Here is a 57,671-nt window from a genome sequence, read left to right on the forward strand (position 1 = left end):
CGCGCCGCATCACGGCCATCCTGCTGCTGCTGTGGCTGGCCACCGGCTTTTGCACGGTGTTTTTCGCGCGCGAACTGGCCACCTGGTCGCTGTTCGGCTGGCCGCTCTCGTTCTACCTGGCGGCCCAGGGCGCCTCGCTGGTCTACCTGGCCATCCTCGGCGTCTACGTGCTGGCCATGCGGCGCGCCGACCGCCGCTTCGTCGCTGCCCTCAAGGAGGCGGCATGAGCGCGCCCGGCTCGCAGTTCGGGCGCCTGAGCCGCTATTACCTGTGGTACACGGTGTGTTTCATCGCCTTCGTGCTCTCGCTGGCCCTGCTCGAACGCGAAGGCATGCCGCGCGTCTGGCTCGGCTACCTGTACCTGTTCGCCACCATCGTGCTGTACGCGGCCATCGGCGTCATCAGCCGCACCTCGAACGTGACGGAATATTATGTGGCCGGGCGCCGGGTGCCGGCCCTGTTCAACGGCATGGCCACCGCCGCCGACTGGATTTCGGCGGCCAGCTTCATCAGCCTGGCCGGCGGGCTGTACCTGCACGGCTTCGACGGCCTGGCCTACATCATGGGCTGGACCGGCGGCTACTGCCTGGTGGCGCTGCTGATCGCGCCCTACCTGCGCAAGTTCGCCCAGTACACCATCCCCGACTTCCTGGCGGCGCGCTACGGCGGCGGCGCGGGCGGGCGCGGCGGTCCGGTGCGGGTGATGGCGGTCGGCGCCACCATCATCGTCTCGTTCACCTACGTGGTGGCGCAGATTTACGCGGTCGGGCTGATCGCCTCGCGCTTTACCGGGGTCGATTTTTCGGTCGGCATTTTCCTCGGGCTGGCCAGCATCCTGGTCTGCTCGTTCCTGGGCGGCATGCGCGCCATTACCTGGACCCAGGTGGCGCAGTACATCATCATCCTCGTGGCGTTCCTGCTGCCCACCATGTGGCTCTCGCTCAAGCATGCCGACAACCCGGTGCCGCAGGTGGCGTACGGCACCGTGATGCCCAAGCTGGCCGCGCGCGAGGCCGAACTGGAACGCGACCCGCGCGAGCGCGAGGTGCGCGCCATCTTCGCCCGGCGCGCCGAGTATTACCACGCCCTGGTGACGGCCCTGCCGGCCTCGTGGGAAAACGGGCGCCAGGATGTGCAGCGCCGCCTCGACGCGGTGCGCCTGCGCAATGCCGCGCTGGGCGAGATCCGCGCCGCCGAGCGCGCCCTGGTCGCCTGGCCCAAGAGCGAGGAAGAGGCCGCACGCAGCTGGAGCGCGGCGCACGCGGCCAACCTGGCGCGCGCCCGGCCGCCCCAGCCGCACGCCACGCCGTTTCCGGGCGCCGACCGCGCCGCGTCCGATATCCGCCGCAACAATTTTCTGGCGCTGGTGTTTTGCCTGATGCTGGGCACGGCCGCGCTGCCGCACATCCTGATGCGTTCCTACACCACCGCCTCGGTGCACGACACGCGCGTATCGGTGTTCTGGACCCTGTTCTTCATCCTGCTCATTTACCTCTCCATCCCGGCGCTGGCGGTATTGATCAAGTACGACCTGTACAACGCGCTGGTCGGCACCAAATTCACGCAGCTACCCACCTGGATCAGCTACTGGGCCAATGTGGACAAGACGAATCCCCTCATCAGCATTGCCGACATCAATGCCGACGGCATCGTCCAGCTGGCCGAAATCGCCATCGACGGCGACATGCTGGTGCTGGCCACGCCGGAAATCGGCGGCCTGCCCTACGTGATTTCCGGGCTGGTGGCGGCCGGCGGGCTGGCCGCGGCCCTGTCCACCGCCGACGGGCTGCTGCTGGCGATCTCGAACGCGCTCTCGCACGACTTCTATTACAAGGTGATCGACCCGGGCGCCTCGACCCAGAAGCGGGTCACCATTTCCAAGCTGCTGCTGCTGGCGGTGGCCTTCATCGCCGCCTACGCCGCTTCGCAGAAGCCGGCCGACATCCTGTCGCTGGTGGGCGCCGCCTTTTCGCTGGCGGCCTCGACCCTGTTCCCGGCGCTGGCGCTGGGCGTGTTCTGGAAGCGCGCCAACCATGCCGGCGCGCTGGCCGGCATGGCGGCCGGCTTTTGCGTGTGCCTGTACTACATGCTGCACACCAACCCCATCCTCGGCGGCAGCGCGGCCGGCCAGTGGTTCCACATCGCGCCCATGTCGGCCGGCGTGTTCGGGGTGCCGGCCGGGGTGCTGGTGCTGATCGTGGTCAGCCTGCTCACACCCGCCCCGGACGCCCGCTCGGGCAGCCTGATCGACCACTTGCGCGCGCCCGAATGACGAATTGTCGCGATAACGCAGCGCCGTCGCGAAACGCGCTGGCATCGTCTCCGCCAAGGCGCTACGATTGACGGCGCGCCGGTTTGCCGGCGCCGTTGTTCCCGCATTCCGCGTTCCGCTGTCGAGACTATCGAGCCCACACATGTCCAGCTACCTCCTGCCCTTGTTGCGCGCCGCGCTCCTGTGCGCCTGCGCCCTGATCACTCCCGCCTTCAGCGCCGCTGCGGCGCCCCCGGCCCCGCCGCCGATCGCCGATTTCTTCGACAACCCGGCCTTCAGCGGCGCCATTCTTTCGCCCAACGGCAAGTTCCTTGCCGTACGCTATTCCAACGACAACAAGCGCGACCGCCTGGTCGTGATCGAACTGGCCACCAATGCCGTCAAGGTCGTGGCCCAGTTCAGCGATCGCGACGTCAACCGCTTCGAGTGGGTCAACAACGAACGCCTGGTGCTCGACTCGACCGACAAGACCATCGGCGCCGGCGACGTCGTGTACTGGCCCGGCCTGTTCGCGGTCAACCGCGACGGCAGCAATTTCAGGCAGCTGGTGCAGGTCAGCGGCAACTTCGTGCAGGAGCACGGCGTGGCCCGGAACGTCCTGCCGGCCGACCATTTCCTGGTCGAGCAGAAAGGCGCGCAAACCTCGGACCATGTGTACGTCACCAACCCCAAGCGCGACGGCATCGATGAAACGGGCGACGTCAAGTACGTCAACCTGATCCGCCTCAACACCGTCACCGGCCGCAGCGAAACGGTGCGCCGTCCGGGACTGGCGCGTGCCTGGCTGCTCGACCACAAGGGCGAGCCGCGCATCTGCGTCACCCTCGACAAGAATACCGAAGCGGTCTGGTACCTGGACCCGGCCGGCAAGCAGTGGCGCCAGATCGCCGCGTTCGACACCTACCTGGGCGGCAAGGACGCATTCTCGCCGCTCGCCTTTGCCCCGGACGGCACTTTTTACGTGCTCAGCGCCAGGGGCAAGGACAAGCAAGCCCTGCATACTTTCGACCTCGCCACCGGGCAGCTCAGCGCCGAGCCGCTGGTGGTGCTGGCCGACTACGACTTCAGCGGCAGCCTGATCACCACGCGCGACAAGCTGCTGGGCGTGCGCTACCTGAGCGATGCGCGCTCGACCGTGTGGTTCGATCCCAGGATGAAGGCGCTGCAAGCGGCCATCGACGCCGCCCTGCCCGCCACCGTCAACCTGGTCGAAGTGCCCGCGCGCGCCGAGGCGCCCTGGGTCCTGGTACGCGCGTATTCCGACCGCCAGCCGGGCCGCTACATGCTGTACAACCTCGATACCGGCAAGTTCAACCCGGTCGGCAGCACCCATGAACGCGTCGACCCGGCCCGGATGGCCGAGCAGGAACTGGTGCGCTACACGGCGCGCGACGGCTTGAAGGTGCCGGCCTGGCTGACCCTGCCGACCGCCGTGCCTGCCGCCGTGCCTACCGCCGTGCCTACCGCCGTGCCTGCCGCCGTGCCTGCCGCCGTGCCGACGGCACAGCGCAAGAACCTGCCGATGGTGGTGCTGGTGCACGGCGGCCCTTATGTACGCGGCAACGAATGGGGCTGGTCGGCCGACAGCCAGTTCCTGGCCTCGCGCGGCTACGCGGTGCTGGAACCCGAGTTTCGCGGCAGCACCGGCTTCGGCAGCAAACACTACCGGGCCGGGTGGAAGCAATGGGGCTTGAAGATGCAGGACGACATTGCCGATGCCGCCAAATGGGCGATCGCCGAAGGCATCGCCGACCCCAAGCGCATCTGCATCGCCGGCGCCAGCTACGGCGGCTATGCCACCCTGATGGGCCTGGCGAACGATCCGGCCCTGTTCAAGTGCGGCATCAACTGGGTCGGCGTGACCGATATCAACCTGCTCTACACGGGCCACTGGAGCTTTACGTCGGATGCCTCGGCCGGCTTCCTCAAGTACGGCGCGCCCACCCTGATCGGCGACCCGGTCAAGGATGCGGCCCAGCTGCGCGCCACCTCGCCCCTGCAGCAGGCCGCGCGCATCCGCCAGCCCCTGCTGCTGGCCTACGGCGCCGCCGACCGGCGCGTGCCCCTGTACCACGGCAAGAAATTCTATGAAGCGCTCAGGGAACACAACCCCAACGTCGAATGGGTGGTGTACCAGGAAGAAGGCCACGGCTGGTCCTTGCCCAGGAACCGCATCGACTTCTGGAGCCGGGTCGAAAAGTTCTTGCAGCGCCATATCGGCACGCCCTGACACCCGGCCAAGCGATAAGGCTGGCGCCAAGGTTGGCAAAACGATAGTATTGACAGACTGGACAGGAAGCAACTGTCCACCCTGTTTCCATCCTACCGAGCCGACCCATGTCCACCCGCTTTCCAGCCTTCCTGCGCGGCGCCGCCCTGCTCGCCTGCACCCTGATCACGCCTGCCTTCAGCGCCGATGCCGTGCCAGCGGCGCCGCCGCCGATTGCCGATTTCTTCGATAACCCGGCTTTCAGCGCCGCCAACCTCTCACCCAGCGGCAAGTACCTGGCCGTGCGCTTTTCCAACGACAACAAGCGCGACCGCCTGGTCGTGATCGACCTTGCCACCAACGCGATCAAGGTCGTGGCCCAGTTCGCCGATCGGGATGTCGACAGCTTTCAATGGGTCAACGATGAGCGCCTGGTGCTGGACTCGACCGACAAATCCATTGGCCCGGGCGACGCCATCTACGGCCCGGGCCTGTTCGCGGTCAATCGTGACGGCAGCGGTTTCAAGCAGCTGGTGCAGGTCAGCGGCAACTTCGTGCAGGAGCATGGCGTAGCCCGCACCACCTTGCCGGCCAACCACTACCTGGTCGAGCAATCAGGCGCGCAAGCCTCCGACGATGTCTACGTGATCAATCCCAAACGCGACGGCCTCGATGAAGCCGGCGACATCAAGTACGTCAACCTGGTGCGCGTGAACACGGTGACCGGGCGCGCCGAAACGGTCAAGCGGCCGGGGCCGTGCCAGGGCTGGCTGCTCGACCACAAGGGCGAGCCGCGCCTGTGCATCGCGCTGGAAAAGAACATCGAAACCATCTGGTATCTCGATCCGGCCAGCAAGGAATGGCGCAAGATCGCTTCCTTCGACGCTTACCTGGGCGGCAAGGAAGCCTTCACGCCGCTGGCCTTCGGTCCGGACGGCACCCTGTACGTGCTCAGTGACGCCGGCAAGGACAAGGCGGCGCTGCATACCTTCGACCTCAAGACCAGCCAGGTCAACGAAAAAGCGCTGGTGGCCCTGGCCGATTACGACTTCAGCGGCCGGCTGATCACCACGCGCGACAAGATGCTCGGCGTGCGCTACCTGAGCGACGCGCGCGCGACCGTGTGGTTCGACGAGAAGATGAAAACGCTGCAGGCGACCATCGACGCCGCCCTGCCCGCCACCGCGAACATGATCAATCCGCCCGCACGCCCCGACAGCCCGTGGGTGCTGGTGCAAGCGTATTCCGACAAACAACCCGAGCACTACAGCCTGTACAACCTCGATACCGGCAAGTTCACCAGCGTCGGCAGCACCCAGGAACGCATCGTGCCGGCCCGGATGGCTGAACAGGAACTGGTGCGCACCACGGCGCGCGACGGCCTGACGGTGCCGGCCTGGCTGACCCTGCCTACCGGAAAGCGCAAGAACCTGCCGATGGTGGTGCTGGTCCACGGCGGCCCTTACGTGCGCGGCAACGAATGGGGCTGGTCGGCCGACAGCCAGTTCCTGGCATCGCGCGGCTACGCCGTGCTCGAACCCGAATTTCGCGGCAGCACCGGTTTCGGCACCAAGCACTACCGGGCCGGCTGGAAGCAATGGGGCTTGAAGATGCAGGACGACATCGCCGACGCCACCAAATGGGCGATCGCCCAAGGCATTGCCGACCCCAAGCGCATCTGCATTGCCGGCGCCAGTTACGGCGGCTACGCCACCCTGATGGGCCTGGCGAACGATCCAACCCTGTACAAGTGCGGCGTCAACTGGGTCGGCGTGACCGACATCAACCTGCTCTACACGGGCCACTGGAGCTTCACCTCCGACCTGAGCAGCGCCTACCTCAAGTACGGTGCACCGACCCTGATCGGCGACCCCGAGAAAGATGCGGCCCAGCTGCGCGCCACCTCGCCCCTGCTGCAGGCGGCGCGCATCACCCAGCCGCTGCTGATGGCTTACGGCGCGGCCGACCGCCGCGTGCCGCTGTACCACGGCAAGAAATTTTACGAAGCGCTCAAGGTCCACAATCCGAACGTCGAGTGGGTGGTGTACCAGGAGGAAGGCCACGGCTGGTCGTTGCCAAAAAACCGCATCGACTTCTGGGGACGGGTCGAAAAATTTCTGGGCCGCCATATCGGCACGCCCTGAAACGGTTCCACTGTCATGAACACGCAACAGTTACAACAACGCTGTCGGGCATTTGCGCATGCAACTGAAACCTTGCATGCGAATCCGGGCAATATCCTGGTGTATGCGGTCGGCGGAAAAAAGTTTGCCTACTTCAAGACTAGCGAACCGGAAATGGGGCGTTTCAGCCTCCGTGTCGCGCCCGACCAGTTCCTCGGACTGACCGGCATGCCTGGCGTGAAGCCAGCCCGCTACATGGGGCGGTTTCATTGGGTGACGATCGTCGACGTGCGCGCTTTTCCGGCCGATTTCCTGGCCGATTTGCTGGCATGGTCGTACCAGAAAGCCCGCGCTGCGCTTAGCAAGGCGGAGCTCGCTTCATTGGAGAACGAGGCACAGTGAGCTCGGGTCCGGCGCCTGCCGGACGCCTGCCGGACGCCGATTTCTACCACGCCCGCAGCGGTGGCGCAAAGTTATTATTTCTGCAATTTTGATGTAATTTCGATATAAAATATCGCACTGCTGCGCCATCAATGTATCTAACACGAGACCTACATGACCATCCCATTCAAGAATCCCCACGCGCCGCGTCTGCTGGTGCTGGCTGGCGCTGTTGCCCTGGCCATGAGCGCCGGTTGCAACAACGAAGACAAAAAAGACGAATCCAAAAAGCCGGACGACCCGGCGCTGAAATACCAGGCCGAGATCAGCCGCACCTCGTTCGGCGTGCCGCACATCAAGGCCAACGATGAAGGCAGCCTCGCCTATGGCGTGGCCACCGCCTACGCGCAAGACAATGTCTGCCTGATGGCCGACGAATTCACCACCGTCAGCGGCGAGCGCTCGAAACACTTCGGCCCGACCGCGACGCGCCAGACTTCGGACCTGCCGAACCTGCAGACCGATTTCTTTTACCGCATCATCAACAATGACGACGCCGTCAAGGCCGCCTGGGAAGCCCATTCGGCGCCGATGAAGGCGATGATCGAAGGCTACGTCGCCGGCTACAACGATTACCTCGACAAGACCGGCATGAACAACCTGCCGGCCGCGTGCAGGAACGGCGCCTGGGTGCGCAAGGTGAACGAGGCCGACATGGTCAAGCTGCTGCGCCGCTACGCCGCCGAAGCCAGTTCCGGCCAGTTCATTCCCGCCATCGTGGGCGCCGCGCCGCCGGGCCAGAATCCGCTGATGCCGGCCCTCCCGCCCAAGGCCGGCATGAACCCGATGGACCCCGACTACTGGACCGCGATGCGCGAACGCACCGGCAGTAACGCCGTGGCGCTGGGCAAGGATGCCACCGACAACGGCCAGGGCATGCTGCTCGGCACCCCGCACTTCCCGTGGCGCGGCGCGCTGCGCTTTTACCAGCTGCACCTGACCATCCCCGGCAAGCTCGACGCCATGGGCGCCGCCCTCGGCGGCATGCCGATGGTCAATATCGGCTTCAACCAGAACCTGGCGTGGACCCACACGGTCAACAATTCAGCCCACTTCACCGTGCACGCGCTGCCGCTGGACCCGTCCGACCCGACCAGGTACCTGTTCGACGGCAAGCCGCAGAGCATGGAGCGCAAGAGCGTCACCATCGACGTCAAGGGTCCCGACGGGGTGGTGCGCCCGCAGTCGCGCACCTTCTACAGCAGCCAGTTCGGCCCGATGGTCGTCATTCCCGGCCAGCTCGACTGGACCGGCGGCATGGCCTACGCCATCAATGATGCCAACCTGGGCAATCACCGCCTGCTGGAACAGTGGTACGGCATGAACAGCGCGCGCAGCCTGGACGAATTCAAGGCATCGATCGACCGCACCGTCGGCCTGCCATGGGTCAACACCCTGGCCGTCGACAAGGAAGGCAGCGCCCTGTTCATGGATGTCACTGTCGTGCCGCACGTGAGCAGCGCCAAGCAGAACGCCTGCGTGCCGGCGCCGTTCAAACCGCTGGCCGCGCGCGGCCTGTTCGTGCTCAGCGGCGCAACCAGCGCCTGCGCCCCCGGCACCGACAGCACGGCGCCCCAGAGCGGCATCTTCGCCGGCGCCAGCCTGCCGCGCCTGACCCGCAACGACTACGTGCAAAACTCCAACGACAGCGCCTGGCTCTCCAACCCGAAAGCGCCGCTGGCGGGCTTTCCGGACATCGTCAGCGTCGACAATGTCGAGCAGTTCGGCCGTACGCGCCTGGGCATCTCGCAGGTGGAAAAACGCCTGGCCGGCACCGATGGCCTGGCCGGGCGCCGCATGACGGTCGCGCAACTGCAGGGCCTGGCCCTGAGCAACCGCGTCTACTACGCCGAACAGATCATGGACGACGTGCTGACCCTGTGCCGCGGCGACAGGAACGCCCAGGCCGCCGACGGCAGCAGCGTCGACCTCACCAGCGCCTGCGCACGCCTGAACCAGTGGGACCGCACGGTCAACCTCGACAGCAACATCGGCTACCTGTACTTCACCGGCCTGTGGGAGCGCATCGAGCGCTTGCCGGGCGTCTGGGCAGTGCCGTTCAACCCGGCCGATCCGGTCAATACCCCGCGCGGCCTGAACATCGATAACATGTTTACCGCCAACACGGTGCGCCAGGCGCTGGCCTCGTCGGCGCTGGACGTGGCGCGCATGGGCGTGTCGCAGGACGCGCGCTGGGGCGACCTGCAGGTGTCCACGCGCGGCACCAGGCAGATCCCGATCCACGGCGGCAAGGGCAGCGATGGCGTGTACAACGCGATCGGCAGCGTGCCGGGCGCGGATGGCAAGCTGGAAGTGATCTACGGCACCAGCTACATCCAGACCGTGTCGTTCGACAAGAACGGCCCGCAGGCGCAAGCCATGCTGGCCTACTCGCAATCGACCGATCCGGCCTCGAAGCATTACGCCGACCAGACCGAGCGCTTCTCGAAGAAGGAATGGATCACCCAGCCGTACACGGAAGCGCAGATCAAGGCCGATCCGGCGTTCTCGACCATGACGGTGTCGCGCAAGGCCGTCGCCACGCCGAACGGCAAGCCGAACGCAAAACCATAAGCCGTCCGGCGTAACGAAACCGGCAGTCTGCCGCCATGGCGGTAGACTGCCTGCAAGCTGCTTGTTCAACATATCAAGGAGATGCACATGTCGTCAGGAAAAATTCTGGTCGCACAGGGAGGCGGACCCACCGCCGTGATCAACCAGTCGCTGGTCGGCGTGGTGCTCGAAGCGCGCCGTTTTCGCAACGTCACGCGCGTCTACGGCGCCATGCACGGGGTGCGCGGCATCGTCGACGAAGACTTCGTCGACCTGACCCAGGAAACCAGCCATAACCTGGAGCTGGTCGGCCTGACGCCTTCCTCGGCGCTCGGTTCTACCCGCGACAAGCCCGACCTGGCTTACTGCCACAAGATTTTCGAGGTGCTGCGCGCCCACGAAATCGAGCACTTCTTCTACATCGGCGGCAACGATTCCTCCGACACGGTGCGCATCGTCAGCCTCGAAGCGCAAAAAGCCGGCTATCCGCTGCGCTGCATCCACATTCCCAAAACCATCGATAACGATTTGGTCGGCAACGACCACACCCCCGGCTTTCCCTCGGCGGCGCGCTTCGTGGCGCAAGCCTTCGCCGGCGCCAACCTCGACAACGCGGCCCTGCCCGGCGTGTACGTGGGCGTGGTGATGGGGCGCCACGCCGGCTTCCTGACCGCCGCCGCGGCGCTCGGCAAGAAGTTTCCGGACGATGGTCCGCACCTGATTTACCTGCCCGAACGCACCTTTGTCCTCGAACAATTCCTGGCCGACGTCAAGACCATGTACGAGCGCCACGGGCGCTGCGTGATCGCCGTCTCCGAAGGCATCCACGACGCCTCGGGCGAAGCGGTCGCCAGCCTGCTCTCGAGCGAAGTCGAGCGCGATGCGCACGGCAATGTGCAGCTGTCGGGCACCGGCGCGCTGGCCGACCTGCTGTGCGACGAAATCAAATCCAGGCTCGGCATCAAGCGCGTGCGCGGCGACACCTTCGGCTACCTGCAGCGCTCCTTCATCGGCTGCGTGTCGGACGTGGACCAGCGCGAGGCGCGCGAAGTGGGCGAAAAAGCCGTGCAGTTCGCCATGTGGGGCGAGCGCGACGGTTCGGTGGCGATCAAGCGCACCGGCTACTACTCGGTCGACTACGAACTGGTGCCGCTGGAAAGCGTGGCCGGCAAGACGCGCGTGATGGACGAGGCCTTCATCAGCGAGTGCGGTACCGACGTCACCGACGCCTTCCGCCTGTACCTGCGCCCGCTGCTCGGTTCGCGCATGCCGGACGCCTTCCGCCTGCGGCCCGCGCCGGTGGAAAAGATCCTCAACAAGAAGTAAGCCGGTCCTGGCCGGCGGCCAGGTACCGTCAGATGCGCCATCCGGGCGCATCCGCTTGTCCTTTGTGCATTTTGATTGTTTTAGCAAGGCCGAGTCGCAACACTGCGGTCCCGTCAACCATCACGACACCGGACCGCCATGACCCCACGCCTGCCTGTTTCATCCGCTCCGCTGCTGCGCGCCAGCAGCGCCGCCCTGTTGCTGGCGCTGTCCGCCTGCAGCAACGACAATCCGACGGACCCGGCCGCGCCAAGCTACGCCGCCGAGATCCGCCGCACCGCCCATGGCGTTCCACACATCAAGGCCGAAGACGACGGCGGCCTCGGTTACGGCATCGGCTACGCCTACGCGCAAGACAATATCTGCCTGATGGCCGAGCGCATCGTCACCGCCAACGGCGAACGCGCCAAGTATTTCGGTGCCGACGCGCGCGGCGCGACCGAGGACACGGCCCCCAACCTGGCGTCGGACTACTTCTATCGCCTGATCAACGAACCGGAAGCGGTGGCTACCGCCTGGCGCGAACAGCCGGCGCCCATGCGCGCACTGGTCGAAGGCTATGTGGCCGGCTACAACCAGTACCTCGACGAGCGCGGCAAGGGCGGCTTGCCGGAAGCCTGCAAGAACGGCGCCTGGGTGCGCAGCATGACCACCAGCGACATGATGAAAATCGTGCGCCGCTATGCCGCCGAAGGCGCGGGCAGCCATTTCATCGAGATGCTGGTCGCCGCCGCGCCGCCGGGCACGGCACCGGCATCGTCGCGGGCGGCGTTCCCGCGCCGCGGCGGCCCCAGCGCGGTCGATCCGCAATACTGGCAACAGCAGCACGCCCGCACCGGCAGCAACGGCGTGGCGCTTGGTAAAGATGCCACCGAGAATGGACAAGGCATGCTGCTGGCCAATCCCCATAACTGGTGGAAAGGCGACTTGCGCTTCTACCAGCTGCACCTGACCATTCCCGGCAAGCTCGATGTGATGGGCGCCTCGCTCGGCGGCATGCCGATGGTCAGCATCGGCTTCAACAAGGACGTGGCCTGGACCCATACCAACAACACCTCCAGCCACTTCACCCTGCACCAGTTGCAGCTCGACCCGCTCGATCCGACCCGCTATGTGGTCGACGGCAAGGTCCAGAACATGACGCGCAAGCGGATCGACGTCGAGGTGCGCCAGGCCGACGGCAGCCTGGCCACGCGCAGCCATGATTTTTACCAGACCCCGCTGGGCGTGGTGATGCATTTGCCGAACATGCTGGAATGGAACCGCAAGAACGCCTACACCCTGCTCGACGCCAACATGGGCAATCACCGCATGCTGGAACAATGGCGCGCGATGAACAGCGCGCGCAGCCTGGGCGAGCTGCGCGAAGGCATCGACCGCATCGTCGGCTTGCCATGGGTGAACACCGTGGCGGTGGACAAGGATGGCAAGACCCTGCTGATGGACGTGACCGTGGTGCCGAACGTCCCGCTGGCCAAGGAAAAAGCCTGCGTGCCGGCCGCGTTCAGGGAGCTGGCGGACGGCGGCGTGCTGGTGCTCGACGCCTCGACCAGCGCCTGCAATCCCGGCAATGACCCGGGCGCGCCGCAGAGCGGCATCTTCGCCGGCGCCAGCCTGCCGCGCCTGGAACGCGACGATTACGTCCAGAACTCGAACGACAGCGCCTGGCTGAGCAATCCGGCGGCGCCGCTGACCGGCTTCCCCTCGATCGTCAGTATCGACGCGCGGGAACAAAGCGGCCGCACGCGGATCGGCATTTCCCAGTTGCAGGCGCGCCTGGCGGGCACGGACGGCCTGGCCGGACGGCGCATGTCGGTGAGCCAGCTGCAAGGGCTGTTGTTCAGCAACCGCGCCTACTACGCCAGCCAGAACATGGCCGACATGTTGCGCGCCTGCGATGGCCCTCGCCTGGCAGCGGCGGCCGACGGCACCATGGTCGACCTGACGCTGCCCTGCGCCAGGCTGCGCACCTGGGACCACACGGCCAACCTGGACGCCAATATCGGCTTCGGCTACTTCGCCAGCATGTGGGACCAGCTGTACGGCACGCCCCTGTTCTGGGCGGTGCCCTTCAACCCGGCCGATCCGGTCAACACGCCGCGCGGGCTGCGTCTGGACGACGCGGCCAGCATGAGCACCCTGCGCACGGCCCTGGCCAACGCGGTGCTCGAGATGGAAGCGAACGGCTGGGGGCTCGATACCACCTGGGGCCAGTTGCAGCAGAGCGAGCGCGGCGGCAAACGCATTCCGATCCACGGCGGGCGCTACTATTACGGGATCTACAACGTGATTGCCAGCGAAGCGCTGGCCGGCGGGGGACGCGAGGTGACCGACGGCAGCAGCTACGTGCAGACCGTGATGTTCGACCGCAACGGCCCGCAGGCGCAAGCCGTGCTCGCGTATGGCCAGTCGGTCGACCCGGCCTCGCCCCACTACGCCGACCAGACCGAGCTGTATTCGCGTAAATCCTGGCCCACCCTGCCCTTTACGGAAACGCAGATCGCGGCCGATCCGGCGTACAAGCGCATCGCCATCAGCCACAAGGGCAAGAGCGCGGCCAAGGCCGGGCAGTAACGCACAAACAACACACGTGTTGCTTAACAAAAACTAAATGTTTTTAAAAAGGCATTTTTAAGAAGGCTGTGTTAAGTTATGGTTACTTTCATTAGACTGGAACGATGATGAAAAACCTGTTCATGGCGTGTGTGTGTTTCCCTCTGCTGCTGGCCGCCTGCAACGGGCCGCTCGACGTCACGCTGGCCGAGACCGGCGACCCGGTCAAGGGCAAGGCAGTGAAAGAGGCCTTGTCGCCTGAAGAAGCCGAGCTGCTCGTTTCCTACGTGGCGCAGCATACGATGGCGCAGGACATCGATTACAAGATGACCGTCAAACAAGCCATCGCGGCGCGCCGCAAGGAACTCGCCAACAACCAGAAGTAATCTCCCCGCCGTACCGGGGCCGCCCGCTGGCGGCCCCGATTGGAATCGCCGATAATGCCCGGGTGCGTCCCTGACGGGTACGTCCCTGTTCACATCCCTCACCGAGAAACCCCATGCGTTTTCTTGCTTTATTGCTCGCCATCGGCCTGGCCGGATGCGGCACCATGCACATCGAAGAGAAAAATTTCATCCATCCCGACGGCAAGGACGCACCCGCGCTGGCGCGCGTCGATGTCGCGGCGCTGCTGCCCGCCTACAACATGACCGGGGAAACGGTCGCCACGCCGGACGGCGCCACCTTGCGCGGGGTGTATCTGGCGCGTGCCGGCGCGGCCATCACCGTGCTTTACTTCGGCGGCAACGCCTTCCACCTCGACCAGCACGCGCGGGAACTGCTGCCGCTGCTGGCCGCCTGCGGCAGCAACGTGGCCGTGTTCGACTACCGCGGCTATGGCCGCAGCAGCGGCGTGCCGACGGTGGAGAACATGCGGGCCGACGCGCTGCGCGTGTTCGACCATGTCAATGCCATCAATCCGGGCAAGGTGGCCGTGCATGGCCAGTCGCTGGGCAGCTTCATGGCGGCCTACGTGGCAAGCCAGCGGCCGCTTGCCAGGGGCATGGTGCTCGAAGCGACCGCCACCACCGTGCAGGAATGGACCGACGCCAACGTGCCCTGGTATCTGAAGCTGTTTTTGAAAGTAAACGTCGCCGACACGCTGCGCGGCGTGGACAACCAGGCGCTCGTCAGGGGCTGGCATGGTCCCAGCCTGGTGCTGTCGGGCGAGAAGGACCAACTGATCCCGGTGGCGATGTCACGCAAGGTGTACGACGCGATCCCGGGCGAAAACAAGCAGTGGTTTGTGGCCAGGGGAGCGAGCCACAACGGCATCCTGGCGCATCCCGACGTGGGTCCGGTGTACTGCGGCTTTGTGCGCAAGCTGTAGGCGGACGCAGGTGGCAATAGCGCCGCCTGCGTTTTCGTCAGTCAGGTATCAGGCCAGCAACGCCTGCACTTGGCGGAATAATTCAGGCTCGATCTGCCGCGCCTGGATGGCAAAATTAAGCTGCTTGGCGATCGACGCCACCTCCAGCGTACCCGGCTCGATCGGGTAAGTCCCGCGCGGCATCATCCAGCGCAGAACATCATCGAGATGCCATAAGGTCGTACTTCCTGTATGCACCGGCACGGGAAACGTCTCGGCGTTGTTGCAGGCCAGCTTATGCATGTTTTGGCGACTTACCTCGGCGAACTCCGCAATGTCAGTGAGTCCGACCAGATCGGGACGCACTTCAATGAGCTGCGCTGTGGGAATGGCGCGCTTGACGTCGGCTAGCGCACTGGTCATGGCATCAAACGCGTTATCAGCCTCGCGGCAAAATTCCAGTGCAATGCGCCCCGGTCGCCCGATACCGACCAAGGCATCGGTACAATCCTCTTTTTCCAGACGACCGACAATGTCATCCTGATTGTCATCATCGCCCGACAAGCGATACCTAAATTCAAAGACGAAATCCATCACATCTCCTCCAGCACTTTCATCACGGCGCTGCTTTGTGGGTGGTGCAATTGTCGATTACGCGCCTCAAAAATCGGGCATGGTTGCCACTACTTTTGGGCGTGCTCCACACGGGCGACATGCAGTATTCCCCACCTCGACACGTGTTGTCGTTGTAGGGACAAAACATATGGCCCCAAGCATGGCTGGCACCGACTTGAATGCGCCAGCCGTTTGCTTCAGCGTGCTTCAGGGCCTGCTCTATCTCTTTTTTGGGGTGGGACGTGCGCGTCATCTGTCTCTCCGATTGTCGTCACCAAAAATCCGGTTGTCAAGCGACAACCAGCACTTGATTCGCTGCGAACGCCCTGCATATGGCGTACGTCAGGATCAAGCTTTCGATGGTGGCATCGGGCATCGGCGATTCGACATGAGAAAGATCAAAAAAAACGGACGGGACCCGAAGGCGCCGTCCGTTTTTTGAGTGACCGCAAACGGGTCAGCTGACGATCGTCTGGTGCTCGTCACCTTCGCGCGCACGGATGACGCCGATGCGCGAGACGCTCTCGCCGGCGGCCTGCAACTGTGCAAACGCCGCATCGGCATTTTCTTTCGACACGATGACGATCATGCCGATGCCGCAGTTGAACACGCGGTGCATTTCAGCGTCGGCCACGCCGCCGTGCTGCTGCAGCCACTGGAACAGCGGCGGCATGGTCCATGCCTTCGAATCGAGCACCGCCGTCAGCCCTGGCTGCAGCACGCGCGGCACGTTTTCGACGAGGCCGCCGCCGGTGATGTGCACCATGCCTTTGACTTCCATCGATTCCATCAGCGCCAGCAGCGGCTTGACGTAAATACGGGTCGGCTCCATCAGCACGTCGGCCAGCGGGCGGCCGTGGAAGTCGGCGTTCAGGTCCGGCTTGGCCACTTCAATGATCTTGCGCACCAGCGAGTAACCGTTCGAGTGCACGCCCGACGATGCCAGGCCCAGCACCACGTCGCCCGGGGTGATCTTGGTGCCGTCGATGATTTTCGATTTTTCCACCGCGCCGACCGCGAAACCGGCCAGATCGTACTCGCCGGCCGGGTACATGCTCGGCATTTCCGCCGTTTCGCCGCCGATCAGCGCGCAACCGGCCTGCTCGCAGCCCTGGGCGATGCCTTTGACGACGGCGGTGGCGGTCGGCACGTCGAGCTTGCCGCATGCGAAATAATCGAGGAAGAACAGCGGCTCGGCGCCCTGCACCAGGATGTCGTTCACGCTCATGGCGACCAGGTCGATGCCGACCGTGTCATGGCGGTTCAGCTCGAACGCGAGCCTGAGCTTGGTGCCCACGCCATCGGTGCCGGACACCAGTACCGGCTCCTTGAACTTCTTGCTGATCTCGAACAGCGCGCCGAAACCGCCGATGCCGCCCATCACGCCTTCGCGCATGGTTTTCTTGGCAAACGGCTTGATCGCTTCGACCAGGGCGTCTCCGGCATCGATATCGACACCGGCGTCGCGGTAGGAGAGGGAAACATTAGAAAGTTGGCTCATGGTGTATTTGGCAGCGGAGGCGGTAAAATAGAAGGCGGCGAACCGATTCGAGCCGCGGGCGGCCAAAACTGGTCAATCCGCTATTTTATCAAAATGCCCCGTCCTGAGCCGATTTAACCCACATTACAACAATAAGATGCTTTTTTTCACAGTCACGGCACCCCAGCACAGCGTCGGCACCCTGCCAGCACCATCACCGCCACCACGATGTGCGTGGCAGCTTCTATAATGCCTGATGTATACGACGGCGCAAGAATGAACTCATGAAACAGCTGGTACTCGATTTGGGCGCAGAGCAGGCGCACAGCCTCGATACCTTCGAGGTAGGGCAAAATGCCGAACTGGCGCATCTGATGCACCAGTTCGCGGAGCGTCGTTCGCGCGAACATTTCGCCTACCTGTGGGGCGAAACCGGCGCCGGCAAGACCCACCTGCTCCAAGCCCTGGCCGCCACGCCGCGCTCGCGCTACATCGCCTGCGACGCCCCCGAATCCGAATTCACGTACGCGCCCGAAACCACCCTGTACCTGCTCGACGACTGCGAGAAGCTTTCGCCGCAGGCCCAGATCGACGCGTTTGCCCTGTTCAACCAGATCCGCGAACACGGCGCCTACATGGTCAGCACCGGGCCGGTGCCGCCGGTGGTGCTGCCGGTACGCGAAGACCTGCGCACGCGCATGGGATGGGGCCTGATCTACCAGATCCACGGCCTGGCCGACGAACAGAAGATCGCCGCGCTCACGCATGCCGCCGAAGCGCGCGGTTTGACCTTGTCGGCCAGCGTGTTACCCTATCTGCTGTCCCATTTCAAGCGCGACATGCGCTCCCTGTCGACGATGCTAGACGCACTCGATCAGTACTCCCTCGAAACCCAGCGACCGGTCACCCTGCCGTTGCTGCGCGATTTACTATTACAAGCCAACCCGCAAGCGGACACCAAAGAATGAAGAACCTGGCGCTGTTTGACCTGGACCATACCCTGCTGCCGATCGACTCGGACCACGAATGGGGCGAATTTTTAGTCCGCACCGGCGCCGTCGATCCCGTCGAATTCAAGCGCCGCAACGACGAATTTTTTGCCCAGTACCAGGCCGCCACGCTCGACCCGGTCGAATACCTCGAATTCGCGCTCGGCACCCTGGCGCGCTTTCCGCGCAAGGAACTCGACGCCATGCACGCGCAGTTCATGGCCGACGTGATCGAGCCGGCCATCCTGCCGCGCGCGCGCGCGCTGCTCCGGCAGCACCTCGATGCCGGCGACCTGGTGGCCATCATCACCGCCACCAACCGCTTCGTCACCGCGCCGATCGCCAGGGCGCTGGGCGTGGAGCACCTGATCGCCGCGGTGCCCGAAGAAGATGCCGACGGCAACCTGACCGGCAAACTGCTGGGCGTGCCGACATCGGGCGCCGGCAAGGTCACCCATACCCATGCCTGGCTGGCGCAGGTGGGCACGCCATTGGATGGTTTCGGGCGCAGCCACTTCTACAGCGATTCCCACAACGATATCCCCCTACTGTCCGTCGTCACCCATCCCGTCGCGACCAACCCGAACGCCGTGCTGGCGACCCACGCCACACGCCTTGGCTGGCCTTTACTCCATCTATTCAATGATTAAAAAATTCATCCGCAAAATGCTCGGCGTCAAAGAGAAGCAGCCAGTGCGCGACCTGACCGAACCCATCATCCTGGGAGCGGCGGAGCACGGAATCGATCCCAAGCTGCTGTCGTCGAACGCGATCCGCGTGACCCAGACATTGCAGGAGGCGGGCTTCAAGGCGTTCGTGGTGGGCGGCGCCGTGCGCGACCTGCTGCTGTCGGTCAAACCGAAGGACTTCGACATCGCCACCGATGCCACGCCCGAACAGGTCAAGCGCCTGTTCCGGCGCGCCTTCATCATCGGCAAGCGCTTCCAGATCGTGCACGTGATGTTCGGTTCCGACCTGCTGGAGGTCACCACCTTCCGCGGCGCCGGCGAGTCCAGCGCACCCAAGGACGAACACGGACGGGTCCTGCGCGACAATAACTTCGGCCCCCAGCACGAAGACGCCATGCGGCGCGACTTCACCATCAACGCCATGTACTACGACCCGGCCACGCAGGTGGTGCTGGACTACCACGGCGGCATTGCCGACATCCGCGACAAGACCCTGCGCATCATCGGCCAGCCGGAAGCGCGCTACCGCGAAGACCCGGTACGCCTGTTGCGCGTGGTGCGCTTCGCCGCGCGCCTGGGCTTCACCATCGAGCCGCATACGCGCGAACCGATCCCCGTCATGGCGCCGTTGATCAACAACGTGCCGGCCGCGCGCGTGTTCGACGAAATGCTCAAGCTGCTCATGAGCGGCCACGCGCTGGCCTGCCTGCAGCAGCTGCGCAAGGAAGGCCTGCATCACGGCCTGCTGCCGCTGCTCGACGTGGTGCTGGAGCAGCCGATCGGCATGAAGTTCGTCACCCTGGCGCTCGAATCGACCGACAACCGCGTCAAGGCCGGCAAGGGCGTCTCGCCCGGCTTCCTGTTTGCCTCGCTGCTGTGGCACCAGGTGGTCGAGAAATGGACCGCCTACCGCGCGGCGGGCGAGTCGCCGATTCCGGCGCTGCACCTCGCGGCCGACGACGTGCTCGATTCGCAGACCGAAAAACTGGCCCTGCAGCGCAAGATCGGCTCGGACATGCGCGATATCTGGTCGATGCAGCCGCGCTTCGAGCGGCGCAACGGCAAGGCCCCGTACAAGCTGCTGGAACACCCGCGCTTTCGCGCCGGCTACGACTTCCTGCTGCTGCGCTGCGAGTCGGGCGAGATCGAGATGGAAATCGGCGAATGGTGGACCGCCTTCTATGAAGGCGACGCGGTCGAGCGCGAAACCCTGCTCACCACCGCCGTCGCGGCACCGGCCGGCGCCAAGCGCAAGCGCCCGCCGCGCCGCGCTCCGCGCAACCGCGCCAGTGGCGAAGGCGGCGACACCGCCACCACCAGCAGCACCACCGGCAGCACCAGCGGCGACGAATGATCGCGTACGTCGGCATCGGCGCCAACCTGGGCGATGCGCGCGCCAACGTGGCCGACGCTCTGGCGCGCCTGGCCGTGCTGGACGGCAGCCGCCTGCTGGCGCAATCGTCGGCCTGGCGCACCGCGCCGATTGACTCCTCGGGCGACGATTACATCAACGCGGTCGCCTGCATCGACACGGACCTGAGCGCGCAAGCGCTGCTGGCCGCCCTGCAGGCGATCGAACTGGCGCACGGGCGCGAACGGCCCTACCGCAACGCCCCGCGCACCCTCGACCTCGACATCCTGCTGTACAACGACGAACGGATCGACACCGCCAGCCTGCAGGTGCCGCATCCGCGCATGACCGAGCGCGCGTTCGTGCTGGTGCCGCTGCTGGAAATCGCACCCGATATCGAGGTGCCGGGAAGTGGCCCGGCACGCGATTACCTGGCCGCCGTCGCCGGCCAGGCCATCGAACGACTGAACTGATATGCAGATTCCGATTTTTGTGCAGACCGCGGGCCTGCTGGTCCTGTCGAACATCTTCATGACGATTGCCTGGTACGGCCACCTGAAGAACATGTCGAGCAAGGCGTGGTGGTATGCGGCGCTGGTCAGTTGGGCCATCGCCCTGTTCGAATACCTGCTGCAGGTGCCGGCCAACCGCATCGGCCATACGCAATACAGCCTGGCGCAGCTCAAGATCCTGCAGGAAGCCATCACCCTGACGGTGTTCGTCCCGTTCGCGATGTTCTACATGGGCGAACCGTTCAAGCTCGATTACGTATGGGCCGGGCTATGCCTGGTGGGCGCCGTCTACTTCATCTTCCGCAGCTGACCGGCACGTGCCTGCGCTTGGCTGTAACGATGCGGCGCGCAGGCGGATAAAAATCGATACGCCGGACCGATTTTGCGGGAAGCGGGAGAGACATCGGCCTTCCGTACAATCCGGTCGGCCCCTGTTCGCCTGTCATCAACAATCTTGAATCGATCGCGCGCGCCCCTGCATGCAATGCGTCGGCAAGAGGGAACGCCGCATCATTTCCACTGCGTCTTGCGCTGACGCTTCCAGCAGCGTTGTCGGTTGTGGAGGTGGCTATTGACGGTTTCGTATCCGTGTGGAAAACAACGAGAACAACCGTTGTCGTTCCTAATCATTACCCGAGAGACACTTGTGCCGGATATTTTTCGGGGAAAATCCGCCAAGCCGTATTCGTTGTACCCGTAAGCCTTTATCAAGCGTGCATGTCGTTTCACTGTACTCTCCATTAGTTAATTACCTAATGAAGAGCGCCTTTTGCAATTGCCTTGAGCACGTCGAAAATCCTTTGAAGTTTGTTGGATCCACCTTGGCGCCCATTGTATTCGGCGCGCCTGTTCCTGCTTGCCCTTTGATGATATCTATTTCATCCGACACGGTCAACGCCCATGGTTTACCGCGCCGCACCAATCCCCAAGTCCGGCCTGCGCGTGCCAGGCGCGCTCGACCTCATCTCCCCCAGCCGATCCAAGCACATTACGGCGGTTGAGATTACACTATGCGCCGTTGCGACCATTTTGATATCAAAGGACTATTATGAGCGGTTATCTGCAGGGTAAGGACATGGCGGGCGGCGACACTCCGGCGCCTGTCAAACCGGTGGTGACGAAGGCGGTGACGATTCCTTCGCTGAACGCGATGCGTGCTTCGGGCGCCAAGATCACGATGCTGACCTGCTACGACGCCAGCTTTGCGACCTTGATGGACCGCTGCGGCGTGGAAGTGCTGCTGATCGGCGATTCGCTGGGCATGGTCTGCAATGGACATCAATCGACCTTGCCGGTGACGGTGGCCGAGATCGCGTACCACACCGCCGCTGTCGCGCGCGGCAACAAGAGCGCGATGGTGCTGGCCGATATGCCTTTCGGCAGCTACGGCACGCCGGAAGCGGCGTTCAACAACGCGGTGCAGCTGATGCAGGCTGGCGCGCACATGGTCAAACTCGAGGGCGGTGCGTGGCTGGCCGAGACGATCCGCTTTTTGACCGACCGCGCGGTGCCGGTGTGCGCGCACCTGGGGCTCACGCCGCAGTCGGTGCACCAGCTGGGCGGCTACAAGGTGCAGGGCAAGAGCATCGAGAGCGCGGCCCAGCTCAAGGCCGATTCGCTGGCGCTGGAAGCGGCCGGTGCGGCCATTGTGCTGTTCGAGGCGATTCCTAGCGCCTTGGGCAAGGAATTGACCGAGGCGCTGAAGGTGCCGACGATCGGCATCGGCGCGGGGCCGGACTGCTCGGGCCAGGTGCTGGTGATGCACGACATCCTGGGCGTTTTCCCGGGGCGCAAAGCGCGCTTCGTGAAGAACTTCATGGACGGGCAGACCAGCATCGATGCCGCCGTCAGCGCGTATGTGAGCGCGGTCAAGGATGGCAGTTTTCCGGCGCTGGAGCACTGTTTCTAAGCCACCGCACCCCACTCCGTCGTTCCGGGCAATACCAGGAACGACGGGGATTAGCGCAACCCGTACCGCTTCATTTTATTCAACAACCCCACCCGCGAGATCCCCAACTGCTTGGCCGCATGCGTGTGGTTATGCGCCGTCTCGTCGAGCGCGGCGACGATCAGGCGCTTTTCCAGCGCCGCTACCTGCGCATCGAGCAAACCATCCCCCTCCACCGCCATCGGCGCGGCCGCTTCCCCGCACGCCAGCGCCAGGTCGTCGACCGTGATCACATCGGCATTGCCGGCCAGCGCCGCCGCCGTCGACACCGAATGCTGCAGCTCGCGCACATTGCCCGGCCAGTTCCTCGACACCACCCATTCCAGCGCATCGGGCGCCAGCCGCTTGGGCGGGGACAGCCTGGCCGCCACCGCCTGCACGATCAGCGCCACATCCTCGGCCCGCTCGGCCAGCGCCGTGGTCCTGACCTGGATGCCTTTGAGCCGATAAAACAAATCATCGCGAAACGATTTTTCCTCGACCATCGCCGCCAGGTCGCGGTTGGTGGCCGCCACCACGCGCACATCGACCCGCGTTTCGCTGCGCGCGCCGACCGCGAAAAAGCTCCCGGCCTGCAAAAAGCGCAGCAGCTTGACCTGCATCGCCAGCGGCATGTCGCCGATCTCGTCGAGGAACAGGGTGCCGCCGTTGGCCGCCGCGATCAAGCCGATGCGGTCGCGGTCCGCCCCCGTGAAGCTGCCCTTGCAGTGTCCGAACAACTCGCTCTCGAACAGCTCCGCCGGAATCGCGCCGCAGTGCACCGCCACAAACGGCTTGGCGCTGCGCTTGCCGTTGGCATGCAGCGCGCGCGCCACCAGCTCCTTGCCGGTGCCGCTCGGCCCCGTGATCATCACCGGTACCTCGGTCGGGCCGATGCGCCGGATCAGCGCGCGCAGGTCGCGCAGGTCGGTGCTGATGCCGATCAGGCCCATGGTGGCGTCGTCCGGCCCGGCGCGCGCGCGCCACTCGGCCAGCTCGCGTTCCAGGCGGCGCTTGGTCAGCGCGCGCTCGACCACCACCCGCAGCAGGTCCGGGTCGAGCGGCTTGGGTAAAAAGTCCCAGGCACCGGCGGCCATGGCGCGCAAGGCCAGTTCGCGGTCGGCATGGCCGGTCATCACCACCACCGGCGCCGAGGCCAGGCCGGGCAGCAGCGCCAGCCCTTCATCGGGGCGGAACGATGGCGGCAGCGCCAGGTCGAGCAGCACCAGGTCGAAGGTGTGGTCGGCCGACAAGGCCAGCACCTGTTCGCTTGACGCCGCGACCTTGACGTCGTAGCCAAGGCTGGCCAGCCAGTTGCCGCACAGGCGCTGGAAGGCGGGTTCGTCGTCGACGAGAAGAATGCGTTCGGTAGTCATGGCGAGCCTGGTAAAAGAAGTTCAAAGCAGCAGGTCCAGCCGGCCCGTTCGCCCAGCCTGACGCTGCCGCCGTGGGCCTCGACCAGGCGCCTGACGATCGCCAGGCCAAGGCCGGTGCCGCCGGGACGGCGCGTGGTGAAGGGCTGGAACAGGTCGGCGGCCAGATCGGCGGGCACGCCCGGGCCGTTGTCGCACACGCGCAGCAGTACCCAGCCGTCGGGATGCGCTTCGGCGGCGACCAGGATGCGCGGGTCCGGGCGGCCGCGCAGCATGGCCATGGCGTTGCCAATCAAATTGCCGAGGATTTGTTCGCCGCGCATCGGGTCGATGTGCAGGCACAGGGCCTCGTCCACATCGAGCGCGATGGCTTGCGCGGGATGGCCGGCGGCGACCCGCTGCACCAGTTCGGCCACGGGCACGCGCTGGCGGTTCAGGCGCACTTCGCCCGAATAACTGAGCAAGTCCTGGATCAGATGGTCGGCGCGTTCGATCTGGGCGCGGATCTCGGCGCGCACCTCCGGCGGCGCCATCACCGCCGCCATGCTGATGATGTTGAGCGGATTGCGCAGTTCGTGCGCTACCGTCGCCGCCAGGCCGCCCAGTTCCAGCAGGTGGGCCTGTTGCAGGCGCTCCTTTTCATGCTCCGCATAGCGCAGCAACTGGTCCAGCCGCGCCGCCGCAGCCGCCAGCAGGGCGCCGAACACTTCGCCCACGCGGGTCACGCTCGGGGTCGCGCCTTCCCACGCCATCAGGTCACTGCGCCAGTGCGGCGCCTTGCCGTCCTTGCCGGCGGCGAGATAGCAGTGCACGCCCGGTTTGCCCGCGCCGTCGCCGGCCGGCCTGGCGTCGCCCAGCACCACCCGCATCGGCTGGCGCAGGTGCGCACCGAGGGTGGAGGCGGCGATGCGCTCGAGCTCCTGCCAGCTGCTGGCGGCGTCGAGCCGCAGGCGCCAGTCGGCCAGCACGCCCGCTTCCAGATGCGCGCCGGGGAAGACCAGCCGCTCCATGGCGCGGCGCGACGGGCCTTCCAGCACCAGCATCACGCCCAGCATCGCGGTGCCGAGCAGCCATAGCTGCCAGAGCGGCATGGCGGCCAGCGGCGCGAAGCCGGTGCGCGCGGCCACGCTGAGCAGCAGGCTGGCCAGGGCCACCGCGATGGCCATCAGCACCAGCCAGGCCAGCAGGCGGTTGGCCCACAGGTTCACCACCATCAGGTCGTAGCGCAGGATGCCGAACACCAGCAGCAGCGCGTAGCCCGGCAGCAGGATCACGCTGTACGGGAAGATGTCGATTCCGAGCGAGGCGTTGAGGAACATGAGCGAGGCGCCCGATCCCCAGACCCCCGCAAACCAGATCGCCAGGATCTTGCCGCGCTGTTTGGGTGCAGCGGCCGGCCACGCCGCCAGCAGCAGCAGGTAGGCCCAGATGCTGATCGAGCTGACGACAATGCCGGGTATCCAGCCCCACACAGGGAAAAAGTAGTAGCGCCGGAAGCCGAGCCAGGGCGCCAGCGTGCCCATGTCGAGTAGTTGTATCAGCACGAGGGTCACGATGCCGAGCAGGTAGACGGCCAGCAGCTGGCGCGGGCGGTCGCGCTGCAGGAAGCGGAACACGAAGTGCAGGAAGAACACCGCGTTGATCGGGCCGCAGTTGACCAGCCGTTTGCCCAGCGCGGCCACCGTATCGTCACCCAGGTGCATGCCCAGCTGCCCCAGCGCCCAGCAGCCGATACCGACGCAGAACAGCGCCAGCGGCTTGATGCCGCTCTGGTGCGGCGCCTTGGCCCACAGCCAGGCCGCCAGTCCCAGGCTGATGCAGCTCTGGAACACCAGCGAGAAATAGTAAACGCGATAAATGTCCATGCGGGCCCAAGTGTAAGGCAGCTTGATAGTTGCAACGGGCTAACTATATAGCAAGTTGACAGCCAGTGCGTATCACCCGGTAATTTTCTGTTTAAAAACAGCAGCTTAGCGACGTGTCGCGGGTGGCATGCGGCTTGCGTATTGATGAGTAGGACGGCGCAGGCCGGAGCGACTCGGCAAAGGCATCGAAACATCATGAAAACACTGCATTTCCCCGGCATCGACGCACTGGTGCCACCCAAGATCGTCTGGATGCGGGTCAACCGCGTGCTGGCATGGGCCTTGATCGTCTCGCCGCTGGCGCAGTGGGCGCTCGGAACCGCGTTCCTGCGCGGGCTGGCGCTCGACCTGGTGATTCTGGTGGCGCATGCGGCGATGTCGCTGGCCTTGTTCGGCGTGCCCAAAGCGCCGGCGCGCCGCTTCAGCGCGGCGATGCATGTCTTCGGCGGGCAGCCGCCAGACCTGAGCCCGCGCAACCGGTTTCTGTTGAGCGGGTACCGGGTCGGATTGACGCTGCTGCTTTTGTTGCTGGTGCCAACGCTGATCGCGGCGCTGCGCCTCATCCCCTTTTCCAGCTACCTCGCCTACCTGGGCGTGCTCTGGATTGTTGCCGTTCCATCGTCCCTGATCGCCCTCTGGCCGTTCCTGCGCATGCCGGTGACGCTGTTCCAGCACCTCGATCCGTCCATCGTCCAGGCCTTGCGGCGCTGGGGCATGCGCAAGAACGCGGGCAGCGTGGCTGTCTCGATCGTCATCTTCTTTTTCCTGTCGTCGTACATTAACCTGATCAGGTAGTCGCCATCATGTTTGCCTTTACCGCAGCACCACATCACTTCGTTTTCCCGTCACTGACAAGGCGCAATGCCGGCATGCCGCAACTGGGCACGCTCGACGGCGACCTGCTGACGGTCGCCACGTGGCAGCGCATCGCCCTCGCCGCCCTGCCCGCGCTGACGCTGGCCGCGTTCGCGGCGCTCTACGCGCACGGTGCTTATCTGGCGCTGCCGCTGGTGATGCTGATGCACTTCGTGGTCACGGTGGCCTACCTGCACGACGTGGCGCACGGCTCGGCGGGCCTGGACGCGCGCGCCACGCACTGGGCGCTGTTCATCGTCAGTGTAGTGGTGCTGCAAAGCGGGCATTCATTCCGCTACACGCATCTGCACCACCATGCCCACTGCCTGGAAGATGACGACCTGGAAGGCGCACCGGCACGCGCAAGCCTGCTCGGCGCGCTGCTGTGCGGCCCGCTGTACCTGCCACGCCTGTGGCGCGAATCGTTCCGCAAGATCCGGCCGGCGCGCGACCGCCGCTGGATGGTCGCCGAACTGGCCACCGCACTGGCGCTGGCGCTGCTGGCCCTGTGGCTGGCACGCTGGAGCAGCGGGCCGCTGGTTTATGTGGCCATGGCCTGGATCGGCGGCTGGTTCTATCCGCTGGCGACGGCGTACCTGCCGCACTACAAACCGGGCAGCAAGCCGCTCGAACAGGCCCGCACCATGCGCGGCGCCATCGTGCCGGCGCTGTTCATGAACCTGACTTACCACCTTGAGCATCACCTGTATCCGCAAGTGCCGACGATGAACCTGCGGCGCCTCTCGCGCCGGCTCGACCCGCATTTCGAGGCGCGCGGACTGCGTCCGACGCAGGTGTATTGAGCTTGAGCATCGCGCCGGCAGCTAAACATATCGCCAACATCGCCGATACCGATTCAAACTCTTCGACCGGGCCATGTGCGCGCAATACCTCGGGCGGCGCATATCCCCACGCCACGGCGCCAAACGCCACGCCTGCCTTGGCCGATGCCTCCGCATCGGTACCCTGGTCGCCCACATACAGCGCGTCGCCCGCGCCAACCTGGCTTTGCTTGACCACCTTGCGGATGCGCGAGGCTTTGCCGAACACCGACATGCCGCACTCGAAATGGCTGAACAGCCCACTTAACTCCGGCCCCAGCACACGGCGTACGTTGTGCTCCGAATTGGACGACACCACCGCCAGCATCACGCCGGCGTCGAACAGCGCCTGCAAGGCATCGGCCACGCCATCGAACAGCACAATGCTGGCGGCATTCTCGCTCATCATCCCGATGAAGCTTTTCGACACCACCGGCATCTTCCAGGCAGGCATGCCGATGTAGCGCATGATCTCGCGCGTGCCCATGGCGCGCAAATGCCCGACCTGGTCGCCTTCGATGCGCCTGAGGCCATGCTTGTCCGCCAGGCCGTTGTACACGCTCTGGAAGAAGGAGAACGAGTCGGCCAGGGTACCGTCGAAGTCGAAAATGACCAGCCGGTACTTCAGGCGCGGCGCTGCTGTACGCTCATCCAATCTGGATCCATGTGGTTTTCAGTTCCGTGTACTTGTCGAAGGCGTGCAGCGATTTATCGCGTCCGTTGCCCGACTGCCTGACGCCGCCGAACGGCACCGTGATGTCGTCGCCATCGTACTGGTTCACGTGCACGGTGCCGGCGCGCAGGGCACGCGCGGTCTTGATCGCGCGGCTCAAATCGGCCGTCCACACCGCCGCCTGCAAGCCGTACTGGGTCGAATTGGCCTGGCGCACGGCGTCGTCGATGTCGGTAAAACTGAGCACCGACAGCACCGGCCCGAAGATCTCTTCGCGCGCGATGCTCATGCTGCCGTCCACCTGGTCGAACAGGGTCGGCGCCACGTAAAAGCCGCCGGTATCAAGGCGTGCGGCCTCGCCGCCGGCCAGCAACTTGGCGCCGGCCTGCTTGCCCTCTTCGATGTAGCCCATCACGGTCTTCATTTGCGCGGCATCGACGATGGCGCCCATGACGGTAGCCTCGTCGAGCGGGTCGCCCGGCGCAAAATCGGGCACCAGCGCCAGCGCCTTTTCCAGAAAGGCGTCCTTGATCGAGGCCTCGACGAACAGGCGCGAAGGCGCATTGCAGCTTTCGCCCTGGTTGAAATAGATCGAGCCGATGGCCGCGCTCACCGCCGCATCGAGATCGGGACAGTCGGCGCAGACGATGTTGGCCGATTTGCCGCCTAATTCGGTCCAGGCGCGCTTGAGGTTCGATTGCCCGGCCATCTGCAATATCTGCTTGCCGACCTTGGTGGAGCCGGTAAAGCCGATGCAATCGACATCCATATGCAGCGCCAGCGCCGCCCCGGCTTCATGGCCGTAGCCGGGGACGACGTTGAACACGCCGGCCGGCAGCCCGGCTTCGAGCGCGATGTCGGCCAGGCGCAGCGCCGTCAGGGGCGACTTTTCGGACGGCTTGAGGATCACGCTGTTGCCGGCGGCGAGCGCCGGGGCGATCTTCCAGGCCGCCATGATCATCGGGTAGTTCCACGGCACGATGGCCGCCACCACGCCGACCGGCTCGCGCGTGATCAGCGCCAGGCTATTGTCGCCCGTGGGGGCGATTTCGTCGTAGATCTTGTCGATCGCCTCGCCGTACCAGCGGATGCAGTTGGCCGCGGCCGGCACGTCCACGCTCTGGCTGTACTTGATCGGCTTGCCCATGTCGAGCGTCTCCAGCAAGGCCAGCTCCCCGGCGTGCGCCAGGATCAGGTCCGCGAACTTGATCAGGACGCGCTTCCTCGCCGCGGGCGCCTGGCCGGCCCAGCGCCGGTCCTCGAACGCCGCGCGCGCCGCCGCCACGGCCGCGTCGACATCGAGGCCGTCGCAGCGCGCGACAAGGCCCAGCTGGCGGCCGTCGATGGGCGAGAGATTATCGAACCGCTGTTCCGATCTGGCCCAGACGCGCTCGCCGCCGATGAATGCGCGCCCGTCGATGCCGAGGGCTGCCGCCCGTTCGTGCCATTGCTTGTTCGCTTGCGTCATTGCCATGCTGTGCTCCCTAAAAACTCACTACTGTCGATACGCCGATAACATGATTGTCGCGGCGGTACTGGTCGTCCGATGTCTTGAATACCCTGGCCGTGGCGCGGTCGTAGCGGTATTCGCCCTTCACGCTCACGCCCGGCATGAGCAGGTACTGCGTGCCCAGCGAGAGCGCCGCGCGATTGGCGCCGCGGCTGGGGTCGAGCACCACCCAGTCCTCGCCGCTCCAGACCATGCCGGCGCCGAAGCCGTTGCGCCCGTCCGGGCAGTTCGCATCCAGACCGCCCAGGTCCTTGCAGCCGCCGCCCAGGGTCGATCCGAACACGCCGCCTCCGCCCCTGCTGTTGTGGATGTAGTCGAGCCGGGCGACGGCTTCGAGGCGCGGCATGACCTTGTACGACATCAGCGACGACAGGCCGTACCAGCGCTGGCGCGGCACATTGTAGCGATTGGCGGGGGTGGCCTGCTGGCGCCCATAGCTTAACTGACCCTGGAAATTCCAGTCGCCACGCGTGTGGTAGCCGTCCACTTCCAGCAGGTCGAGGCGCCCAAACGCGCTGTCGTCGTCGAAGCCCGAATGGGTGCCCGACATGCCCAGGCCGGCGAACTCGCTTTTGGCGTAATCGACGCGATAGAACAGGCCCGGGGTTTTCTCGCGCGCGTGGTCGATGCGGGCGCTGTTCATATTGCCGGCCATGATTTTGGTATCCCATTTGCCGCGCACGAACTGCAGGCCGGCGCCGGTATAGAAGTTCGCAGCCGAGAAATCGAACAACAGGTTATGGGTAATGAGCTTGTTCTGGGTCGAGGCAATGACCTCGTAGCCGCTCCAGTCGGGAATCTGGCCGGCGAACACGCGCGTCGACAGGCCGCCCAGCGGAATCGAGACCGACGCTTCGTGCACCAGGTTGCCGAAGTTGTAGCCGGCCGCCGTGCCCTTGCTGGGCATGAGGGAGATTTTCAGTTTGGTGCCGCCTTCGAGCTCCTTGTCGACATTGAGCATGGCGCTGCCGAAGTAGGTATTGTCGTAGCCGAAGCTCTCGCCGGAACCATTGACCGAGCTGTTATTGTTCAGGAAGACGAAGCTCGACGTGCTGGCGTTGCGGTTGCGGATGTAGGTCGGATCGATGTAGCCGGAGATCTTCAGTCCCTTCAAGCCGCTGGTCTCGGCGGCATCGTCGGCGGCGTCGCTCTTGACGCGCAGGCGCGCCAGTTCGGCCGAGTCGTCCGATTTGGACCGTTCGGACCGCTCGATCATCGCTTCGAGCCTCTGCACGTGCGCCTTGAGGGCGTCGAGTTCTGCCTTGAGTTCCTGGGTGGTCTGGGCTTGCGCGATGACGGGACAAGCTGCGGCGATGGCGATGACGGCGTTGCGGTAGACGTGCATGGATCACTCCTCGGGCCAACGGTGAGGGTGGCGGGCACGCCGTGCCCACCACCGTAAACAGCGGCCGAAGAGCGTGCTATGACTTGACTGCGGCCGCCACCTGCTTCTGGCGCTGCCGCTCGGCGCGCGCCATCATGATGGCGGCGACGATCACGCCGGTCGACACCACCAGAATTGTCAATGCAGCCACCGCGTTCACGCGCGGGTCCAGGCCCAGGCGCGCGCGCGACATGATCACCAGCGGCATGGTCGTCGCGCCCGGACCGGACAGGAAGTTCGACAGCACCACATCGTCGAGCGAGAGCGTAAACGTGAGCAGCCAGGCCGAAGCCAGCGACTGCGTGATGTTCGGCAGCGTCACCAGAAAGAACACCTGGTGCGGGCGGCAGCCGAGGTCCATGGCCGCTTCTTCGAGCGAGCGGTTCATTTCGCGCAGGCGCGACTGCACCACCACGGCCGCATACGCCATGCCGAGCAGCGTGTGGCCGATCCAGATGGTGAAGGCGCCGCGCTCGGGAAAGCCGAACATCTTCTGCACGGATACGAGCATCAGCAGCAGCGACAGGCCGATGATCACCTCGGGCATGACCAGCGGCGCGCTGACCATCCCGGAAAACAGCAGGCGGCCGGGAAAGCGCTTGTAGCGGTTCAGGGCAAAGGCGGCAAAGGTCCCCAGCACCACGGCCGACGTGGCGCTCATCAGGGCGATTTTCAGCGACAGCACGAAGCCGCTGACCAGTTCCGCATCGTTGAACAGCTCCGGGTACCACTGGGTGGAAAAGCCGCTCCACACCATGTCCTGGCGCGAGCTGTTAAACGAAAACACGACCAGCACCACGAGCGGCAGGTACAGGAACAGGTAGCCCAGCGAGAGCCATCCGCGGCCGAACCAGCGGGCCAGCGCGGTCTTGTCCATTCGCTTGTTCATTTGCTTGCTCATGCGCGGCCCTCCGCTTCCTGTTCGGCTTTGTATTTATTGAAGATCGCCATCGGCACCAGGATCAGCATGATCGCCACCACCGCCAGCGCCGAGGCGCGCGGCCAGTCGGTGTTGACGAAAAATTCGTCCCACAGCAGGCGCCCGATCATCAGCGTCTCGGGGCCGCCGAGCAGCTCGGGAATGACGAATTCTCCCACCGCCGGAATGAACACCAGCATGGCGCCGGCGATGATGCCCGATTTCGAGAGCGGCACGGTGACGCGCCAGAAGGCTTGCCACGGGGTGGCGCCCAGGTCGGCCGCCGCTTCCAGGAAGCGCACGTCCATCTTCACCAGGTTGGCGTACAGCGGCAGGATCATGAACGGCAGGTAGGCATAGAACATCCCCAGCACCAGCGCGAACGGGGTGTTCATCATTTTCAGCGGTTCGGTAATCACGCCGAGCCACAGCAGCAGGTTGTTGAGCAGGCCCTGGTTGGCCAGGATGCCCTTCCAGGCGTAGATGCGCAGCAGGAAGGAGGTCCAGAACGGCAGCATCACCATCATCAGCAGCACCGGACGATACGCCGGTTTGGCGCGCGCCATGAAGTAGGCGAAGGGGTAGCCGGTCACCAGGCACAGGACCATGGTCAGGCCCGCGTAGGCGAGCGAACGCAGGAAGGTCCACAGGTAGTTGTCGTCCTCGGTGAGGGCGACGTAGTTGACGACCTTGGCCTTGATGCTGATGACCCCATCGCTGAAGGTGAGCAAAGGGCCGAACGGGCTGCCGGTGTCGTCGAGTTCCGCAAAACTCATGCGCAGCACGATCAGGAACGGGATCAGGAAGGCGATCGTCAGCCAGACCAAGGGCAGGCCGATGACGAAGCGGCGGCCGGCCGCCGGGGGGCGCAGGATTGTACTCATGGCCGCCTCAATTGGTCAGGACCACGATGTCGCTGCCGTCCCACCACGCGACCACGCGCTGGCCGCGTTCGAGGCGGGCCTCTTCATGGCGCGCGGCGTTGGTGCGCGCCACCTTGAGGATGCCGCCCTGCGCCAGGCGCACCTGGTAGTGGGTCTCGTTGCCGAAGTAGGAGACGTTGACGATCTCGCCGGCCACGCAGTTGTAGCCGTCTTCGGCGGCCGAGGCGCGCTGCTGCACGCCCGGCATGTCGCGCTGCAGGGCGATTTTTTCGGGCCGTACCGCCACGCTGACCGGCATGTTGTTGGTGCCGCTGATGCCGTGGCTGACGTAGTGGCGGCATTCCGGCGTTTCGACGATGACGTGGTCGGGCTGGTCGACCCGCACGTGGCCGTCGAACATGTTGACGCTGCCGATGAAGTCGGCCACGAAGCGGCAATTGGGCGTTTCGTAGATGTCGCCCGGCGCGCCCACCTGCAGGATGCGCCCTTCGCTCATGACGGCGATGCGGGTGGCCATGCTCATGGCCTCGTCCTGGTCGTGGGTGACCATCACGCAGGTCACGCCGACCTGCTCGATGATATTGACCAGTTCCATCTGGGTCTGCTCGCGCAGTTTTTTGTCGAGCGCGCCGAGCGGCTCGTCGAGCAGCAGCAACTGGGGGCGCTTGGCCAGGCTGCGCGCCAGCGCCACGCGCTGCTGCTGCCCGCCCGAGAGCTGGTGCGGCTTGCGCCTGGCGTAGGCGCCCAGCTGCACCAGCGCCAGCATCTGGTCGACCCGTTCGGCGATGGCGGCCTTGGCCAGGCCGTCGCGGCGCAGGCCGAAGGCGACGTTGTCCCACACCGTCAGGTGCGGGAACAGCGCGTACGACTGGAACATCATGTTGACCGGGCGCTCGTAGGGCGGCACGCCGACCAGGTCCTGGCCGGCCAGTTCGATCGCGCCCGCGGTTGGGGTCTCGAAGCCGGCAAGCATGCGCAGCAGGGTCGATTTGCCGCAGCCGGAACTGCCCAGCAGCGCGAAGATCTCGCCCTTGTCGATGGCGAGGGAAATGTCGTTCACGGCGCGCACGCCGTCGAAGTCCTTGACGAGGTTGCGGATCAGGAGAAAAGGCTGCGGGCTTGCGGGTTGTGCAATCGTCATATGAATGATGAAAGAATAGGCAAAGCCGCAATTTTATCGGACATACGCCGGTATGCAGACAAAATGATTACATCCCGGTCTTAAAACGCGTAAACACGCGCGTCATGGTGCGGCGCGCGTCGGCGCTCAGGGGCTCGGGCACCACCATGCGCTGCTTGTCGGCGTCGGGCAGGTAGACCGTGCGGTTGCCGGCGATGTCGGGCCGCACCAGGCCCGTGGCGGCCGCATTCGGATTGGCGTAAAAGACCTTGTTGGTCAGGCTCGCATGCACGTCGGGGCGCAGGATGTAGTTGATCCACAGGTGGGCGTTGCCCGGATGCGGGGCGTCGGCCGGAATGGCCATGGTGTCGAACATCAGGGCGGCGGCCTTCGGCACCAGCGCCACGATGTTCTGGCCGTTCTTGCTGTCGATGGCGCGCTGGCGCGCGATGTTGATGTCGCCCGACCAGCCGAGCGAAACGCACAGGGCGCCGTTGGCCAGGTCGTTGATGTAGCCGGCGGAACTGAACAGGGTCACCGATGGGCGGATCGCCTGCAGCATGCGGGCGGCATCCTGGTAGTCGGCGCTGTTTTTCGAGTAGGCCGGTTTGCCGATGTAGAGCAGCGCGGCGGGCAGCACCTCGGACGGGGAATCGAGAAACGAGATGCCGCACGATTTGAGCTTGCTGGCGTAGCGCGCATCGAACACCAGGTCCCACACATTGTCGGGCATGGGCAAGCTGCCCAGGGCCGCCTTGACCTTGTCGACGTTGATGCCGAGCGTGGTGTAGCCCCACAGCCAGACCACCAGGTGCTTGTTGTCGGGGTCGAGCCGTTTGAGCAGCGTTTGCAGCGCCGGATCGAGATTGGCCAGGTTGGGCAGGCTGGCCTTGTCGAGGGGGCGCAGCAGGCCGCCGTCGATCTGCAGGCGCGCCCAGTGGGCCGTGGGGACCACGATGTCGTAGCCGGTTTTGCCGGCGGTGAGCTTGGCGTGCAGGACCTCGTTGCTGTCGAACAGATCGTAGCGGACCTTGATCCCGGTTTCTTTTTCAAAGTTGCGGACCGTGTCCTCGGCGATGTAGTCGGACCAGTTGTAGATGTTGAGGATTTTTTCTTCCGGCGGGGCGGCCCACGCCGGACCAGTGATACTGGCGGCGGCTGCGAGGCCGAGGATGAAGCACTGTGCGATGCGGCGTATCGTCTTCATCCTGCCTCCGGTTCAACGTCGGTTCAAACTACCCAGCCCCGCTGCTGCAAGTCGATCAGGGTGGCCTCGAGGCAGTACCTGATCTTGAAAATCATTTCGTCGATCTGCGCGCGCGTCATCACCAGCGGCGGCGCGATGATCATGCGGTCGCCCACGGCGCGCATGATGATCCCGTTGGCGAACATGTAGCCGCGGCACAGCATGCCCACGCCCTGGTCCGGATCGAAGAACTCGCAGTCGTGCACCGATTCGGCCTTCTTGCGCACCAGGTTCAGCCCCGCCACGAAACCGCAGGTGTCGGCGTAGCCCACCAGCGGATGGTCCATCAGCGCTTCGAACTTCTCTTTCAGGTACGGGCCGGTATCTTGCGCCACCTGCTGCACCAGCCGCTCGTCGATCAGGATGCGGATGTTTTCCAGCGCCGCCGCACAGGCCACCGGGTGGCCCGAATACGTGAAGCCGTGATTGAAGTCGCCGCCCTCCTCGATCAGCACGTCCGCCACGCGGTCGCCGACCAGCACGCCACCCAGAGGAACATATCCCGAGGTCACACCCTTCGCGAATGTAATCAAGTCTGGTTTGATCTGCATCAACTCGGAGCCAAACCATGTACCCAGGCGGCCAAAGCCGCAAATGACTTCATCGGCGATCAGGAGCACGCCGTACTTGTCGCAGATGCGGCCGATTTCGGGCCAGTAGGTGGCCGGCGGAATGATCACGCCGCCGGCGCCCTGCACCGGTTCGCCGATGAAGGCAGCCACCTTGTCGGGGCCGACCTCGAGGATCTTGGTCTCCAGCCAGCCGGCGGCGACGATGCCGAATTCGTCGGCGCTCATGCCGCCGCCGTTTTCCAGGTAGTTCGGCTGGCCGATATGCTCGATCCCGGGGATCATGCCGCCCTGCTCGTGCATGCCCGCCATGCCGCCCAGCGCCGCGCCGGCCACGGTGCTGCCGTGGTAGGCGTTGTAGCGGCTGATGATGGTGTGGCGGTTCGGGAAGCCCTTCAGGTCCCAGTAGCGGCGCACCATGCGCAGGTTGGTGTCGTTCGCTTCCGAGCCGGAACCGGTGAAGAACACGTGGTTGAACTGGGGCGGCGAAATCTCCACCAGCAGCGCGGCCAGGCGCGTGGCCGGCACGTTGGTGGTGTTGAAGAAGCTGTTATAGAAGGGCAGCGTCTGCATCTGGCGGTACACCGCATCCGAGATGCTGGTGCGCCCGTAGCCGACATTGACGCACCACAGGCCGGACATCCCGTCGAGGATCTTGTTGCCCTCCGAATCCCACAGATAGATGCCGTCGCCGCGCACCATCACGCGCACGCCACGCTCGCCCAGCGCCTTGTGGTCGGTGAAGGGATGCATGTAGTGCGCCGCGTCCTGGCGCTGGATTTCGGCGGTGTCGTAGACGTCGTGGGTGGCGGCCTTGACCGACGCGACCAGCGCGGCGCTCGGGACCATTGGATTGGCTGTCATGATGAACCTCGTTCTAGTTATTGTCGGTGGTCGTACTGATTAAACGTGCAGCAGCAAATTAAACGTGGAGCAGCAGATGCTCGCGTTCCCACGGGCTGATGACGGTCATGAATTCCTGGTGTTCGAGGTCCTTGATGGCCGCATACACGTCGATGAAGCGCTCGCCCAGCACCGTGCGCAGCTTGTCCTCGGCGCGCAGCAGGTGCAGCGCTTCGGGCAGGCCCTGGGGCAGCTCGAACGGCATTTCGTAGGCGCTGCCGTTCATCATCGGGGTCGGTTCGAGCTGCTCGGTCATGCCGAGGTAGCCGCAGGCGAGCGTGACGGCCAATGCCAGGTAGGGATTGGCGTCGGCGCCGATGATGCGGTTTTCCACGCGCCGGTCCTGCACGCCCGATTCGGGCACGCGGAAGCCCACCGTGCGGTTATCCAGGCCCCACTGGATATTGATCGGCGCGGCCGTGTGGCGCACGATGCGGCGGTACGAATTGACGTACGGCGCCACGATCGCCATGGCCGACGGCATGTAGCGCTGCAGGCCGCCGATGTACTGCTTGAACAGGGGCGAAGCCGAACCGTCCTCGCTGCTGAAGATATTCAGGCCGGTCCTGGCATCGACCACGCTCTGGTGCACGTGCATGGCCGATCCGGGTTCGCCCGCCATCGGCTTGGCCATGAAGGTGGCGTACATGTCGTGCTTGAGTGCCGCCTCGCGCAAGGTGCGCTTGAAGAAGAACACCTTGTCGGCCAGGCCGAGCGGATCGCCATGCAGGAAGTTGATTTCCATCTGGCCGGCGCCGATCTCGTGGATCAGGGTGTCGACGTCGAGGTTCATCAGTTCGCAGTAGTCGTAGATATCCTCGAACAGCGGATCGAATTCGTTGACGGCGTCGATGCTGTAGACCTGGCGGCTGGTTTCGGCGCGGCCGCTGCGGCCGATCGGCGGTTTGAGCGGCAGGTCGGGATCGATGTTCTTGGCGGTCAGGTAGAACTCGAGTTCGGGCGCGACGACCGGCTTCCAGCCCTTGTCGGCGTACAGTTTCAGCACGCGGCGCAGCACCGTGCGCGGGGCGAAGTCGACCAGTTTGCCGTCGGCGAAATAGCAGTCGTGGATCACCTGCGCGGTCGGGTCGACCGCCCATGGCACCATGGTGATGGTGGTCGGATCGGCCTTGAGGATCATGTCGCGGTCGGTGGCCGAGATGGCGCGGTCGTAGGCCTCGTCGTCGATGGGGTAGTTGCCGGTCACGGTCATGCCCAGCACCGCCTCGGGAATGCGCATGCCGCGCTCCTGCGTGAATTTGCCGCGCGGGAGGATCTTGCCGCGGGCGACGCCGGTCAAGTCGGGGATCAGGCATTCGATTTCGGTGACCCGTTTCTCGTTGAGCCACAGGTCCATGTCGGTATAGGTAAAGTTTTCGCGAATTGCCATGATGTTCTCTCTGTAGTTTGCGCTCTGTAATTTGCTCATACGCGCGCGGGCAGATGCCGCCGGCGTGCTGTGGAACCGAGGATGGCAAGCGGCGCTACGGCACGCAGCGCAGGGCCCACTTTTCGTAATGACTGGTGGCCTGCGTATTCATGCGCGCCCCTCGCGCCTGGCCTGATAAGCGCGGCAAGCCTGGCCGAAGGCGCCGAACATGTTCATCGAAGCGGGGTTCTCGAGGATCTGCCACTCGGGATGCCACTGCACGGCCAGGGTAAAGCCGGGCGCGGACGGCACCGAAAACGCTTCCACCAGGCCATCGTGCGACACCGCTTCGATGGCGATGCCGGGTGCGAGCCGGTCCACGCCCTGCCCGTGCAGCGAATTGACGGCGATGCGGTCAAGCCCGCCGAGCATGCGCTGGAAGGCGCCGCCGGGAGTGAGGATGACGTCGTGGGCCGGGCCGTACTGGTCGTCGATGGACGCATCGGGGTCTTCGCGGTGGTCCATCTTGCCTTCGACTTCCTGCACCGCCTGATGCAGGCTGCCGCCGAGGGCCACGTTCATCTCCTGGAAACCGCGGCATACCGCGATCAGGGGGATGCCGCGTTCGAGGGCGGCGCGGATCAGCGGCAGGGTGGTGGCATCGCGCGCCGGGTCCTGCGGCAGGGTCGGGTCGAGGACGTCCTGGTCGTAGTAGCTCGGATGCACGTTCGAAGCCGAGCCGGTGAGCATGATGCCGTCGCACACGGACAGGGATGCTTCCAGGTCGAGCGCGGCGCCGAGCGCGGGCAGGATCATGGGGGCACAGTCGGCGCCGAGGACGACGGCGTCGACATATTTAAGCTGCGCGGCGTGATACGGATGAGGTCCGATCTGGCGCGTGCAGGCAGGAACGAGGACGATAGGGCGGCGCATGATTGTCGGTATAAGAACGAATGACGCACTCGTTTCATCATAATGGCTAATCGGCCTGATGGCGAGTGCTGCTTGATCCATCTCAAATGGACGACATAGGTTTGACGCAGATCAATGCATCGAACCACTGTTAGAGCTTACCGGCAAGTTGTCAAACATGCCAACACGAACCGCCGGGACGCTCCATCTTCCACTGCGGCAACTAGTTTCCTAACCGGGGTCAGACCTCCGAATCGAAACACTTTTATTTCTAATCGGAGGTCTGACCCCGGTTAGGAAAGCTTTATCGGCGGCAACGCCGGACGCGGTGCCGTCACCGTCGAGCATGGCCCCGGCAGCGCGGCCATGCTTGTGCGGCCACAAAGGCTTCCGCGCGGAGAGCGTGCGGCTTGCGCCGGGTCAAGACGCCGGTGGCTCGATGCTGCTCGTTGGCATCATCACGCCGGCGCGCGCGCTGCCGGGCAATCGATGACGAAAAACGCTAAGATGGTTGCCCGGCCTGCGCGCCAAGCCTCTGACGAAAGCCTCACTATGTTGAATCTGAAAGACCCTGCGCTGCTGCGGCAGCAATGTTATATCGACGGCGAATGGTGCGATGCGGACAATGCGGCCATCATCACGGTCACCAATCCGGCCACCGGCGAAACGCTGGGCACGGTGCCGCGCATGGGCGCCGCGGAAACGGCGCGCGCCATCGCGGCGGCCAACGCGGCCTGGCCGGCCTGGCGCAAGAAGAGCGCGCGCGAACGCAGCGTCATCCTGCGCGAATGGAACGACCTGATCATCGAGAACGCCGACGACCTGGCCGTGATCATGACCGCCGAACAGGGCAAACCCTTGCTCGAATCGAAGGGCGAAATCGCTTACGCCGCCTCCTTTATCGAATGGTTCGCCGAGGAAGGCAAGCGCATCGAGGGCGATACCCTGCAGTCGCCCTGGGCCGACCGCCGCCTGGTGGTGACCAAGGAGCCGATCGGGGTCTGCGCGGCAATTACCCCGTGGAATTTTCCGGCGGCGATGATCACGCGCAAGGCCGGGCCCGCACTGGCGGCCGGCTGCCCGATGGTGGTCAAGCCGGCCGAGCTGACCCCGTTCTCGGCCCTGGCCCTGGCCGAACTGGCCGAGCGCGCCGGCATGCCCAAGGGTGTGTTCAGCGTCGTGACGGGCGATTCGAAGGCGATTGGCGGCGAAATGACCGGCAATGCGCTGGTGCGCAAACTGAGCTTCACCGGGTCGACCCAGGTCGGCCGGGTGCTGATGGAACAGTGCGCCCCGACCATCAAGAAGCTGTCGCTGGAACTGGGCGGCAATGCGCCCTTCATCGTGTTCGACGATGCCGACCTCGATGCGGCGGTCGAAGGCGCCATCGCGTCGAAGTACCGCAACGCCGGCCAGACCTGCGTGTGCGCCAACCGCCTGTACGTGCAGGATGGGGTGTACGAGCGCTTCGCCGAGAAACTGGTGGCGGCGGTGCAGAAACTGAAGGTCGGCAACGGACAGGATATGGGCGTGACGCAAGGCCCGCTGATCGAGGAAAAGGCCGTGCTCAAGGTCGAGCAGCATATCGCCGACGCGCTCTCGAAAGGCGCACGCCTGCTGACCGGCGGCAAGCGCCACGCGCTGGGACACAGCTTTTTCGAGCCGACCGTGATCGCCGACGTGACGTCCGCGATGCAGGTGGCGACCGAGGAAACCTTCGGCCCGCTGGCGCCGCTGTTCCGCTTCGATACCGAGGACGATGTCATCGCCATGGCGAACGACACCGAATTCGGGCTGGCGGCCTACTTCTACTCGCGCGACATCGGGCGCGTGTGGCGCGTGGCCGATGCGCTCGAGTCGGGCATGGTCGGGGTCAACACGGGCCTGATTTCGACCGAGGTGGCGCCGTTCGGCGGCGTCAAGCAGTCGGGACTGGGGCGCGAAGGCTCGCGCTACGGCATCGATGACTATCTGGTGATCAAGTACATCTGCATGGCCGGACTGTAAGCCCTCCCTGAAATCCCCCCGCCGGCTCAGTCCGGCGGGTATTCGTGGTATTTGCGCGCATCGCCGCGCACCTTGTCGGCCGGGTACTTGGCCCGGTTGAGCGCCATCTTTTCTTCCACCGCCGCGCCCAGGTCGACATCGAGCCGGTCCGCCAGCAGCACCAGGTAGACCAGCACATCGGCCATTTCATGCCGCACTTGCACCAGCTTGTCCGCGCCGAGCTCTTCCTGCGTGCCCGTCTTGAGCCACTGGAAATGTTCGAGCAGTTCGGCCGCCTCCACCGATAGTGCCGACGACAGGTTCTTCGGTGTGTGGAACTGTCCCCAGTCGCGCTCGGCGACAAAGGTGCGCGCCAGGGCGCGGATCTCGTGCAGGTGGTTGTTTCCGTGATTCAAATTTCAACTCCATTAAGTATTTTCCACACTTGGCCAGGATGGAAGAAGACAGCATCTTGTTGCTTTCTTGCAGCAAGTGTAGTTCTTTTGCATTTACTTGTTGCGAGGAAAGATATTATGACCAGACAGAGCGCGCAACGAGGCTACTCCGTTACGGTACCCCATTCGACTACAAGGAAAGAATATGATTTCACGCATGACCGTCGTTTCGCTGGCGCTGGCCGCCCTTCTTCCGCTGTCCGCCCAGGCGCAACACGCCCAGCATGCCAAGCACGAATGGACTTACGCGGGCGCCACCGGACCGGCGAAATGGGGCGCCATCAAGTCCGATTATGTGACCTGCAAGACGGGCCACCAGCAGTCGCCGATCGATATCCACACCAGGACGACCACGAAGGCCGACCTCGATCCGATCGTGTTCGAGTACCAGCCATCGCCCCTGAAAATCATCGACAACGGCCACACGGTGCAAGTCAATTATGCGCCGGGCAGCGGGATGGCGATTGGTGGCGTGCGGCACGAATTGCTGCAGTTCCACTTCCATACGCCGAGCGAAGAGCGCATCAATGGCAAGCAGTATCCGCTGGGATTACACCTGGTACACAGGAATGCCGACAACAAGCTGGCCGTGGTCGCGCTGCTGTTCAAGCTGGGCAAGGAAAACCCGGCGCTGACCAATATCTTCAACAACCTGCCCAAGGAAGCCGACGTCGAGCAGACCGTCGAGGGCGTGACGATCGACACGATGCAGATTCTGCCGCCGACCCAGGGGTATTACAATTTCCCGGGATCGCTGACCACGCCGCCATGCAGCGAGGAAGCGAACTGGTTCGTGCTCAAGACGCCGGTGGACATGTCGAAGGCGCAACTGGCGCAGTTTCACAAGCTGTACAAGCACAATGCGCGTCCGGTGCAGCATCTGAACGGACGCGTGGTAAAAGAAAGCAAATAATCAGCTGCATCTCGACGCCGTCGCCCCCGCGCCAAGGCGGCCCTCGGCGGGAGCGACGGTCTTTAAGTTAGCTACGCGACGGTCGCAACCGCCGGTGTTACAAAGGCGTCTGGGCAAAAATTATTCCTGATATTCCTGCAAGCGCGCCGCCAGCTTCGGCGCCAGCTCATCGGCCCCGCTCACGCTCATGCCCAGGTCGCGCAGCAAGCCGTCGTGCAAGCCGTACACCCAGCCGTGCACGGTCAGCGCCTGTCCGCGTTCCCACGCATCCTGCACCACCGTCGTCTGCGCGGTGTTGACCACCTGCTCCGTCACATTGAGCTCGCACAAACGGTCCGCGCGCGCACGCGACGGCAAGGCATCGCCCAGGTATTTGTCGTGCTTTTGCTGCACATCCTGCACATGGCGCAGCCAGTTGTCGGCCAGCCCGACGCGCTTGTTGATCATGGCCGCATGCACGCCCGAGCAGCCATAATGGCCGCAAATGATCACATGCTTGACCTTCAACACGTCGATGGCGAACTGCAGCACCGTCAGGCAGTTCAGGTCGGAATGCACGACCACGTTGGCGATGTTGCGATGAACGAACAGTTCGCCCGGTGCCAGTCCCAGCAATTCATTGGCCGGCACGCGGCTGTCGGAACAGCCAATCCACAGATACTGCGGCGACTGCTGGGCAGTCAGCGCCTTGAAGAAGTTTTCATCCCTGGCCACCATCGCCGCCGCCCAGTCGCGATTGCGTTTGAATAGCGCGTCCATTTCTTGTTGTGCTAGAGTCATATGAAGTCCTGTTTGCTCAAAAAAAACCGCTGAGAGGCCCAAGGGCCGAATTCAGCGGTTCGGATGACAAGGCGTGCTTAAGCCCGCCTTATTCGAAAAAATCTTTCACCTTGTCCATCCAGCCCTTGCTCTGCGGGCTGTGCTTGCCGCCACCTTCGACCGTCAGGCGCTCGAATTCGCGCAGCAGGTCTTTTTGCTTGTCGGTCAGCTTGACCGGCGTTTCGACCGCCACGTGGCAGAACAGGTCGCCCGCGTAACCGGAGCGCATGCCCTTGATGCCCTTCGCTTTCAGGCGGAAGGTCTTGCCCGATTGCGTGCCTTCAGGAATCGTGAACGAGACCTTGCCGGACAGGGTCGGCACTTCGATTTCACCGCCCAGGGTGGCCTTGACGAACGAGATCGGCATTTCGCAATGCAGGTCGTCGCCTTCGCGCTGGAATACCGCGTGCGGCTTGATGTGCACTTCCACATACAGGTCGCCCGGCGGCCCGCCGTTGGTGCCCGGCTCGCCGCTGCCGGTGAAACGGATGCGCATGCCGTTGTCGATACCGGCCGGAATGTTCACTTCCAGCGTCTTGCTGCGCTTGATCCGGCCTTCGCCGCCGCACGGAGCGCATGGATCGGCGATGATCTTGCCGTTGCCATGGCACTTCGGGCAGGTCTGCTGGATGCTGAAAAAGCCTTGCTGCATGCGCACCTGGCCGTTGCCGCCGCAGGTGGTGCAGGTCACCGGCGAGGTGCCCGGCTTGGCGCCGCTGCCGTGGCAGGTGTCGCACTTTTCCCAGCTCGGCACGCGGATATCCTGGGTGTGGCCGTGCGCCGCCTGCTCCAGCGTGATTTCGAGGTTGAAGCGCAAGTCGGTGCCGCGGTACACCTGCGGCCCGGAACTGCGTCCGCGCGCGCCGCCGCCGAAAATATCGCCGAAGATATCGCCGAAACTGTCCGCGAAGCCACCCGCACCGGCGCCGCCGAAGCCGCCGCCACCGCCCATGTTCGGATCGACGCCCGCGTGACCGTAACGGTCGTACGCTTCGCGCTTCTCCGGATTGGTCAGCATTTCGTACGCTTCTTTGACTTCCTTGAACTTGTCTTCCGATTCCTTACTGTCCGGATTGCGGTCCGGATGGTATTTCATCGCAAGCTTGCGATACGACTTCTTGATCTCTTCCTCAGAAGCATTCTTGGCGACCCCGAGGATCTGGTAAAAATCACGCTTTGCCATTTGTCGGCACCTTGCTGTCTAGCTACTACGCTACTGTTTATGCAAAAAACCGAGCCGCTGGGGGGCTCGGCTTGTCGTGGCCTTTGCTCGATCCGGTGCGGGCCGCTTAGCTGCAGCGGCCCGCACCCGGCTCCGGCATTACTTGGCGTCTTTGACTTCCTTGAAGTCGGCATCGATGACATCGTCCTGCGCCGGCTTGCCTTCGTTGCCGCCCGACTGCTGGCCGCCTTCGGCGCCACCCGCGGCTTGCTTGGCCTGCATGTCGGCATACATCTTCTCGCCCAGCTTCTGCGAGACGGTCGACAGCGTTTCGATCTTGGCATCGATCTCGGCCTTGTCGCCAGCCTTGATCGAGGCTTCCACTTCAGCGATGGCCGCTTCGATGGCTTCCTTCTCGCCCGCTTCGAGCTTGTCGCCGTATTCGGTCAGCGACTTGCGGGTCGAGTGCACCAGGCCATCGGCCTGGTTGCGCGATTCGGCCAGTTCCTTGACCTTCTTGTCTTCTTCGGCGTTGACTTCGGCGTCTTTCACCATCTTCTGGATTTCCGCTTCGGTCAGGCCGGAGTTGGCCTTGATCGTGATCTTGTTCTCTTTGCCGGTGGCCTTGTCTTTCGCGCCGACGTGCAGAATACCATTGGCGTCGATGTCGAAGGTCACTTCGATCTGTGGCGTGCCGCGCGATGCCGGCGGGATGCCTTCCAGATTGAATTCGCCCAGGCCCTTGTTGCCGGACGCGATTTCACGCTCGCCCTGGAATACCTTGATCGTCACCGCAGGCTGGTTGTCTTCGGCGGTCGAGAACACCTGGCTGAACTTGGTCGGGATGGTCGTGTTCTTGTGAATCATCTTGGTCATCACGCCGCCCATGGTTTCGATACCCAGCGACAGCGGGGTCACGTCCAGCAGCAGCAAGTCCTTGCGCTCGCCCGACAGCACGGCGCCCTGGATGGCGGCGCCGACAGCGACGGCTTCGTCCGGGTTCACATCCTTGCGCGGATCCTTGCCGAAGAATTCCTTGACCTTTTCCTGCACCTTCGGCATACGGGTCATACCGCCGACCAGGATGATGTCGTCGATGTCGGAGACTTTTACGCCGGCATCCTTGATCGCCATCTTGCATGGCTCGATGGTGGCCGCGATCAGTTCCTCAACCAGCGACTCGAGCTTGGCGCGGGTCATTTTCAGGTTCAGGTGGACCGGCGCGCCGTTCGCCATGGCGATGTACGGCTCGTTGATTTCGGTTTGCTGCGACGACGACAGTTCGATCTTCGCGCGCTCGGCCGACGCCTTGATGCGCTGCAGGGCGATCGGATCTTTTTTCAGGTCCAGGCCGTTGATCTTCTTGAACTCGTCGATGATGTAATCGATGATGCGCTGGTCGAAGTCTTCGCCGCCGAGGAAGGTGTCGCCGTTGGTCGAGAGTACTTCAAACTGCTTTTCGCCATCGACGTCGGCGATTTCGATGATCGAAACGTCGAACGTGCCGCCGCCCAGGTCATACACGGCGATCTTGCGGTCGCCCTTGTCGGTCTTGTCCAGGCCGAACGCCAGCGCTGCCGCGGTCGGCTCGTTGATGATGCGCTTGACGTCCAGGCCGGCGATACGGCCGGCGTCTTTCGTCGCCTGGCGCTGCGAATCGTTGAAGTACGCAGGCACGGTAATGACCGCTTCGGTCACTTCTTCGCCGAGGTAGTCTTCGGCGGTTTTCTTCATCTTGCGCAGGACTTCGGCGGAAATTTGCTGTGCGGCCAGTTTCTTGTCGCGCACGCCGATCCATGCATCGCCATTGTCGGCTTTGATGATCGAATACGGCATCAGGCCGATATCTTTCTGGACTTCTTTTTCGTCGAACTTACGGCCGATCAGGCGCTTGACCGCGAACAGCGTGTTCTTCGGGTTGGTGACCGCCTGGCGCTTGGCCGGCGCGCCAACGAGGATTTCGCCATCTTCTTGGTAAGCAATAATGGAAGGCGTCGTACGCGCGCCTTCTGCGTTCTCGATTACCTTTGGCTGACCGTTTTCCATGATGGCGACGCAAGAGTTCGTCGTGCCCAGGTCAATACCGATAATTCTGCCCATGATGTTTTCCTTTTAATTACTTAGTTTCAGATGACTTGAATATGTGGAAAAACTGCGTGCTTTCAAGACCTTGCAAGAGAGCACGCTGTATTTATTTTGCTTGCGCTGCGGTAACGATGGCAGGGCGCAACAAACGGTCGGCGATCATATAGCCTTTTTGCAGCACGGTGACCACGGTATTGGCTTCCTGATCGGCCGGGACCACGGCGACGGCCTGGTGCTTCATCGGATCGAGCTTGTCGCCCTGGGCCGGCAGCACTTCGACCAGCTTGTTCTTCTCGAACGCCGAGGTCAGTTGCTTGAGGGTCATTTCAACGCCTTCTTTCAGCGACTCGACCGATGGGGTTTCGACCTTGAGCGCCATTTCGAGGCTGTCGCGCACCGGCACCATGGCCTCGGCGAAACTCTCGATGGCGAACTTGTGCGCCTTGTTGACGTCTTCCTGGGCGCGGCGGCGGATGTTCTCGCCTTCGGCCTTGGCGCGCATGAAGGCGTCGTGCATTTCAGCCAGTTTGGCTTCGGTGGCGCTCAACTGCTCTTCGAGGCTCGGCTCGCCGTTGACCGGAGCTGCCGCCTGCACGGCGTCGTCGGATGGTTGTTGCACTTCCTGATTTTCTTGGTCTTGCATCGGAAAAACTCCTGGAATCAATGACTTAGCGATTTGTTTGACGTGTCTTGCTAACCACACAGCCACCCAGATGGGGCTATAACCTACATTTTCAAGGGGAATCCTGCGGCGTTGCTTTTTCATCCAATGTTACAAATCTTACCAATAAGGAGATTCATTTCAGGACGGCCCGGACTACCATGAAGTTATCCAGCTTGCACGCGCGAATCCCGCTCGCGCGAAGCTGTTTCAGGGAGTTCGACATGAAGTTGCCGTTGATTGCCGCCAGCGTTGTTGCCTACACCGTGCTTGCGCTGGTCATGATCTGCTACGCCGGTCTGAGTGGGCACGGGTCGCTATTTTAACAGGCGGCAATTAGAGCCTGTCAATTTCGCGCCCGCGAGGCGTGCCGGCCTCAGCTTGCGCCGAGCGCGGCTGCGCTGCGGCGTCCCGCATCCCTGTCCTGCTTTTGCGCCTCGCGCTGCGCCGGCGTGGCCCTGGTGTCCCAGCCCAGCAGGTGCTGCTCGGTGATGTCGGCCAGGCCGGCGATCCAGGTCGGCGACTCGTTCAGGCAGGCGATGTAATGGAACTCGCGTCCGCCGGCCGCCTCGAAATCGTGCTTCGCTTCCATCGCGATTTCTTCCAGCGTTTCCAGACAGTCGCTGGTAAAGCCGGGACAGATCAGGTCGACGCGTTTCAAGCCATCCCTGGCCATCTGCACCAGGGTCGGCGCCGTGTACGGCTGCAGCCACTCGGCCTTGCCGAAGCGCGACTGGAAGGTCACCAGGTAGTGTTCGCTTGAGAGGCCCAGCCTGGCCGCCAGCAGGCGCGCGGTCTTGTGGCACTCGCAGTGGTAGGGGTCGCCCAGCATCAGGGTGCGCTTCGGCACGCCGTGGAAACTCATCACCAGCTTGTCGCCGCGGCCATTGATTTTCCAGTGCGCCAGCACGGTGTCGCGCAGGGCGTCGATGTAGCCGTCCTGGTCGTGGTAGTGCTTGATCATGCGCAGTTCGGGCACGTTGCGCACCCCGGCGTAGTGGGCGAACACGGCGTCGCTGATGGAGCCGGTGGTGGTGCCCGAATACTGCGGGTAGGCCGGCAAAATCGCGATGCGGTCGCAGTTTTCGGCCTTGAGCCGGTCCAGCACTTCCGGCAGCGACGGCGAGCCGTAGCGCATCGCCATCACTACCTTCACCGAATCATGGCCGCGCTGGCCCAGCAGGCCGCGCAGCAGAAGGGCCTGTTTCTGGGTATGCACCTTGAGGGGCGAGCCTTCCTGGGTCCAGATCGACGCGTACTTGGCGGCCGATTTGCTGGACCGGAACGGCAGGATGATCAGGTGCAGGATCAGCCACCAGATGGCACGCGGAATTTCCACCACGCGCGGGTCCGACAGGAATTCCTTCAGGTAGCGCCGTACCGCCGGCGTGGTCGGCGCGTCGGGCGTGCCCAGGTTGACCAGCACCACGGCGTTGCGGGTTGGCGTGCCGTGGGTGAAGGGGGGTTCTTTGCGGAAGGACATGGGAGCGGCGATCGTGAGAAGGAGAGCCGATATTATAGGGTTCCGGGTTAAAACCCAGCATTATTTAGGCGTGTTGAACCGGTTTCAGGTGGGGTGACCCGGTGGAAAACTGACCCCCGACCGTATAGCCGTCATTCCCGCGCCAGGGCTTACAACGCCAGCAACTCGCGCGCATGCTTGCGCGTGGTCGCGGTAATTTCCACCCCACCCAGCATGCGCGCCACCTCTTCCACCCGCGCCTTGTTGTCGAGCACGTCGATGTGCGAGACGGTCTTGCCCTCCCCCGTGGTCCCCTTGGCCACCTGGAAATGCTGGTTGGCCTGGCTGGCCACCTGCGGCAAGTGGGTCACGCACAGCACCTGGCGCTCCTGGCCCAGGCGCTTGAGCAGGCGCCCCACCACTTCGGCCACGGCGCCGCCAATGCCGCTGTCGACCTCATCGAAAATCAGGGTCGGGGTGGTGGTCGCATTCGAGGTGATCACCGAAATGGCCAGCGCGATCCGCGCCAGCTCGCCGCCCGAGGCCACCTTGGCCAGCGGACGCGGCGCCACGCCGGCATGGCCCGCCACCAGGAACTCCACCTGTTCGACGCCATTGCTGGTCGGCTCGCAGGCATTGAGCCCCACCACGAAACTGCCGCCGGTCATGTTCAGCTCCTGCATGGCCGCCGTCACCTGCGTGCCCAGCAGCTTGGCCGCCACCGCGCGCGTGGCCGACAGGCGCGCCGCCGCCGTCATGTAGCTGGCCTTGATTTTCTCTTCCTGCTCGCGCAGGCCGTCCAGGTCGCTGGCGTCGGCCAGTTGCTGGAGACGCTCCGACAGGCTCGCGAATTCGTCCGGCAACGCGTCGGGCGTGACGCGGAACTTGCGCGCCGTCGTGTGGATGGCTTCCATGCGCGCGTCGACCTGGCGCAGGCGCTCGGGATCGAGGTCGACCCGGTCCAGGTAATTATTCAGTGCATACACCGCTTCCTGCAGCTGGATGCGGGCCGGTTCCATGCAGTCGAGCACGGTCTGCAATTGCGCATCGACGGCCACCAGCTTGCCCAGCTTCTGGTTGAGCGAAGAGAGCTGCGACAGGATCGGATGGTCCGATTCGGAAATGGCGGCCAGCGCTTCCTGCGCGCCTTCGAGCAGGCTGGCGGCGTGCGACAGGCGGCTGTGCTCGTTGGTGATCTCGCTCCATTCACCCGGTTTCACGGCCAGCTTCTGCAGCTCGGCCACCTGCCATTCGAGGCGCTCGCGCTCGATCAGCACGTTCTTGGCATTGGTTTCGAATTCCTCGCGCTGGCGGGCCAGGGCGCGCCACGCCTTGTGGGTGGCGGCCACGGTCTGGGCATCGGCGCCGGCCCCGGCATCCTTGAAGGCGGCCTGGTTGTCGAGCAGCGCGCGCTGGGCGTCGCTTTTGAGCAGCGACTGGTGCGCGTGCTGGCCGTGGATATCGACCAGCATGTCGCCCAGGTCGCGCAGCTGGGCGGCGGTGGCGGCGACGCCGTTGATGAATGCCTTGGAGCGCCCGGCGTTGTCGATCACGCGGCGCAGCAGTGCCCCGCCCTCCTCGACGGCGAATTCATTCTGTTCCAGCCAGGCCCGAGCAACCTCGCTGACCGAAAAATCGGCCGTGATGTCGGCCTTGGGCGCACCCTCGCGCACCACGCTGGCGTCGCCGCGCCCGCCCAGCGCCAGCTGCAGCGCATCGATCAGGATCGACTTGCCGGCCCCGGTCTCGCCGGTAAAGACGGAAAAACCGCTGGAAAATTCAAGCTCGATGGTATCGACAATGACGAAATCACGGATGGTAAGGGTACGCAGCATGAAGGTGTGTCAGTCCAGTATTCGAATGGGGAATGGCGTGCGGGACAGCGCCGTTAGCGCAGCTTGCCCTCGCCCGACGGATATTCGTTCCAGTGCAATTTTTCGCGCAGGGTGTCGTAATAGCTCCAGCCTTCCGGATGCAGGAAGGTGATGTGGTTCGGCGAGCGCGAAATGACGATCTGGTCGCCATGCGCGAGGCTGGCGAAGGTCTGCATGTCGAAATTGACGCTGGTGTCGCGCCCGCTGACGATCTCGATCACGATTTCGCTGCTGTCGGGCACCACGATCGGCCGGTTCGACAGCGCGTGCGGGGCGATCGGCACCAGCACGATGCCGCCCAGGCTGGGATGGAGCAGCGGGCCGCCGGCCGACAGCGCATAGGCGGTCGAGCCGGTCGGGGTCGAGATGATCAGGCCGTCGGAGCGCTGGTTGTACATGAAGTTGCCGTCCACGGCCACTTTCAGCTCGACCATGCCGGCGCCGGCGCCGCGCGCGACCACCACGTCGTTGACCGCCAGCCCGCAGGCGATCATGACGCCGCCGCGCAGCACGCGCCCTTCGAGCAGGGTGCGCTTTTCGGCGCGCGCCTTGCCGCCGAGGATGTCGCCGACGACCGGGATCATGCGCTCGACGGGAATATCGGTCATGAAGCCCAGGCGGCCCAGGTTGATGCCGATCAGCGGCACATCGAAGGGCGCGAGCTGGCGCGCGATGCCGAGCATGGTGCCGTCGCCGCCCATGACGATGACGGCGCAGGCCACCGCCCCGATGCCGCTCACGCTCATCGCCTCGATCCCGGGCAGGCCGAGGTGGGCCGCGGTTTCGCTCTCGAACACCACGCGGTAGCCGGCCTCCTGCAGGAAGGCGAGCAGGCGGCCGACCGGTTCGCCGATGCCGGCCGTGTTATGCCGCACGACGAGCGCGATGGTTTGGTGCGATTCAGGCGTAGCGGGCATAGACTTCTCGGCGGTTGAGGGGCGACACGCAGGAGATTACCCCATAATGCCTGCTTCTGCCATACGGCCGCTGTCGGCGGCAATACTGTATGCATCCACAGTGGCGCAGTATAAGTGCGGCGGCGCGCGCGGGCAAGTCGCGCGTTCATGCAATGCGCATCGGCGCCGTATCCAGGCATGTCAATTGAACGGCCACCTTCCCAACGAAGCGATACCATTTGCACAATGAGTTCACCCACAGGGAGCAGCACCATGGTAGCCGAAACACAAGACCGCAAAATCAACACCGACGCCAAGATCCATGACGACGACGTCAAGCGCCTGCCGCACGAGCGCGACGAGTCGCCCGACGGCCACGACAAGGAACCGCGCGGCGTCATGAAGCAGGCCGCCGACGACCTGGCCCAGGGCCTGGTCGATACCGACATGCACGGCATGCGCGGCGTCGAGGAAGTCGCGCCCACCACCGGATCGGGCCAGGCCCGGCCAAAACCGGACGCCGGCAACGGCATGCGCCATCACGAACCGTCCGACCTGACCAAGGGCAAAGGCAAGGACGAAGCATGAGACGTGCCCGCCTGGTGCTGGCGCTCGGCCTGGCCGCGGCCGCGCTGAGCCCGCACGCGCAGACCATGCCGCCCGGCTTCGGCCCGAATCCGGCGCTGCCGGCGCCATCGCGCTCGCTGCTGCCGACCATGAACATCGCCCCGGCCGATCCCTGGCCCAAGGGCACGAAACCGGCGGTCGCGCAGGGCCTGGCAGTGGCGGCCTATGCCAGCGGGCTGGAGCATCCACGCTGGCTGTACGTGCTGCCCAATGGCGACGTGCTGGTGGCCGAAACCAACAAGCCGCCCAAGCCCGACGAAGGCTTCAGCCTGCGCGGCATGGTGATGAAGCATGCAATGAAAAAGGCCGGCGCGGCCGTACCGTCCGCCAACCGCATCACCCTGCTGCGCGGGGCTGGTCCGAGTGGCGAGGCAGCCAACCGCTCGGTGTTTATCGACGGCCTGTTCTCGCCGTTCGGCATGGCGCTGGTGGGCAACGACCTGTACGTGGCCAATGCCGACGCGCTGCTGCGCTTTCCGTACCAGGAAGGGCAGACCAGGATCACCGCCAGGGGCGTCAAGGTGATGGACCTGCCGGCCGGGATCAATCACCACTGGACCAAGAACGTGGTGGCCAGTCCCGACGGCACGCGCCTGTACATTTCGGTCGGCTCGAACAGCAACGTCGGCGAAAACGGCCTGGACAAGGAAGAAGGCCGCGCCGCGATCTGGGAATTCAACCCGGCCGACGGCAAGTCGCGCCTGTTTGCCACGGGCTTGCGCAATCCGGTCGGCATGGGTTTCCAGCCGCAAAGCGGAGCGCTGTGGACCAGCGTGAACGAACGCGACGAGCTGGGCAACGATCTCGTGCCCGACTACATGACCTCGGTGAAGGATGGCGGCTTCTACGGCTGGCCGTACAGCTACTTCGGCCAGCATGTCGATGCGCGGGTCGAACCGGCGCGTCCCGACCTGGTGGCCAAGGCGCTCACGCCCGATTACGCGCTCGGCGCGCATACCGCGTCGCTCGGGCTGGCGTTCTATAACGCCGACCTGATGCCGGCATTGAAGAATGGCGCGCTGATCGGCCAGCACGGTTCGTGGAACCGCAAGCCGTACTCGGGCTACAAGGTGATCTACGTGCCGTTCACTGACGGTAAGCCGAGCGGTCCGCCGCAGGACGTGCTGACCGGATTTCTCAGCGCCGAAGGGCAAGCGTTCGGACGGCCGGCCGGCGTTGCGGTCGATCAGGGCGGCGGCATTCTGGTCGCAGACGATGTCGGCAATACGGTCTGGCGCATCACGCCCACTGGAAAATAGCTGCGCTGCAGCATTGCTGCAACTCCATGGTGCGCTGGCGAACAGATGGACCGCGGGCCGCAGCGCATGATGGGTTAATTGAATTTAAACAAATTTTAGGAGAAACACCATGATCAAACGTTCAGGAAGTGCCGTCTGGAGCGGCGCCATCAAGGATGGCAAAGGCAGCATTTCGACCCAGAGCGGTGCGCTCGACAATACTCAGTACGGTTTCAATACCCGTTTCGAGAATGGTCCGGGGACCAATCCGGAAGAGCTGATCGGCGCGGCCCATGCGGGCTGCTTCACGATGGCCTTGTCGGGACAGTTGGGCGAAGCCGGCATGACCGCGCAAAAGCTGACGACCACCGCGACCGTGTCGCTGGACAAGACCGATGATGGCTTCACGATCTCGGCCGTGCATCTGAACCTGGTGGCGACCATTCCGGGTGCCAACCAGGAAGCGTTCGAAGCGGCGGTACTGCGCGCGAAAAACAATTGCCCGGTGTCGAAGCTGCTGAATGCGGCCATTACGCTCGACGCGCGCCTGGAAGAGTAACAGCCGGCACGCCGGTCCCGCCATTGGCGGAACCGGCTTCCTTCCAGCTGCCCCCGCCGCCGTCCCCATCGAGCTTCGCCGTTCCTGCCACTGACCGGCCAGGGCTGACAGGCGCGACACCACTGGCGGCTGGCACAGGCATGCACCACGGTTGTGCCAATTCGCATATATAAACGCAAAAACAATCGTTCAACAGGTGATTCTTGGTTGGTATCATTGGTTTTTGACTACCAAAAGCACCTCAATGAAAATCACAAATTTGACATTGACGCCCCTGGCGGCGGCGGCAATCACCTTGCTCTGCGGCTCGGCACAGCAGGCGCAGGCGCAAACCGCCAGCGCTGCCGAACAAGTCGCTCCCCCCACTTCCGTCGTGGTGACCGGCTCGCGCATCGCGCGCGCCAGCGTCGAAGGCCCGTCCGCCGTGGTCGTCATCACCGGCGAGGAAATCACCAAGCAAGGCTACAAGAACCTGTTCGATGCCCTCAACAACCAGGCGCAGAACAGCGGCTTTACCACCGGCGCCGATTTCGGCAATACCCACACCCCATCGGCCAACACCATCAGCCTGCGCGGCCTGGGGCCGAACCACACGCTGATCCTGCTGAACGGGCGCCGCCTGGCCGACTTCCCGACGGCCTATGAAGGCGCGATCAACTTCACCAACCTGGCCAACATCCCGTCGAGCATCGTCGAACGCGTGGAAATCCTCAGCGGCGGCGCCTCCGCCGTGTACGGCTCGGATGCCATCGCCGGCGTGGTCAACATCATCCTCAAGAAAAAAGCCGACGGCGTCGACGTCAACCTCAAGGCCGGCACCACCTCGCGCGGCGGCGGGGGCGACCGGCGCCTGCAGATCAGCGGCGGACGCAGCTTCGAGAAGCTCAACACCGTGTTCAGCCTGGAAGTACTCGACCGCGAGCCGCTGTGGAGCAACCAGCGCGACTTCATGGCCGTGCGCGCGGGCACGCCGACCAATACCCTGTCGCGCAAGAACGTCAACACCGGCAACTTCCATGACCTGGGCGACGCCTGCAATGCGCTTGGCGACCTGTTCGGCGGCAGCCAGTTCAAGCATACCGTCAAAAAAGGCAGCTACTGCGCCAGCAACAAGGTCAGCCCGACCTACTGGACCACCCAGACCAAGAACCGCAGCACCAATCTGTTCGGCAGCGCCAACTATGCGCTGTCGCCATCGACCGACCTGTTCGCCGAATTCCTGCTCGGCCAGAACAAGACGGCCAACAACACGCGCGGCCCGACGTGGACCTCGTCCTCGGCCGACAACAGCTATTTCTTCAACAAGAACAGCGGCGTGTACGAAGCCTGGACCAAGTACATCTCGCCGGAGGAAATGGGCGGCGTGAAGCGCTACAACCGCACCTGGGATGACCAGGCCAGCTCGGTTTCGCTGGGCGCCAAGGGCGACATTCCGGGCACCAGCTGGCGCTATGAAGCCGGCTACAGCGCCTCGTTCTACAAGAGCGAAGGCCATGTGCAGCGCGCGCTGGCCAATATCGACAGCTTTTTCCTGGGACCGAAACTGGGCGTCGACAAGGAAGGCATCGCCATCTACGCGCCGGATCAGGCGCGCCTGACCCGGCGCCTCACGCCCGAGGAATTCAACAGCATCACCGGCCAGGCCGACAGCGACGATACTTCGCGCAACCAGACCCTGAGCCTGGTCGCCACGGGCGAGCTGTTCGCACTGCCGGCCGGCCCGGTCAAGCTGGCCACCATCGCCGAAGCCGGCCACCAGCGCTTCGCCAACAAGCCCGACCCGCGCATCAACCAGGGCGTGTTCAATACCGTGGCGAAAAGCGCTATCACCGAAGGCTCGCGCCGCCGCTACGCCCTGGGCGTGGAAGCGAGCGTGCCGCTGCTCAAGGACCTGAACTCGACCCTGGCCGGCCGCTATGACCGCTACAACTTTGCCGGCCGCAACGAGGGCAAGCTGACCTACAACACCGGCATCGAATGGCGTCCCGTCAAGCCGCTGCTGGTGCGCGGCAACTACGCCACCAGCTTCCGCGCCCCGGACATGAACTACATCTTCAAGGCGCGCGGCACCGGCTATTACGCGTCGAGCACCGATTACTACCGCTGCGCCCAGGCCGGCAAGAGCATCGAGACCTGCGAGTTCGCCAATGTGTCGCCGGGCAGCGACTACGTCCAGACCGGCAGCAAGGACTTGCGCTCGGAAAAAGGCAAGTCCTACGGGCTGGGCGCGGTGTGGTCGCCCAGCGCGGACTTCGACGTGTCGGTCGACTACTGGAACATCAAGATCGACGACCTGGTCACCAACCTGAGTGCCGATACCTTGCTGCGCGACGAAGCGGCCTGCCGCGTCAAGGGCGACCTGACGTCGCCGACCTGCCTCGATACCATCGGCCGCATCGAGCGCTATGCGCTGACGGCGCTGAACAAGCCGGGCGAGATCCGCGAAATCCGGGTCAATCCGATCAACGCCGCCTACCAGGATGCCGACGGGATCGACCTGAGCGCACGCTACGCGCTGCGTACGGCGGACTGGGGCAAATTCACGCTCAAGGGCAATTACTCCAAGTCGTTCAGCAAGAACTCGCGCCAGTTCGCCGGCGACGTGCTCACGGATGAACTGGACGACCTGTCCAACCAGGACTGGCGCGACAAGCTCAACGCCAGCTTGAACTGGAACGTGGGCAACTGGTCCAATACCGTGTTCGCGCAGCGCTACGGCAAGGTGCCCAATTCCGGGCAGACAGCCTTCCTGTCGCCGACCACCCTGGTCAACCTGTCGAGCGTGTACAAGGTCAGCGAGCGCGCCACGGTGTCGGTAGCGGTCAATAACGTCAACAACCGCATCAAGCGCGACACCACCGGCGGCTGGCCGAACTACCCGGTCGGCAACTACAGCCCGGTCGGACGCCAGATCTGGCTCGAGCTCAATTACCACTTCGGTTCCTGAGCTGGATGAACCGGCCGCGCCTGCCGCACGCGGGCGCGGCCGGCAGAGAATCGGTGGAGCGCTTAAAATCGTGGCTTGATTTGATTACCAAGGATTACGATGCGTATTTTGCACACCATGTTACGGGTCGGCGACCTGCAGCGCTCGATCGATTTCTATACCAAAGTGCTGGGCATGACGCTGCTGCGCACCAGCGAAAACGCGGAGTACAAGTACACGCTGGCGTTCGTCGGCTACGGCAGCAATCCGGAGCATGCGGAACTGGAACTGACCTACAACTGGGGCGTGGACAAATACGAGCTGGGCAGCGCCTACGGCCACCTGGCCATCTCGGCCGACGACATCGTGGCCGCATGCGATGCGGCGCGCGCCAATGGCGGCAACGTCACGCGCGAGCCGGGCCCGGTCAAGGGCGGCAGCACCGTGATTGCATTCGTGACCGATCCGGACGGCTACAAGATCGAACTGATCGAGCGCAAGGATGGCGTGCGCGCGAATGGCTTGAACGAGTAAGGCCGCCGCAAGCGGCGCAGGTTCACGACAAAACGCCTCGCAAGAGGCGTTTTTCATTGGTGCGCAGCCTTATTTGACCGGCGTCGTTGCGATCCGGGGAATCTGCACCTTGACGCTGGTACCTTCCAGTTCGGTCGAGCTCACCCAGACTTTTCCGCCATGGGCGATAACGATCTCATGCGTTATGTAGAGGCCGAGGCCAAGATTGCTGGTCTGGCTGGCGCTGCGTTCGCTGGTGCTCTTCATGACAAAGCTCTTGCCAGGATCAAACATGACCCTGAGCTTGTCTGGAGAAATGATGTTCCCTTCGTTCTGGACCACCATCACCACATCGGTCCCCTGACGGCTGACCGTCACCCAGACCGGACTCGTCGCCGATCCGTGCTGTACCGCGTTGGCCATCAAGTTCGACAGCGCCTGGCTCATGCGGGCGCGGTCCCATGCGACGTTGATGCCGTCTTCGATATCGACCTTGAAATCGCGCTCCGGATGAAACAATTTCATCTCCTGAACGACCGACCGGAATTCCATCGATACATCGTACTCGGCCAGCGTGACCGGAATCCCTCCCCCCAGGTGGCTGGTGGAATAGTCCAGGAGGTCGGAAACAATCTCCGTGACCCGTTGCGTGCTGCGCAGGACCTGCGCGGCTACCTTCAGGTGCCGCGGCGGCAATGTGGTGTCCTGCAAAATCATCTGGGTTCCCATGCTGATCGCTCCCA

General features: G+C 64.2%; 49 protein-coding genes and 1 pseudogene (2 of these 50 cut by a window edge). 26 read left to right on the top strand and 24 right to left on the bottom strand.

From position 1 onward, the window contains the following. From RBA41_RS05755 to RBA41_RS05800, 10 genes are all read left to right on the top strand, one after another. Positions 1-227: the 3' portion of a DUF4212 domain-containing protein gene (locus tag RBA41_RS05755; protein ID WP_306621906.1), read on the top strand. 70 nt of this gene lie to the left of the window's left edge; 227 of the gene's 297 nt are visible here — the last part of the coding sequence; its start codon lies off the left edge, out of view; its stop codon occupies positions 225-227. After that, the gene (locus tag RBA41_RS05760) at positions 224-2,272 is read left to right on the top strand and encodes a sodium:solute symporter family protein (protein ID WP_306621908.1); all 2,049 of its coding nucleotides are present in this window, start codon (positions 224-226) and stop codon (positions 2,270-2,272) included. The genes RBA41_RS05755 and RBA41_RS05760 overlap by 4 nt, the downstream gene beginning before the upstream one ends. Positions 2,273-2,414: 142 nt before the next feature. Continuing rightward, complete coding sequence (locus RBA41_RS05765; protein WP_306621910.1) at positions 2,415-4,502, top strand: alpha/beta hydrolase family protein; 2,088 nt, start codon at positions 2,415-2,417, stop codon at positions 4,500-4,502. A gap of 107 nt (positions 4,503-4,609) precedes the next feature. Next, positions 4,610-6,625 carry an alpha/beta hydrolase family protein gene (locus tag RBA41_RS05770; RefSeq protein WP_306621912.1) on the top strand — a complete coding sequence of 672 codons (2,016 nt, stop codon included), beginning with the start codon at positions 4,610-4,612 and terminating at the stop codon, positions 6,623-6,625. Between the two features lie 15 nt (positions 6,626-6,640). Next, positions 6,641-7,006, top strand: a complete 366-nt coding sequence (locus RBA41_RS05775; RefSeq protein WP_306621914.1) for an MmcQ/YjbR family DNA-binding protein — start codon at positions 6,641-6,643, stop codon at positions 7,004-7,006. Positions 7,007-7,159: 153 nt separating this feature from the next. Further along, a complete protein-coding gene (locus RBA41_RS05780) occupies positions 7,160-9,619 on the top strand; it encodes an acylase (RefSeq protein WP_306621916.1) in 2,460 nt (819 codons plus the stop codon). Positions 9,620-9,706: 87 nt separating this feature from the next. Then, positions 9,707-10,924: a 6-phosphofructokinase gene (locus RBA41_RS05785; protein WP_306621918.1), complete on the top strand. Its 1,218-nt coding sequence runs from the start codon at positions 9,707-9,709 to the stop codon at positions 10,922-10,924. Between the two features lie 138 nt (positions 10,925-11,062). Next, positions 11,063-13,498: an acylase gene (locus tag RBA41_RS05790; protein ID WP_306621920.1), complete on the top strand. Its 2,436-nt coding sequence runs from the start codon at positions 11,063-11,065 to the stop codon at positions 13,496-13,498. A 107-nt stretch (positions 13,499-13,605) separates the two neighbouring features. Further along, positions 13,606-13,863, top strand: coding sequence for a hypothetical protein (locus RBA41_RS05795; RefSeq protein ID WP_306621922.1), 258 nt, complete (start codon positions 13,606-13,608; stop codon positions 13,861-13,863). Positions 13,864-13,976: 113 nt separating this feature from the next. Then, positions 13,977-14,807 carry an alpha/beta hydrolase gene (locus RBA41_RS05800; protein WP_306621924.1) on the top strand — a complete coding sequence of 277 codons (831 nt, stop codon included), beginning with the start codon at positions 13,977-13,979 and terminating at the stop codon, positions 14,805-14,807. A 48-nt stretch (positions 14,808-14,855) separates the two neighbouring features. Here RBA41_RS05800 and RBA41_RS05805 read toward each other — a convergent pair whose 3' ends face one another. Together RBA41_RS05805 and RBA41_RS05810 are read right to left on the bottom strand one after the other, a co-directional pair. After that, positions 14,856-15,380, bottom strand: a complete 525-nt coding sequence (locus RBA41_RS05805) for a helix-turn-helix transcriptional regulator (RefSeq protein ID WP_306621926.1) — start codon at positions 15,378-15,380, stop codon at positions 14,856-14,858. A gap of 22 nt (positions 15,381-15,402) precedes the next feature. Beyond that, positions 15,403-15,654, bottom strand: coding sequence for a hypothetical protein (locus RBA41_RS05810; RefSeq protein WP_306621928.1), 252 nt, complete (start codon positions 15,652-15,654; stop codon positions 15,403-15,405). Here RBA41_RS05810 and RBA41_RS05815 point away from each other — a divergent pair. Further along, positions 15,562-15,843 (top strand): hypothetical protein, encoded by a 282-nt coding sequence (locus RBA41_RS05815; RefSeq protein ID WP_306622067.1) that lies wholly within the window; start codon positions 15,562-15,564, stop codon positions 15,841-15,843. The genes RBA41_RS05810 and RBA41_RS05815 overlap by 93 nt on opposite strands. A gap of 15 nt (positions 15,844-15,858) precedes the next feature. On the opposite strand, the gene purM is transcribed toward RBA41_RS05815, so the two are convergent. Continuing rightward, complete coding sequence (purM, locus tag RBA41_RS05820; protein WP_099882185.1) at positions 15,859-16,902, bottom strand: phosphoribosylformylglycinamidine cyclo-ligase; 1,044 nt, start codon at positions 16,900-16,902, stop codon at positions 15,859-15,861. A 263-nt stretch (positions 16,903-17,165) separates the two neighbouring features. Between purM and hda the strand changes: the two genes are divergently transcribed. The 6 genes from hda (at position 17,166) to panB (ending at position 22,331) form a co-directional block, all read left to right on the top strand. Then, positions 17,166-17,849 (top strand): DnaA regulatory inactivator Hda, encoded by a 684-nt coding sequence (gene hda / locus RBA41_RS05825; protein WP_099874947.1) that lies wholly within the window; start codon positions 17,166-17,168, stop codon positions 17,847-17,849. After that, complete coding sequence (locus RBA41_RS05830; protein ID WP_306621933.1) at positions 17,846-18,520, top strand: histidinol-phosphatase; 675 nt, start codon at positions 17,846-17,848, stop codon at positions 18,518-18,520. The genes hda and RBA41_RS05830 overlap by 4 nt, the downstream gene beginning before the upstream one ends. Then, entirely contained in the window at positions 18,513-19,913 is a 1,401-nt protein-coding gene (gene pcnB / locus RBA41_RS05835; RefSeq protein ID WP_306621935.1) for a polynucleotide adenylyltransferase PcnB, read from the top strand. Before RBA41_RS05830 ends, pcnB begins: the two co-directional genes overlap by 8 nt. Beyond that, the gene (gene folK / locus RBA41_RS05840; RefSeq protein ID WP_306621937.1) at positions 19,910-20,383 is read left to right on the top strand and encodes a 2-amino-4-hydroxy-6-hydroxymethyldihydropteridine diphosphokinase; all 474 of its coding nucleotides are present in this window, start codon (positions 19,910-19,912) and stop codon (positions 20,381-20,383) included. The genes pcnB and folK overlap by 4 nt, the downstream gene beginning before the upstream one ends. 1 nt (position 20,384) lies before the next feature. Continuing rightward, positions 20,385-20,732, top strand: a complete 348-nt coding sequence (locus RBA41_RS05845; protein ID WP_126077647.1) for a DMT family protein — start codon at positions 20,385-20,387, stop codon at positions 20,730-20,732. Between the two features lie 738 nt (positions 20,733-21,470). Beyond that, positions 21,471-22,331, top strand: a complete 861-nt coding sequence (gene panB / locus RBA41_RS05850) for a 3-methyl-2-oxobutanoate hydroxymethyltransferase (RefSeq protein WP_306621942.1) — start codon at positions 21,471-21,473, stop codon at positions 22,329-22,331. Positions 22,332-22,381: 50 nt separating this feature from the next. On the opposite strand, the gene RBA41_RS05855 is transcribed toward panB, so the two are convergent. Both RBA41_RS05855 and RBA41_RS05860 read right to left on the bottom strand, forming a co-directional pair. Further along, a complete protein-coding gene (locus RBA41_RS05855; RefSeq protein WP_306621944.1) occupies positions 22,382-23,725 on the bottom strand; it encodes a sigma-54-dependent transcriptional regulator in 1,344 nt (447 codons plus the stop codon). Continuing rightward, positions 23,722-25,587, bottom strand: coding sequence for a sensor histidine kinase (locus tag RBA41_RS05860; RefSeq protein ID WP_306621946.1), 1,866 nt, complete (start codon positions 25,585-25,587; stop codon positions 23,722-23,724). The genes RBA41_RS05855 and RBA41_RS05860 overlap by 4 nt, the downstream gene beginning before the upstream one ends. 195 nt (positions 25,588-25,782) lie before the next feature. Between RBA41_RS05860 and RBA41_RS05865 the strand changes: the two genes are divergently transcribed. Together RBA41_RS05865 and RBA41_RS05870 are read left to right on the top strand one after the other, a co-directional pair. Further along, the gene (locus RBA41_RS05865) at positions 25,783-26,382 is read left to right on the top strand and encodes a hypothetical protein (protein WP_306621948.1); all 600 of its coding nucleotides are present in this window, start codon (positions 25,783-25,785) and stop codon (positions 26,380-26,382) included. 74 nt (positions 26,383-26,456) lie between these two features. After that, on the top strand, positions 26,457-27,245 hold the full coding sequence (locus tag RBA41_RS05870) for a fatty acid desaturase family protein (RefSeq protein WP_306621950.1): 789 nt from the start codon (positions 26,457-26,459) through the stop codon (positions 27,243-27,245). A 124-nt stretch (positions 27,246-27,369) separates the two neighbouring features. On the opposite strand, the pseudogene RBA41_RS05875 reads toward RBA41_RS05870, so the two are convergent. The 10 genes and pseudogenes from RBA41_RS05875 to RBA41_RS05920 form a co-directional block, all read right to left on the bottom strand. Then, positions 27,370-27,918: pseudogene (locus tag RBA41_RS05875) on the bottom strand (HAD hydrolase-like protein); the annotation flags it as partial. After that, entirely contained in the window at positions 27,911-29,404 is a 1,494-nt protein-coding gene (locus RBA41_RS05880) for an aldehyde dehydrogenase (protein WP_306622063.1), read from the bottom strand. The gene RBA41_RS05880 and the pseudogene RBA41_RS05875, both read right to left, overlap by 8 nt. 16 nt (positions 29,405-29,420) lie before the next feature. Continuing rightward, on the bottom strand, positions 29,421-30,791 hold the full coding sequence (locus RBA41_RS05885) for a DUF3138 family protein (RefSeq protein ID WP_306621952.1): 1,371 nt from the start codon (positions 30,789-30,791) through the stop codon (positions 29,421-29,423). Positions 30,792-30,867: 76 nt separating this feature from the next. Then, positions 30,868-31,719, bottom strand: coding sequence for an ABC transporter permease subunit (locus RBA41_RS05890; RefSeq protein ID WP_306621954.1), 852 nt, complete (start codon positions 31,717-31,719; stop codon positions 30,868-30,870). A gap of 8 nt (positions 31,720-31,727) precedes the next feature. Further along, entirely contained in the window at positions 31,728-32,633 is a 906-nt protein-coding gene (locus RBA41_RS05895) for an ABC transporter permease subunit (RefSeq protein WP_306621956.1), read from the bottom strand. A gap of 7 nt (positions 32,634-32,640) precedes the next feature. Continuing rightward, entirely contained in the window at positions 32,641-33,774 is a 1,134-nt protein-coding gene (locus RBA41_RS05900) for an ABC transporter ATP-binding protein (protein ID WP_306621959.1), read from the bottom strand. Between the two features lie 67 nt (positions 33,775-33,841). Next, entirely contained in the window at positions 33,842-34,960 is a 1,119-nt protein-coding gene (locus RBA41_RS05905; protein WP_306621961.1) for a polyamine ABC transporter substrate-binding protein, read from the bottom strand. A 23-nt stretch (positions 34,961-34,983) separates the two neighbouring features. Beyond that, entirely contained in the window at positions 34,984-36,417 is a 1,434-nt protein-coding gene (locus RBA41_RS05910) for an aspartate aminotransferase family protein (protein ID WP_374709497.1), read from the bottom strand. 73 nt (positions 36,418-36,490) lie between these two features. Beyond that, a complete protein-coding gene (locus tag RBA41_RS05915; RefSeq protein ID WP_306621964.1) occupies positions 36,491-37,861 on the bottom strand; it encodes a glutamine synthetase family protein in 1,371 nt (456 codons plus the stop codon). Positions 37,862-38,008: 147 nt separating this feature from the next. Then, a complete protein-coding gene (locus RBA41_RS05920) occupies positions 38,009-38,773 on the bottom strand; it encodes a gamma-glutamyl-gamma-aminobutyrate hydrolase family protein (RefSeq protein WP_306621966.1) in 765 nt (254 codons plus the stop codon). Positions 38,774-39,304: 531 nt separating this feature from the next. Between RBA41_RS05920 and gabD the strand changes: the two genes are divergently transcribed. After that, positions 39,305-40,759 (top strand): NADP-dependent succinate-semialdehyde dehydrogenase, encoded by a 1,455-nt coding sequence (gabD, locus tag RBA41_RS05925; protein WP_306621968.1) that lies wholly within the window; start codon positions 39,305-39,307, stop codon positions 40,757-40,759. A gap of 26 nt (positions 40,760-40,785) precedes the next feature. Here the strand turns inward: gabD and RBA41_RS05930 are convergent, their stop codons facing one another. After that, positions 40,786-41,154, bottom strand: coding sequence for a nucleotide pyrophosphohydrolase (locus tag RBA41_RS05930; RefSeq protein ID WP_306621970.1), 369 nt, complete (start codon positions 41,152-41,154; stop codon positions 40,786-40,788). Positions 41,155-41,338: 184 nt separating this feature from the next. On the opposite strand from RBA41_RS05930, the gene RBA41_RS05935 reads away from it, so the two are divergent. After that, entirely contained in the window at positions 41,339-42,106 is a 768-nt protein-coding gene (locus tag RBA41_RS05935) for a carbonic anhydrase (RefSeq protein ID WP_306621972.1), read from the top strand. Positions 42,107-42,226: 120 nt separating this feature from the next. On the opposite strand, the gene can is transcribed toward RBA41_RS05935, so the two are convergent. The 7 genes from can to RBA41_RS05970 form a co-directional block, all read right to left on the bottom strand. Then, on the bottom strand, positions 42,227-42,886 hold the full coding sequence (can, locus tag RBA41_RS05940) for a carbonate dehydratase (RefSeq protein ID WP_306621974.1): 660 nt from the start codon (positions 42,884-42,886) through the stop codon (positions 42,227-42,229). 88 nt (positions 42,887-42,974) lie between these two features. Then, entirely contained in the window at positions 42,975-44,108 is a 1,134-nt protein-coding gene (dnaJ, locus tag RBA41_RS05945; protein WP_099874926.1) for a molecular chaperone DnaJ, read from the bottom strand. A gap of 138 nt (positions 44,109-44,246) precedes the next feature. Then, on the bottom strand, positions 44,247-46,187 hold the full coding sequence (gene dnaK, locus RBA41_RS05950; RefSeq protein WP_099874925.1) for a molecular chaperone DnaK: 1,941 nt from the start codon (positions 46,185-46,187) through the stop codon (positions 44,247-44,249). Positions 46,188-46,278: 91 nt separating this feature from the next. Beyond that, positions 46,279-46,815, bottom strand: coding sequence for a nucleotide exchange factor GrpE (gene grpE / locus RBA41_RS05955; protein WP_306621977.1), 537 nt, complete (start codon positions 46,813-46,815; stop codon positions 46,279-46,281). A gap of 394 nt (positions 46,816-47,209) precedes the next feature. Beyond that, positions 47,210-48,316 (bottom strand): ferrochelatase, encoded by a 1,107-nt coding sequence (hemH, locus tag RBA41_RS05960; protein ID WP_306621980.1) that lies wholly within the window; start codon positions 48,314-48,316, stop codon positions 47,210-47,212. 149 nt (positions 48,317-48,465) lie between these two features. Next, positions 48,466-50,130: a DNA repair protein RecN gene (recN, locus tag RBA41_RS05965; protein WP_306621982.1), complete on the bottom strand. Its 1,665-nt coding sequence runs from the start codon at positions 50,128-50,130 to the stop codon at positions 48,466-48,468. 53 nt (positions 50,131-50,183) lie between these two features. Continuing rightward, a complete protein-coding gene (locus tag RBA41_RS05970; RefSeq protein ID WP_306621984.1) occupies positions 50,184-51,086 on the bottom strand; it encodes an NAD kinase in 903 nt (300 codons plus the stop codon). A gap of 252 nt (positions 51,087-51,338) precedes the next feature. On the opposite strand from RBA41_RS05970, the gene RBA41_RS05975 reads away from it, so the two are divergent. The 5 genes from RBA41_RS05975 to gloA all read left to right on the top strand — a co-directional run bounded on the left by RBA41_RS05975 (position 51,339) and on the right by gloA (position 56,949). Further along, positions 51,339-51,653 (top strand): hypothetical protein, encoded by a 315-nt coding sequence (locus RBA41_RS05975; protein ID WP_306621986.1) that lies wholly within the window; start codon positions 51,339-51,341, stop codon positions 51,651-51,653. After that, complete coding sequence (locus tag RBA41_RS05980) at positions 51,650-52,951, top strand: PQQ-dependent sugar dehydrogenase (protein ID WP_374709489.1); 1,302 nt, start codon at positions 51,650-51,652, stop codon at positions 52,949-52,951. The genes RBA41_RS05975 and RBA41_RS05980 overlap by 4 nt, the downstream gene beginning before the upstream one ends. Positions 52,952-53,060: 109 nt before the next feature. Then, complete coding sequence (locus RBA41_RS05985) at positions 53,061-53,489, top strand: OsmC family protein (protein ID WP_306621988.1); 429 nt, start codon at positions 53,061-53,063, stop codon at positions 53,487-53,489. Between the two features lie 244 nt (positions 53,490-53,733). Continuing rightward, the gene (locus RBA41_RS05990) at positions 53,734-56,436 is read left to right on the top strand and encodes a TonB-dependent receptor plug domain-containing protein (protein WP_306621990.1); all 2,703 of its coding nucleotides are present in this window, start codon (positions 53,734-53,736) and stop codon (positions 56,434-56,436) included. Positions 56,437-56,535: 99 nt separating this feature from the next. Further along, the gene (gloA, locus tag RBA41_RS05995) at positions 56,536-56,949 is read left to right on the top strand and encodes a lactoylglutathione lyase (RefSeq protein ID WP_167090087.1); all 414 of its coding nucleotides are present in this window, start codon (positions 56,536-56,538) and stop codon (positions 56,947-56,949) included. A gap of 69 nt (positions 56,950-57,018) precedes the next feature. Here the strand turns inward: gloA and RBA41_RS06000 are convergent, their stop codons facing one another. Further along, positions 57,019-57,671 carry the 3' portion of a sensor histidine kinase gene (locus RBA41_RS06000; protein ID WP_306621993.1) on the bottom strand. The gene runs 523 nt beyond the window's last position, so 653 of the gene's 1,176 nt are visible here — the last part of the coding sequence; its start codon lies off the right edge, out of view; its stop codon occupies positions 57,019-57,021.

The organism is Massilia scottii (assembly GCF_030846495.1).
Lineage (GTDB): Bacteria > Pseudomonadota > Gammaproteobacteria > Burkholderiales > Burkholderiaceae_D > Telluria_A > Telluria_A violaceinigra.

Bases quoted from the DNA above. Each gene is read 5' to 3' on its own strand.
- grpE (WP_306621977.1), bottom strand. From the start codon at position 46,815: ATGCAAGACCAAGAAAATCAGGAAGTGCAACAACCATCCGACGACGCC.
- RBA41_RS05985 (WP_306621988.1), top strand. From the start codon at position 53,061: ATGATCAAACGTTCAGGAAGTGCCGTCTGGAGCGGCGCCATCAAGGAT.
- purM (WP_099882185.1), bottom strand. From the start codon at position 16,902: ATGAGCCAACTTTCTAATGTTTCCCTCTCCTACCGCGACGCCGGTGTC.
- dnaK (WP_099874925.1), bottom strand. From the start codon at position 46,187: ATGGGCAGAATTATCGGTATTGACCTGGGCACGACGAACTCTTGCGTC.
- RBA41_RS05970 (WP_306621984.1), bottom strand. From the start codon at position 51,086: ATGCCCGCTACGCCTGAATCGCACCAAACCATCGCGCTCGTCGTGCGG.
- RBA41_RS05895 (WP_306621956.1), bottom strand. From the start codon at position 32,633: ATGAGTACAATCCTGCGCCCCCCGGCGGCCGGCCGCCGCTTCGTCATC.
- gloA (WP_167090087.1), top strand. From the start codon at position 56,536: ATGCGTATTTTGCACACCATGTTACGGGTCGGCGACCTGCAGCGCTCG.
- panB (WP_306621942.1), top strand. From the start codon at position 21,471: ATGAGCGGTTATCTGCAGGGTAAGGACATGGCGGGCGGCGACACTCCG.
- gabD (WP_306621968.1), top strand. From the start codon at position 39,305: ATGTTGAATCTGAAAGACCCTGCGCTGCTGCGGCAGCAATGTTATATC.
- RBA41_RS05935 (WP_306621972.1), top strand. From the start codon at position 41,339: ATGATTTCACGCATGACCGTCGTTTCGCTGGCGCTGGCCGCCCTTCTT.
- RBA41_RS05910 (WP_374709497.1), bottom strand. From the start codon at position 36,417: ATGGTCCCGAGCGCCGCGCTGGTCGCGTCGGTCAAGGCCGCCACCCAC.
- hemH (WP_306621980.1), bottom strand. From the start codon at position 48,316: ATGTCCTTCCGCAAAGAACCCCCCTTCACCCACGGCACGCCAACCCGC.
- can (WP_306621974.1), bottom strand. From the start codon at position 42,886: ATGACTCTAGCACAACAAGAAATGGACGCGCTATTCAAACGCAATCGC.
- RBA41_RS05760 (WP_306621908.1), top strand. From the start codon at position 224: ATGAGCGCGCCCGGCTCGCAGTTCGGGCGCCTGAGCCGCTATTACCTG.
- RBA41_RS05815 (WP_306622067.1), top strand. From the start codon at position 15,562: ATGGCTGGCACCGACTTGAATGCGCCAGCCGTTTGCTTCAGCGTGCTT.
- folK (WP_306621937.1), top strand. From the start codon at position 19,910: ATGATCGCGTACGTCGGCATCGGCGCCAACCTGGGCGATGCGCGCGCC.
- RBA41_RS05860 (WP_306621946.1), bottom strand. From the start codon at position 25,587: ATGGACATTTATCGCGTTTACTATTTCTCGCTGGTGTTCCAGAGCTGC.
- RBA41_RS05830 (WP_306621933.1), top strand. From the start codon at position 17,846: ATGAAGAACCTGGCGCTGTTTGACCTGGACCATACCCTGCTGCCGATC.
- RBA41_RS05805 (WP_306621926.1), bottom strand. From the start codon at position 15,380: ATGGATTTCGTCTTTGAATTTAGGTATCGCTTGTCGGGCGATGATGAC.
- RBA41_RS05885 (WP_306621952.1), bottom strand. From the start codon at position 30,791: ATGCACGTCTACCGCAACGCCGTCATCGCCATCGCCGCAGCTTGTCCC.
- RBA41_RS05855 (WP_306621944.1), bottom strand. From the start codon at position 23,725: ATGACTACCGAACGCATTCTTCTCGTCGACGACGAACCCGCCTTCCAG.
- RBA41_RS05915 (WP_306621964.1), bottom strand. From the start codon at position 37,861: ATGGCAATTCGCGAAAACTTTACCTATACCGACATGGACCTGTGGCTC.
- RBA41_RS05770 (WP_306621912.1), top strand. From the start codon at position 4,610: ATGTCCACCCGCTTTCCAGCCTTCCTGCGCGGCGCCGCCCTGCTCGCC.
- pcnB (WP_306621935.1), top strand. From the start codon at position 18,513: ATGATTAAAAAATTCATCCGCAAAATGCTCGGCGTCAAAGAGAAGCAG.
- RBA41_RS05880 (WP_306622063.1), bottom strand. From the start codon at position 29,404: ATGACGCAAGCGAACAAGCAATGGCACGAACGGGCGGCAGCCCTCGGC.
- RBA41_RS05765 (WP_306621910.1), top strand. From the start codon at position 2,415: ATGTCCAGCTACCTCCTGCCCTTGTTGCGCGCCGCGCTCCTGTGCGCC.
- RBA41_RS05775 (WP_306621914.1), top strand. From the start codon at position 6,641: ATGAACACGCAACAGTTACAACAACGCTGTCGGGCATTTGCGCATGCA.
- RBA41_RS05980 (WP_374709489.1), top strand. From the start codon at position 51,650: ATGAGACGTGCCCGCCTGGTGCTGGCGCTCGGCCTGGCCGCGGCCGCG.
- dnaJ (WP_099874926.1), bottom strand. From the start codon at position 44,108: ATGGCAAAGCGTGATTTTTACCAGATCCTCGGGGTCGCCAAGAATGCT.
- RBA41_RS05785 (WP_306621918.1), top strand. From the start codon at position 9,707: ATGTCGTCAGGAAAAATTCTGGTCGCACAGGGAGGCGGACCCACCGCC.
- hda (WP_099874947.1), top strand. From the start codon at position 17,166: ATGAAACAGCTGGTACTCGATTTGGGCGCAGAGCAGGCGCACAGCCTC.
- RBA41_RS05845 (WP_126077647.1), top strand. From the start codon at position 20,385: ATGCAGATTCCGATTTTTGTGCAGACCGCGGGCCTGCTGGTCCTGTCG.
- RBA41_RS05990 (WP_306621990.1), top strand. From the start codon at position 53,734: ATGAAAATCACAAATTTGACATTGACGCCCCTGGCGGCGGCGGCAATC.
- RBA41_RS05795 (WP_306621922.1), top strand. From the start codon at position 13,606: ATGAAAAACCTGTTCATGGCGTGTGTGTGTTTCCCTCTGCTGCTGGCC.
- RBA41_RS05780 (WP_306621916.1), top strand. From the start codon at position 7,160: ATGACCATCCCATTCAAGAATCCCCACGCGCCGCGTCTGCTGGTGCTG.
- RBA41_RS05900 (WP_306621959.1), bottom strand. From the start codon at position 33,774: ATGACGATTGCACAACCCGCAAGCCCGCAGCCTTTTCTCCTGATCCGC.
- RBA41_RS05920 (WP_306621966.1), bottom strand. From the start codon at position 38,773: ATGCGCCGCCCTATCGTCCTCGTTCCTGCCTGCACGCGCCAGATCGGA.
- RBA41_RS05810 (WP_306621928.1), bottom strand. From the start codon at position 15,654: ATGACGCGCACGTCCCACCCCAAAAAAGAGATAGAGCAGGCCCTGAAG.
- RBA41_RS05865 (WP_306621948.1), top strand. From the start codon at position 25,783: ATGAAAACACTGCATTTCCCCGGCATCGACGCACTGGTGCCACCCAAG.
- RBA41_RS05905 (WP_306621961.1), bottom strand. From the start codon at position 34,960: ATGAAGACGATACGCCGCATCGCACAGTGCTTCATCCTCGGCCTCGCA.
- RBA41_RS05870 (WP_306621950.1), top strand. From the start codon at position 26,457: ATGCCGCAACTGGGCACGCTCGACGGCGACCTGCTGACGGTCGCCACG.
- RBA41_RS05790 (WP_306621920.1), top strand. From the start codon at position 11,063: ATGACCCCACGCCTGCCTGTTTCATCCGCTCCGCTGCTGCGCGCCAGC.
- recN (WP_306621982.1), bottom strand. From the start codon at position 50,130: ATGCTGCGTACCCTTACCATCCGTGATTTCGTCATTGTCGATACCATC.
- RBA41_RS05890 (WP_306621954.1), bottom strand. From the start codon at position 31,719: ATGAACAAGCGAATGGACAAGACCGCGCTGGCCCGCTGGTTCGGCCGC.
- RBA41_RS05975 (WP_306621986.1), top strand. From the start codon at position 51,339: ATGGTAGCCGAAACACAAGACCGCAAAATCAACACCGACGCCAAGATC.
- RBA41_RS05800 (WP_306621924.1), top strand. From the start codon at position 13,977: ATGCGTTTTCTTGCTTTATTGCTCGCCATCGGCCTGGCCGGATGCGGC.